The 56,211-nt window shown below is 71.2% G+C and carries 50 protein-coding genes (2 of these 50 cut by a window edge); 14 read left to right on the forward strand and 36 right to left on the reverse strand.

What is annotated here, in order from left to right; translation table 11 throughout:
- Window positions 1–2,197 carry the 5' portion of a DNA polymerase III subunit alpha gene (locus OG379_RS08720; protein ID WP_405660937.1) on the reverse strand. It extends 1,262 nt beyond the left edge of the window, so the window shows 2,197 of its 3,459 coding nt (coding positions 1–2,197); the start codon lies at window positions 2,195–2,197; its stop codon lies off the left edge, out of view.
- Between the two features lie 156 nt (window positions 2,198–2,353).
- Here OG379_RS08720 and OG379_RS08725 point away from each other — a divergent pair, with 156 nt between their 5' ends.
- The 3 genes from OG379_RS08725 (at window position 2,354) to OG379_RS08735 (ending at window position 6,346) form a co-directional block, all read left to right on the forward strand.
- Window positions 2,354–3,415 (forward strand): DUF3533 domain-containing protein, encoded by a 1,062-nt coding sequence (locus tag OG379_RS08725; protein ID WP_405660940.1) that lies wholly within the window; start codon window positions 2,354–2,356, stop codon window positions 3,413–3,415.
- A 615-nt stretch (window positions 3,416–4,030) separates the two neighbouring features.
- Window positions 4,031–4,522, forward strand: coding sequence for a phospholipase (locus OG379_RS08730; RefSeq protein ID WP_405660943.1), 492 nt, complete (start codon window positions 4,031–4,033; stop codon window positions 4,520–4,522).
- 501 nt (window positions 4,523–5,023) lie between these two features.
- Window positions 5,024–6,346, forward strand: coding sequence for a serine hydrolase domain-containing protein (locus OG379_RS08735; RefSeq protein WP_405660945.1), 1,323 nt, complete (start codon window positions 5,024–5,026; stop codon window positions 6,344–6,346).
- A gap of 55 nt (window positions 6,347–6,401) precedes the next feature.
- Here the strand turns inward: OG379_RS08735 and OG379_RS08740 are convergent, their stop codons facing one another.
- Entirely contained in the window at window positions 6,402–7,520 is a 1,119-nt protein-coding gene (locus OG379_RS08740; protein WP_405660947.1) for a serine hydrolase domain-containing protein, read from the reverse strand.
- 171 nt (window positions 7,521–7,691) lie between these two features.
- On the opposite strand from OG379_RS08740, the gene OG379_RS08745 reads away from it, so the two are divergent.
- Window positions 7,692–8,351, forward strand: a complete 660-nt coding sequence (locus tag OG379_RS08745) for a TetR/AcrR family transcriptional regulator (RefSeq protein WP_405660949.1) — start codon at window positions 7,692–7,694, stop codon at window positions 8,349–8,351.
- Between the two features lie 84 nt (window positions 8,352–8,435).
- On the opposite strand, the gene OG379_RS08750 is transcribed toward OG379_RS08745, so the two are convergent.
- Entirely contained in the window at window positions 8,436–9,521 is a 1,086-nt protein-coding gene (locus tag OG379_RS08750) for a S1 family peptidase (protein ID WP_405660952.1), read from the reverse strand.
- A gap of 435 nt (window positions 9,522–9,956) precedes the next feature.
- Here OG379_RS08750 and OG379_RS08755 point away from each other — a divergent pair, with 435 nt between their 5' ends.
- Window positions 9,957–10,850, forward strand: coding sequence for an alpha/beta fold hydrolase (locus OG379_RS08755; RefSeq protein ID WP_405660954.1), 894 nt, complete (start codon window positions 9,957–9,959; stop codon window positions 10,848–10,850).
- A gap of 51 nt (window positions 10,851–10,901) precedes the next feature.
- On the opposite strand, the gene fxsT is transcribed toward OG379_RS08755, so the two are convergent.
- The 4 genes from fxsT to fxsA form a co-directional block, all read right to left on the reverse strand.
- Window positions 10,902–14,834, reverse strand: a complete 3,933-nt coding sequence (gene fxsT / locus OG379_RS08760) for an FxSxx-COOH system tetratricopeptide repeat protein (protein ID WP_405660956.1) — start codon at window positions 14,832–14,834, stop codon at window positions 10,902–10,904.
- Entirely contained in the window at window positions 14,831–16,132 is a 1,302-nt protein-coding gene (gene fsxC, locus OG379_RS08765) for an FxsC protein (RefSeq protein ID WP_405660957.1), read from the reverse strand. The genes fxsT and fsxC overlap by 4 nt, the downstream gene beginning before the upstream one ends.
- 150 nt (window positions 16,133–16,282) lie before the next feature.
- Window positions 16,283–18,559 carry a radical SAM/SPASM protein FxsBH, inactivated beta-hydroxylase extension form gene (gene fxsBH, locus OG379_RS08770; protein ID WP_405660960.1) on the reverse strand — a complete coding sequence of 759 codons (2,277 nt, stop codon included), beginning with the start codon at window positions 18,557–18,559 and terminating at the stop codon, window positions 16,283–16,285.
- Window positions 18,560–18,670: 111 nt separating this feature from the next.
- Entirely contained in the window at window positions 18,671–18,835 is a 165-nt protein-coding gene (gene fxsA, locus OG379_RS08775; protein WP_393757938.1) for an FxSxx-COOH cyclophane-containing RiPP peptide, read from the reverse strand.
- 212 nt (window positions 18,836–19,047) lie between these two features.
- On the opposite strand from fxsA, the gene OG379_RS08780 reads away from it, so the two are divergent.
- Window positions 19,048–19,977, forward strand: coding sequence for a DUF4231 domain-containing protein (locus tag OG379_RS08780; RefSeq protein WP_405660963.1), 930 nt, complete (start codon window positions 19,048–19,050; stop codon window positions 19,975–19,977).
- 11 nt (window positions 19,978–19,988) lie between these two features.
- On the opposite strand, the gene OG379_RS08785 is transcribed toward OG379_RS08780, so the two are convergent.
- The 10 genes from OG379_RS08785 to OG379_RS08830 form a co-directional block, all read right to left on the reverse strand.
- The gene (locus tag OG379_RS08785; protein ID WP_405660966.1) at window positions 19,989–20,468 is read right to left on the reverse strand and encodes a hypothetical protein; all 480 of its coding nucleotides are present in this window, start codon (window positions 20,466–20,468) and stop codon (window positions 19,989–19,991) included.
- A 187-nt stretch (window positions 20,469–20,655) separates the two neighbouring features.
- Window positions 20,656–21,558 carry a S1 family peptidase gene (locus tag OG379_RS08790; protein ID WP_393757932.1) on the reverse strand — a complete coding sequence of 301 codons (903 nt, stop codon included), beginning with the start codon at window positions 21,556–21,558 and terminating at the stop codon, window positions 20,656–20,658.
- A 290-nt stretch (window positions 21,559–21,848) separates the two neighbouring features.
- On the reverse strand, window positions 21,849–22,655 hold the full coding sequence (locus tag OG379_RS08795) for a DUF1684 domain-containing protein (protein WP_405660968.1): 807 nt from the start codon (window positions 22,653–22,655) through the stop codon (window positions 21,849–21,851).
- A gap of 4 nt (window positions 22,656–22,659) precedes the next feature.
- A complete protein-coding gene (locus tag OG379_RS08800; RefSeq protein ID WP_405660971.1) occupies window positions 22,660–23,949 on the reverse strand; it encodes an NtaA/DmoA family FMN-dependent monooxygenase in 1,290 nt (429 codons plus the stop codon).
- Entirely contained in the window at window positions 23,946–25,022 is a 1,077-nt protein-coding gene (locus OG379_RS08805) for an LLM class flavin-dependent oxidoreductase (RefSeq protein ID WP_405660973.1), read from the reverse strand. Before OG379_RS08805 ends, OG379_RS08800 begins: the two co-directional genes overlap by 4 nt.
- Before the next feature lie 15 nt (window positions 25,023–25,037).
- Entirely contained in the window at window positions 25,038–26,012 is a 975-nt protein-coding gene (locus tag OG379_RS08810) for an ABC transporter substrate-binding protein (protein WP_393757924.1), read from the reverse strand.
- 54 nt (window positions 26,013–26,066) lie between these two features.
- Window positions 26,067–26,819 (reverse strand): amino acid ABC transporter ATP-binding protein, encoded by a 753-nt coding sequence (locus OG379_RS08815; protein ID WP_405668447.1) that lies wholly within the window; start codon window positions 26,817–26,819, stop codon window positions 26,067–26,069.
- 35 nt (window positions 26,820–26,854) lie between these two features.
- Window positions 26,855–27,763 carry an amino acid ABC transporter permease gene (locus OG379_RS08820; RefSeq protein ID WP_405660976.1) on the reverse strand — a complete coding sequence of 303 codons (909 nt, stop codon included), beginning with the start codon at window positions 27,761–27,763 and terminating at the stop codon, window positions 26,855–26,857.
- Between the two features lie 45 nt (window positions 27,764–27,808).
- On the reverse strand, window positions 27,809–29,650 hold the full coding sequence (locus OG379_RS08825) for an FAD/NAD(P)-binding protein (RefSeq protein WP_405660978.1): 1,842 nt from the start codon (window positions 29,648–29,650) through the stop codon (window positions 27,809–27,811).
- The gene (locus OG379_RS08830) at window positions 29,647–30,513 is read right to left on the reverse strand and encodes an amino acid ABC transporter permease (protein ID WP_405660981.1); all 867 of its coding nucleotides are present in this window, start codon (window positions 30,511–30,513) and stop codon (window positions 29,647–29,649) included. Before OG379_RS08830 ends, OG379_RS08825 begins: the two co-directional genes overlap by 4 nt.
- 449 nt (window positions 30,514–30,962) lie before the next feature.
- Here OG379_RS08830 and OG379_RS08835 point away from each other — a divergent pair, with 449 nt between their 5' ends.
- Window positions 30,963–31,901, forward strand: a complete 939-nt coding sequence (locus OG379_RS08835; RefSeq protein WP_405660983.1) for an ABC transporter substrate-binding protein — start codon at window positions 30,963–30,965, stop codon at window positions 31,899–31,901.
- Window positions 31,902–31,931: 30 nt separating this feature from the next.
- On the opposite strand, the gene OG379_RS08840 is transcribed toward OG379_RS08835, so the two are convergent.
- The gene (locus OG379_RS08840; RefSeq protein WP_405668449.1) at window positions 31,932–33,143 is read right to left on the reverse strand and encodes a DUF5685 family protein; all 1,212 of its coding nucleotides are present in this window, start codon (window positions 33,141–33,143) and stop codon (window positions 31,932–31,934) included.
- A 307-nt stretch (window positions 33,144–33,450) separates the two neighbouring features.
- Here OG379_RS08840 and OG379_RS08845 point away from each other — a divergent pair, with 307 nt between their 5' ends.
- On the forward strand, window positions 33,451–33,891 hold the full coding sequence (locus OG379_RS08845; RefSeq protein WP_405660985.1) for a cell division protein SepF: 441 nt from the start codon (window positions 33,451–33,453) through the stop codon (window positions 33,889–33,891).
- A 22-nt stretch (window positions 33,892–33,913) separates the two neighbouring features.
- On the opposite strand, the gene OG379_RS08850 is transcribed toward OG379_RS08845, so the two are convergent.
- Window positions 33,914–35,152: an acyl-CoA dehydrogenase family protein gene (locus OG379_RS08850; RefSeq protein ID WP_405660988.1), complete on the reverse strand. Its 1,239-nt coding sequence runs from the start codon at window positions 35,150–35,152 to the stop codon at window positions 33,914–33,916.
- Window positions 35,153–35,241: 89 nt separating this feature from the next.
- Complete coding sequence (locus OG379_RS08855) at window positions 35,242–36,975, reverse strand: MFS transporter (RefSeq protein WP_405660991.1); 1,734 nt, start codon at window positions 36,973–36,975, stop codon at window positions 35,242–35,244.
- 478 nt (window positions 36,976–37,453) lie between these two features.
- Between OG379_RS08855 and OG379_RS08860 the strand changes: the two genes are divergently transcribed.
- Window positions 37,454–38,503 (forward strand): phosphatase PAP2 family protein, encoded by a 1,050-nt coding sequence (locus tag OG379_RS08860; protein ID WP_405660993.1) that lies wholly within the window; start codon window positions 37,454–37,456, stop codon window positions 38,501–38,503.
- Between the two features lie 100 nt (window positions 38,504–38,603).
- Here the strand turns inward: OG379_RS08860 and OG379_RS08865 are convergent, their stop codons facing one another.
- The gene (locus OG379_RS08865) at window positions 38,604–38,819 is read right to left on the reverse strand and encodes an I78 family peptidase inhibitor (RefSeq protein ID WP_405660995.1); all 216 of its coding nucleotides are present in this window, start codon (window positions 38,817–38,819) and stop codon (window positions 38,604–38,606) included.
- Window positions 38,820–39,168: 349 nt separating this feature from the next.
- Window positions 39,169–40,446: a glycosyltransferase family 4 protein gene (locus OG379_RS08870; RefSeq protein WP_405660997.1), complete on the reverse strand. Its 1,278-nt coding sequence runs from the start codon at window positions 40,444–40,446 to the stop codon at window positions 39,169–39,171.
- 312 nt (window positions 40,447–40,758) lie between these two features.
- On the opposite strand from OG379_RS08870, the gene OG379_RS08875 reads away from it, so the two are divergent.
- Both OG379_RS08875 and OG379_RS08880 read left to right on the forward strand, forming a co-directional pair.
- A complete protein-coding gene (locus OG379_RS08875; protein WP_362931936.1) occupies window positions 40,759–41,541 on the forward strand; it encodes a hypothetical protein in 783 nt (260 codons plus the stop codon).
- A gap of 137 nt (window positions 41,542–41,678) precedes the next feature.
- Complete coding sequence (locus OG379_RS08880; RefSeq protein WP_362931909.1) at window positions 41,679–41,987, forward strand: hypothetical protein; 309 nt, start codon at window positions 41,679–41,681, stop codon at window positions 41,985–41,987.
- Window positions 41,988–42,050: 63 nt separating this feature from the next.
- Here the strand turns inward: OG379_RS08880 and der are convergent, their stop codons facing one another.
- From der to aroH, 5 genes are all read right to left on the reverse strand, one after another.
- Complete coding sequence (gene der / locus OG379_RS08885; protein ID WP_393757902.1) at window positions 42,051–43,520, reverse strand: ribosome biogenesis GTPase Der; 1,470 nt, start codon at window positions 43,518–43,520, stop codon at window positions 42,051–42,053.
- A 56-nt stretch (window positions 43,521–43,576) separates the two neighbouring features.
- Window positions 43,577–44,245: a lysophospholipid acyltransferase family protein gene (locus OG379_RS08890; RefSeq protein WP_393757900.1), complete on the reverse strand. Its 669-nt coding sequence runs from the start codon at window positions 44,243–44,245 to the stop codon at window positions 43,577–43,579.
- On the reverse strand, window positions 44,242–44,958 hold the full coding sequence (gene cmk / locus OG379_RS08895; protein WP_356716239.1) for a (d)CMP kinase: 717 nt from the start codon (window positions 44,956–44,958) through the stop codon (window positions 44,242–44,244). The genes OG379_RS08890 and cmk overlap by 4 nt, the downstream gene beginning before the upstream one ends.
- Window positions 44,959–45,103: 145 nt before the next feature.
- Window positions 45,104–46,189, reverse strand: a complete 1,086-nt coding sequence (locus OG379_RS08900; RefSeq protein ID WP_393757898.1) for a prephenate dehydrogenase — start codon at window positions 46,187–46,189, stop codon at window positions 45,104–45,106.
- The gene (gene aroH / locus OG379_RS08905) at window positions 46,186–46,548 is read right to left on the reverse strand and encodes a chorismate mutase (protein ID WP_104790132.1); all 363 of its coding nucleotides are present in this window, start codon (window positions 46,546–46,548) and stop codon (window positions 46,186–46,188) included. The genes OG379_RS08900 and aroH overlap by 4 nt, the downstream gene beginning before the upstream one ends.
- Window positions 46,549–46,763: 215 nt before the next feature.
- Between aroH and OG379_RS08910 the strand changes: the two genes are divergently transcribed.
- Window positions 46,764–47,162, forward strand: coding sequence for a Rieske (2Fe-2S) protein (locus OG379_RS08910; protein ID WP_393757895.1), 399 nt, complete (start codon window positions 46,764–46,766; stop codon window positions 47,160–47,162).
- Window positions 47,163–47,378: 216 nt separating this feature from the next.
- A complete protein-coding gene (locus OG379_RS08915) occupies window positions 47,379–48,107 on the forward strand; it encodes a DNA polymerase beta superfamily protein (protein ID WP_405668451.1) in 729 nt (242 codons plus the stop codon).
- Window positions 48,108–48,121: 14 nt separating this feature from the next.
- On the opposite strand, the gene OG379_RS08920 is transcribed toward OG379_RS08915, so the two are convergent.
- A complete protein-coding gene (locus OG379_RS08920; protein ID WP_405661002.1) occupies window positions 48,122–49,024 on the reverse strand; it encodes a class I SAM-dependent methyltransferase in 903 nt (300 codons plus the stop codon).
- Between the two features lie 47 nt (window positions 49,025–49,071).
- Here OG379_RS08920 and OG379_RS08925 point away from each other — a divergent pair, with 47 nt between their 5' ends.
- Entirely contained in the window at window positions 49,072–49,638 is a 567-nt protein-coding gene (locus OG379_RS08925; protein ID WP_104790128.1) for a helix-turn-helix domain-containing protein, read from the forward strand.
- 19 nt (window positions 49,639–49,657) lie between these two features.
- Here OG379_RS08925 and OG379_RS08930 read toward each other — a convergent pair whose 3' ends face one another.
- The 8 genes from OG379_RS08930 to OG379_RS08965 form a co-directional block, all read right to left on the reverse strand.
- A complete protein-coding gene (locus tag OG379_RS08930; protein ID WP_405661004.1) occupies window positions 49,658–50,449 on the reverse strand; it encodes a DNA polymerase beta superfamily protein in 792 nt (263 codons plus the stop codon).
- Window positions 50,450–50,452: 3 nt separating this feature from the next.
- Window positions 50,453–51,475 (reverse strand): ADP-ribosylglycohydrolase family protein, encoded by a 1,023-nt coding sequence (locus OG379_RS08935; RefSeq protein WP_405661006.1) that lies wholly within the window; start codon window positions 51,473–51,475, stop codon window positions 50,453–50,455.
- Window positions 51,472–52,215 carry an NUDIX hydrolase gene (locus OG379_RS08940; RefSeq protein WP_405661009.1) on the reverse strand — a complete coding sequence of 248 codons (744 nt, stop codon included), beginning with the start codon at window positions 52,213–52,215 and terminating at the stop codon, window positions 51,472–51,474. The genes OG379_RS08935 and OG379_RS08940 overlap by 4 nt, the downstream gene beginning before the upstream one ends.
- Window positions 52,212–53,291: an AAA family ATPase gene (locus OG379_RS08945; protein WP_405661012.1), complete on the reverse strand. Its 1,080-nt coding sequence runs from the start codon at window positions 53,289–53,291 to the stop codon at window positions 52,212–52,214. Before OG379_RS08945 ends, OG379_RS08940 begins: the two co-directional genes overlap by 4 nt.
- Window positions 53,288–53,941, reverse strand: coding sequence for a nicotinamide riboside transporter PnuC (pnuC, locus tag OG379_RS08950; RefSeq protein WP_393757883.1), 654 nt, complete (start codon window positions 53,939–53,941; stop codon window positions 53,288–53,290). Before pnuC ends, OG379_RS08945 begins: the two co-directional genes overlap by 4 nt.
- 127 nt (window positions 53,942–54,068) lie before the next feature.
- On the reverse strand, window positions 54,069–55,235 hold the full coding sequence (locus tag OG379_RS08955) for a pseudouridine synthase (RefSeq protein WP_393757881.1): 1,167 nt from the start codon (window positions 55,233–55,235) through the stop codon (window positions 54,069–54,071).
- The gene (gene scpB, locus OG379_RS08960; protein ID WP_393757879.1) at window positions 55,235–55,885 is read right to left on the reverse strand and encodes an SMC-Scp complex subunit ScpB; all 651 of its coding nucleotides are present in this window, start codon (window positions 55,883–55,885) and stop codon (window positions 55,235–55,237) included. The genes OG379_RS08955 and scpB overlap by 1 nt, the downstream gene beginning before the upstream one ends.
- A protein-coding gene (locus OG379_RS08965; protein ID WP_405661016.1) for a segregation and condensation protein A crosses the window boundary here: on the reverse strand, window positions 55,882–56,211 show its 3' portion. It continues 759 nt past the right edge of the window; only the last 330 of its 1,089 coding nucleotides appear in the window; the start codon falls outside the window, past its right edge — the gene reads right to left on this strand; the stop codon is at window positions 55,882–55,884. Before OG379_RS08965 ends, scpB begins: the two co-directional genes overlap by 4 nt.

Raw genomic sequence — 56,211 nt, forward strand, 5'->3', positions numbered from 1 at the left:
GGTCGGAGAGCCCGCGCCGCACCCGGTCGGCCTCGCCGCGTCCGCAGCCGGTCATGATGTTCACCATCTCGATGATCTGCTCGTGGAAGACGACCACCCCGTAGGTGTCGCGCAGCGCCCCCTCCAGGTCGGGATGGGGATAACGCACGGGCGCGCGGCCGTGTCTTGCCTCGATGAACGGCCGCACCATGTCGGCGGCGACCGGCCCCGGCCGGAACAGCGAGATGTCGACGACCAGGTCGTGGAAGGTGGCGGGCTGGAGCCGGCCGACCAGGTCGCGCTGGCCCGGCGACTCGATCTGGAAGCAGCCGAGCGTCTCGGCGCTCTTGATCAGCCGGTACGTCTCCGGGTCGCCCTGCGGTACGGCGTCCAGGTCGACCTCCCGCCCCGAGGCCCGCTTCACCTCGGTCACCGCGTGCGCCATCGCCGACTGCATCCGCACGCCGAGCACATCGAGCTTGAGCAGCCCGAGGTGCTCCACGTCGTCCTTGTCGAACTGGGACATCGGGAAACCCTCGCCGCTGGTGGGCATGACCGGCGTGCGCCGCAGCAGCGAGTCGTCCGAGAGGAGCACCCCGCACGGGTGCATGGCGATGCCTCGCGGCAGCGCGTCCAGCGACTCCACCAGCTCCCAGAGCCGCCCGTACCGCTCCTTCCGCCCGGCCACGGCACGCAGTTCGGGCAGCTCCTCCATCGCGGCGCGGGCGTCCCTGGCCCGGATGTGCGGGAAGGCCTTGGCGAGCCTGTCGGTCTCGGACGGGTCCATGGAGAGCGCGGCGCCGACGTCGCGGATGGCGTGGCGCACCCGGTAGGTCTCGGGCATGGAGACGGTCGCGACCCGCTCGGCGCCGAAGCGCCCGATGATCGCGCGGTAGACGTCCAGGCGGCGGGCCGACTCGACGTCGATGTCGATGTCGGGCAGCACGAAGCGCCGCTTGGACAGGAAGCGCTCCATGAGCAGCCCGTGTTCGACCGGGTCGGCGTGGGCGATCCCGAGCAGGTGGTTGACCAGGGAACCGGCCCCGGAACCGCGTGCGGCGACCCGTATGCCCATCCCCTTCACGTCGTCGACGACCTGGGAGACCGTCAGGAAGTAGGAGGCGAAACCGTGGTGGGCGATGATGTCCAGCTCGTGGTGCATCCGGTCCCAGTAGTCGCGCCTGCGGTCGTAGCCGTGCCGCACCATGCCCGCGGCGGCACGGGAGGCCAGCACCCGCTGGGCGGTGCGCCGGCCGGCGCCGACGAGGTGCGGTTCGGGGAAGTGGACGCTGCCGAGCCCCAGGTCGTCCGCCGGGTCGACGAGACAGGCGTCGGCGGTGCGCCGGGTCTCCGCGAGCAGCCGCTGCCCCGCGTCCCGTCCGAGCCCTGCGGCGGAGGCGATCCGCTCGGCGGTCTCCCGCATCGCACCGGCGTCCTTGAGCCAGCGCTCCCCGCTGTCGAGGGGGGAACGACGCGGGTCGACGGGGACGAGCCGGCGGGCCGAGTCGAGCACGTCGGCGACGGGGCCCTGCCCGGGGTCGGCGTACCGGACGGCGTTGGTCAGGACGGCCCGCACCCCCTGCTCGGCGGCGAAGCCGACGGTACGGGCGGCGAGCCGCAGCGATCCCGGGCCGGTGCCCTCCCGGCCGTGGTGGACGGCTTCGAGGCGCAGGGCGTCGCCGTAGATCTCCCGCCAGGGGGCGAGCAGCGCGGCGGCCCGGTCGGGCCGGCCCGCTGCCAGCGCGGCGCCCACCTCCGAGGCGGGGCCGAGCAGCACGGTGAGCCCTTCGGCGGGCAGCGCGTCCCGGCCGACCAGGGGCTGCCCGGCGTCCGGGTCCCCGGCACCGGGGGCGTGGGCGGCGGTGACCAGCCGGCACAGCTCGGCCCAGCCGCGGGCGCCGTCCCGGGCGAGGAAGGTGACCCGGGGTGCGGATTCATCGACAAAGGCACCTCCGCGGACCGGTGTGCGCGGTCTGTGCGTACGGCCCCCCTCGCCGACCTGCCGCGCCACCGCGAGCTCCGCCCCGAAGAGCGGACGTATCCCGGCCTTCTCGCAGGCCCTGGCGAAGCGGACCGTGCCCGCGAGACTGTCGCGGTCGGTCAGCGCGAGGGCGTCCATCCCACGCTCGACGGCACGCTCGGCCAGCCGCTCCGGGTGCGATGCCCCGTACCGCAGGGAGAACCCGGAAACGGTATGCAGATGCGTGAACCCTGGCATCCGCACCTCCTGGACCGATCCGTACTCGCCACCCCCTCGCTCTCCACCATAGACCAAGTTTCGAACGTTCGTACGATAACCGGGTGCGGGGTCACCTCTCCGCCATTCGGCCCGGCCCCACCTGCGCGAACGCCGGACTCCCCGGACCGTGGGGGCATGACTTTCGCTGACGAGGTGAAGAGCGCCGTCACCGCACGGGCCGCACTACTGGTTGTCGGTGTCCTGGCACTGCAGCTGCTGTTCATCGCCTCGTACGTCGGCGCGCTGCACAGGCCCGACCCGACGGATGTCCCCTTCGGGGTCGTCGCCCCGCAGCAGGTGTCCGGGCAGCTCGTCACCCGGCTGAGTGATCTGCCGGGCGGTCCGCTCGATCCGCGCGCGGTCTCCGGCGAGGCCGAGGCCCGCCGGCAGATCCAGAACCGCGAGATCGACGGCGCCCTGATCGTCAGCCCCACCGGGGCGACGGACACCGTGCTCGTCGCCTCCGGGGGCGGCACCGTGCTGGCCACCTCGCTCACCAAGATCATCAAGGAGACGGAGGGGCCCCGGCAGCGCACCGTACGGACCGTGGACGTGGCACCCGCCTCCCCGGACGACTTCGACGGCCTCTCGTCGTTCTACCTGGTCGTGGGCTGGTGCGTGGGCGGCTACCTCTGCGCGTCGATCCTGGCGATCAGCGCGGGCACCAAGCCGGCCAACCGGCAGCGCGCGGTGATCCGCACCGCGGTCATGGCGCTGTACTCGATCGCGGGCGGCATCGGCGGCGCGGTCATCATCGGCCCCATCCTCGGTGCGCTCCCGGGCAGCGTCTGGGCCCTGGCCGGCCTGGGCGCCCTGACCGTCTTCGCCGTCGGCATGATCACGCTCGCCCTGGAGGCGCTCACCGGCATCGTCGGCATCGGCCTGGCCGTCCTGCTCATCGTGATCGCGGGCAACCCGAGCGCCGGCGGCGCCTTCCCGCTGCCGATGCTGCCGGACTTCTGGCGGGCGATCGGCCCCGCCCTGCCACCGGGAGCGGGCACCTGGGTGGCCCGCTCGATCGCGTACTTCAGGGGCAACGCGGTCACCGGCCCCCTGCTGGTGCTCTCCGCCTGGGCGGTCGTCGGCACTGCCCTGACCCTGCTCCTGTCGATGCGCCGCCGGGACACGGACGGGACGCGGCGGGCGGCCGCTCCCCGGGAAGCGGACTCCCCCGGGAGCAGCTCGAGCCTCGCCTGAGGCCGGGAATCGGCCCAGCATCTCCTCGACGAGACCGGCGGCCCCCGATCCGTGGCACGACGTGCCGGCCCGCCAGGTCGCCGCAGGCCTCCAGGCACCGGCGGTAGAACTCCGGCTGCTTCGTGCGGGCCGAGCCCGGAGAGATCAGCAGAACGTTCTCGGCACCGGCCGGCCGGGCCCCGGGGCTCCCGGTCCGCGCGGGAGCCGGAGCAGGGGCCGGCGAACTTCACGGCGTCGGTGTCGACCTGACCGGCGTGCGGCTGCATGACCCTCGGGATCATCGCCAGGGCCTCACGGCCGGCCGGAGAAGGTGTGTCCACGTCCGCGGCGGACGCCCCGGCACGGCGAGCCATCGCGCGGAGGGTCTGCCCGCTTGCCCGTGCGCGCTCCCCGCAGGCTCTGTCCGGGTGGTGGCGCGCGGGGCCGGTGCGTCCTTCCGGGTACGGGAAATGGGACGCCGCCCGCCCGTGTCAGCCGAGGCGCAGCTGAACTCCTGGCGACCGATCGGCGAAGTCGCTAGTCATGACAGGTTCATGACGGCATTCTGGGAGCTCCTCGCGAGACCCGCGAGGAGCACGGTCGGCACAACCCCCTTTCATCCGCCGGAGGTTGCTCATGCGTCGCCGATTCACCGTCCCGTTCGCCGCCCTCGCTGTGGCGCTCCCGCTCGCCCTCGTACCTGCCGTTTCCGCTTCGGCTGCCCCCTCGGACAAGCCGCAGGTCCTCAGCTCCTGGACACAGACGAGCGCCTCCAGCTACAACGCGTGGAACGCCGCGCGCAACAACCAGGGCGCCTGGGCCGCGTACGGCTTCGACTGGTCCACGGACTACTGCAGCACCTCACCCGACAACCCGTTCGGGTTCCCCTTCCAGACGGCCTGCGCCCGCCATGACTTCGGCTACCGGAACTACAAGGCCGCCGGCACGTTCTCCGCGAACAAGTCCCGCATAGACTCCGCGTTCTACTCGGACCTCAAGCGCGTGTGCGCCGCCTACTCCGGCGCCAAACTGACCTCGTGCAACAGCACGGCGTGGACGTACTACCACGCGGTGGACATCTTCGGAGTGGCCCCGGCCAAGGCCGGCGCCCTGTCGCTCACTGCATGATGCAGGGGCCTGAGGCCGCCCTCGCAGCGGCCTCAGGCCCCTCGTTCACAGGAGCGGCACACCCCTGCTGTTCGGCCGGCCGCCGCGCGAGACGGGCCCCACGCGGAGCCTGCTGAGGCGGATGACGAACTCCGCCGGATCGGAGCGAGGTCCGGCAGCGATGCCTCTCGGTGTCCTACGGCCACCGTGCCGCCGCACCACCGCCCTGGCCGGCATCCTGCCGTCCCTCCCGCCCGGTACGGCCGTCGTACGGGCCGGGGCACGGCACCCGTCGTACGGACCCGGCCGCCGCGCGGACGGGCAACGCTGCGGGAGGACTTCAGACCGGTCCCGCCGCCGATGCCCCATCAGCCGCCCGCGGTTCCCGCACCGGCGGGCGACACCTGACAAACGTCATCTCTTCCTGTGCACAAGGTCGTTCCCAAGGAGGATGGATGCCCGGTGTGGCGCGCAGAGGATGGGGAGCTCCGCCACGCACACCTGACGAGACGGGGTCCTCCCATGCGCAACACCCGCCCGAGCCCTCACCCCGACCACCGGGGACTGCGCCTGGCCGCCGTGACATCGGCGGCGCTGCTGTCGCTCGCGGTCGGTGCGCTTCCGGCCGGGGCGGCCTCCCCGCCGCCGGCCGCCGCCACCGCATCCGCCCCGGTCACCTCCGTCCTCGACCGGCAGGCGCTGCGTGCCTCCCTCGATGCGTTCCACCAGGCGGGGATGTACGGGGCCTATTCATCTGTCAGGGACGGCTCCGAGCAGTGGCGCGGAGCGGCAGGCGTCGCCGACATCGACAGCGGGCGGCCGATGCGCCCGGACTACGAGCACCGGATCGGCAGCATCACCAAGACCTTCACCTCGGTGGCCGTCCTCCAGCAGGTTGCCCAGGGCCGGATCGACCTGGACGCCCCCATCGGCGACTACCTTCCGGAGCTGGTGCCGGGCGAGCGGGGCCGGGAGGTGACGGTGCGGATGCTGCTGAACCACACGAGCGGCATCGCGGACTACATACTGCCGGCCTTCCCCAAGCTGGTGACGGACCCGGGGCAGGCCCTGGACGAAGGCCGGTTCCGCAAGCTGGCCCCCGAGGAGCTGGTCCGCCTCGGCCTGGCGGCCGAGCCGCCGGCGCCGCGTGGCACACACTCGTACGCGAACACCAACTACATCATCGCCGGACTGCTGCTGAAGAAGGTCACGGGCCAGGCCCCGGAGTCGTACATCACCGAGAACGTCATCCGCAAGGCCGGACTGCGGCACACGTACTTCCCGCGCTCCGCCCGCATATCGGGGCCGCACGCCAAGATGTACGAGTCGTTCTACGGAACCATCGACCCGGCGCGCGACTACAGCGTCTACGACATGTCCTGGGCCGGGACGGCCGGTGCGATGGTCTCCACGATGAACGACCTCAACGACTTCTACCGCCGGCTCCTGAGCGGAAAGTTGCTCGGCGCGGCGGAGCTGCGGGAGATGAAGACGACGGTCCCCGCCTACGAGCCGGCCCCCGGGCAGGAAGTGGCGATGCGGTACGGCCTCGGGCTCTACACCCTCAAGATGCCCAGCGGCGGCTGGTACTGGGGCCACGACGGTGGCGTGTTCGGGGCCGGGACCTGGGCGCTGTCCACGGAGGACGGACGTCGCCAGGCCGCGATCGGCTACAACCTGATGAAGTACGAGCGGTTCGGCGAGGACGGCAAGCCGTTGCCGGACCCGATCGGCGAGGCGCTGTTCGGATACATGGACGGAGCGCTGAGCGGCGCCCCCGCCGACCGGGCCCCCGGCGCCTCTCCTGTGCCCCGGCGTCTGGTCGCACCCGAGCAGCTGCGTTGAGGACGCTCGTCGTCATGCGGAAGGCCCGGGAGCCGGCCGGCGGAGGTGAGCCGCGTCAGCCGTACATCGCCACGCGGTACAGAGCCGCGAGCGCGTCGTCGATGGGATGAGGCTGCGGCCTGCCGGAGGAGTCGAGCCTGTTCCACCTCTGCAGGTTCACCGCGACGGACATCTGCCGCTCACCGTCGGCACGGGTCATGGACAGCGTCCCGCCGCCCCAGACCGTGCCGCCGTGGCCCCAGAAGACGCCCTGCCCGGGTCCCTCCATCGGGTACAGGCCGAGGCCGTAGTCGATCGTCCTTCCCTCCTGGGAGACGACCGGGCAGGTGCGTTGCATCTCCGCCAGCGACGACGGACCGACGATCTTCCCGGCCAGCAGCATGCCGAAGAAGCGGTTGAGGTCCGCGACGGTCGATATCAGCGAGGCCGACGGACCCACCCATGACATGTCGAAGACGCTGTAGTCGCGTGGCGGGTCGATCATGCCGAACCACGCCTCGTAGAGCCGCGAGTGCGGACCGTCGACGTACGGCCCGGCGGGGAGTTCGGTGTCCTGGAGCCCGGCGCGCTCGATGACGTTCCGGGTGATGCAACGCTCCGCCGTCGTGCCGGTCACCTGTTCCAGGAGTCGGGTGAGGAGCAGGTAGTTGGTGTTGGAGTACACCCCCGGAGTGCCGCCCGGGGCGCCGACGGCGGGCGCGGAGACCCCCATCCCGATCAGTTCGGCGGGGTCGAACCGCGTGAACCGGTGGTCGTCCAGGCTCTGGGGACCGGTGGCCGCCGGGGCGGGAAACCCCTTGAGGGAGGGGTAGGCGTACGGCAGGTACTCGGCGAGGCCGCTGGTGTGGTTGATCAGCATGCGGACCGTGATCGCGTCACCGCGCTCCCCGGGAACCAGCTCAGGAAGGTACCGGCCGATCGGTGCGTCGAGACCGATCCGACCGCTCTCGGCCTGCTGCAGAACCGCGGCGGCGGTGAAGGTCTTGGTGACGCTGCCGACCCGGTGCCGCATGTCGGCGGTCACGGGGCGGTCCGTGGCGACATCGGCGACCCCGGCGGCGCCGCGCCAGACCTGGTCACCGTCCCGCACCTCGGCGAACAGGCCGGGCATCCCGGCGCGGTGGACGGCTTCGATGGCTGCGTCCAGTCCCGCGGAATCCAAGGAGTTCTTCACGTCATGCGTCCTTTCGTGTTCCCCGGGGCCGGCTCCGCATCGGTCACCTGACCCGGACAACAGGGCACGAGTGGCAGGCCGGACCGCCCGGCCTACTCATGTCCTCATTATGCACGCGGTGCGTGCAACACCAAGTGCACAGGTAGGATGAGATCCGGCGAGAGGAGCAGGATGGCGGGCCGAAGGCGTTGGTCGACCGAAGAGATCCTGGATGCGGCGGCGGAACTGCTGCGCACGAGCGACGCTGATTCGTTCAGCGTGCGCAAGCTGGCCGCGGCCCTCGGAACCGACTCCTCCAGCCTCTACCGGCACTTCCGCAGCAAGACCGAACTGCTGCGCGCGGTCGCCGACCGGATCCTCCTGGCCGCGATGGACGACTACAGCCCCGAGGGCGACTGGAAGCAGCGCATCACTTCCCTGGCCCTGCATGTGAGAGAGGCCTTCGGGCAGCAGCCCCAGCTCGCCTCGGTCTGGGGACGCCACGCGTCGAGCGGCACCGGTTCCCGGCTGGTCATGGAGGAGGTCCTGCAGGCCCTGTCCGCGTCGGGGCTGCCCGACGAGGACATCCCGGCGCGCTACCACCGCATCGCGGTCCTCCTCGCCGCGCTGATCACCTCCGAGGCGAGGGTCAGCACCGTGACGCCCGAGGAGTACGAGCAGGGCATGGAGCTGTTCCGCGTGGCGGTTCTGGGCGCCGATCCCGAACGCTTCCCGGCCCTTTCCCGCTTCGCCCGCGAGGTCCGCCCCCTCGGGGTGGACCGTCGCGCCGCGTTCGAGGAGATCCTCGCCGCCCAGCTCGCCCATATCGAGGACGCGGTCCACCCGGACTGAGACGCCGCCTTCAAGCGGCGAGCCCGCCCCCTCGCGTGAGGGGGCGGGCTCGCCGGTTCACAGGAACCGAAGGAGGGCCGGAGGTCAGCCGATCTCGGCGCCGAAGGCCGCCAGTGCCTCGGGCACCGGCTGGAAGAACGTCTCGCCGCCGGCGGAGCAGTCACCGCTGCCGCCCGAGGTGAGACCGAGCGCGGTGTCGCCCGCGAAGAGCGAGCCGCCGCTGTCGCCGGGCTCGGCGCAGACCGTGGTCTGGATGAGGCCGTTGACGATGTCGCCGTTGCCGTAGTTGACCGTGGCGTCCAGCGCGGTGACCTCACCGTCGTGGACCTGGGTGGTGGAGCCGCTGCGGGTCACCGTCTGGCCGACGGTCGCGTCGCCGGCCTGGGTGATCGCCTGGGTGGAGCCGTTGTAGAGGTCCACCTCGCTGGGGTGCTCGACGTCGGAGGTGTACTTGACCAGGCCGTAGTCGTTGTCCGGGAAGCTGGAGCCCTCGTTGGCACCGATCTCCGCGCCGCCCTGCGAGTCGGACCAGCTGGTGATCCCCTCGGTGCAGTGGCCGGCGGTCAGGAAGTACGGCTCGCCGCCCTTGACCACGTTGAAGCCGAGCGAGCAGCGTCCGCCGTCGCCCCAGATGGCGTCGCCGCCCGCGATGAGGGGCTTGAACTCCCCTGCGGACTTCTTGAGTTCGGCCTTGGCGCCGAGCCCGTCGACGACCTTGCCGAGCTTGTCCCAGGCGGCGCCGTCGACCGTGCGGTCGGCCGTGACGACCACCTTGTTGCTGACCGGGTCGACCGCCCACGAGGTACCGGGGATGGTGGCCTTGTCGGTGAGGGTCTGCCGTGCGTTCGTCAGTTCGGCGAGCGTGTGCTGTACGAGTCTGGCCTTGCCGCCCGCCTGGCGGACCTGCTCGGCCGCCGCCTCGTCGACGACGTTGACGACGAGGTTCTTGGCTTTGGCGTCGTAGTACGAGCCCGCCTTGTCGCCGCCCAGGGCCTTGTCCAGGGTGGTGGCGAGACTTCCGGCCGAGTGGGCGTCGAGGGTCTTCGCGGTGAACTCGGGTACGTCGTCACTCGCGTTCGCGGTCTGGAACGTGACTCCTGCCGCGACCAGTGCGAGGACGGCCGATCCGGCCAGGGCCACACGCTTCCTGGGTATGCGTCGGTGCTTCAACTTCGACCTCCTGTGGGGCCGTGCACGGACAAGTGGGGTGTCCGGAGCACGGAGGATGGGGCGCCCACTATTCCGATGCGGCCGATAGCACACAAGGTCGACTTCCGGACGCGCACACGACGACGACGGTTCACCCGCGCCGCGTTCACAACCCGGGTGTCGCACCACGTCGGTTCCGTTCGCGAACACCCGGGGCGACGACCCTTCGGCAGCGGGTGAGGACTAGTCCTGTCCTGTAATGGCTCCTGGAGTCCGGATGCTGTGGAGGGCACTCCTGAAGCCGAACACCACCGAATGCCCCCGGACGTCCCGAACACCACCGGCTCGTTACGACAGGGAGTGCCGGTATCGCCTCCGATAGGTCATCATCGAACTGGCAGTACACACCGGGCAGTTGGTGTCCGGACCGAGCGGGGTGATGAGCGGAGGCACGTCGTGCGGAGTCGGGTGCGCGTGGCCGACGGACGGCATCTGATGGTCGAGCGACAGGGGGACCCCCGCGGCAGACCGGTGTTCCTCCTGCACGGCATGCCGGGCAGCCGGCTGGGGCCCGCTCCACGCGGGATGGTCCTCTACCAGCGGAACATGCAGCTGATCGCCTACGACCGCCCGGGGTACGGAGGCTCGGACCGGCTGCCGGGGCGGCGGGTGATGGACGTCGTCGAGGACGTGCGGGCGATCGCGGACTCCCTCGGCCTGGAACGCTTCGCCGTGGTCGGCCGTTCCGGCGGCGCACCGCACGCTCTGGCCTGCGCCGCGCTGATGCCCGACCGGGTCACCCGTGGTGCCGCTCTGGTCAGCCTGGCTCCCCCGGACGCCCAAGGGCTCGACTGGTTCGACGGGATGGCCGCGTCGAACGTGCTCGCGTACTCCCGGGCAGCGGCGGATCCCGACGGACTGGCGGAATCCTTCATCAGCCGCTCGGCGGAGATCCGGCAGAACCCGGCCCGGCTCCTGGACGACCTGCGCCGGGAGCTGACCGACTCCGACCGCACCGTGGTCAACGACGCCGGGATCCGCACGATGCTGCTCGCCAACTTCCGTGAAGGGCTGCGCACATCGGCGTACGGCTGGATCGACGACGCGCTCGCGTTCTGCAGGCCGTGGGGGTTCGACCCCGCCGACATCAGGTGTCCCGTGATGCTGTGGCACGGCGTGAAGGACGTGTTCTCCCCTGTGGGCCACTCCCGATGGCTGGCCGAACAGATCCCGGGCGCCACCGCCGTACTGGAACCGGCGGCGGCACACTTCGACGCGCTGTCCGTGCTGCCCGAGGTGCTCAACTGGCTGCTGGACGAACGGGAAGCAGGGAAAGCAGCGGTCTGCTGATCCCGGAGGGTGCCCCGGGCTCCGGAGGTCCGGAGCCCGGGGCACCCCGGCTCACACCGACATCGGCTCCAGCTCGCGCCAGAACCTGCGCTCGTCCCGCGCTATCCGCGTCAGCGGGTGCTCGTCGCCGAGCTGTCGTGCCAGTTCGTCCCCCGTCTCCGCCCGCAGACTCAGCGCCTCGTCCTTGCGTCCCATCGCGCCGAGCGTGACCGCGAGGTTCGACGTCATGGCCAGGGTCTCCGGGTGATGCGCCCCGAGAACGTCCCGGAGCTGGCCGGCGACCCGCCGCTCCGTCTCCAGGACGAGTTCGAGATCACCCCGCCCGGCCGTGGCGTTCGCCAGGTTCATGACGCAGAACAGCGTGTTCGGGTGCTCGCGGCCGAACACCTCACGCATCGAGGCGACCACCCGCGTCAGCAGCTTCTCCGCCTCCAGCGGCGCGCCCGTCCCGGAGAGGTAGGCGCCCAGATTGTTCTGCGCGGCCAGGGTGTACGGATGGTGCTCCCCCGGCACGTTCATGTACTGGTCCACCACCTCCTGCGCGGTGTCCCTCGCCTCGACCGCCTCCCCCGCGGCGAACAGGTCGGACGCCAGGTTGAGGTCGCAGGCCAGCGACTCGGGGTTGGCCGAGGTGTACTTGGCCCGGTACCTCGCCCGGGTGGCCACCGTCAGCCTCCGCGCGTCCTCCAGCTGCCCCGCCCTGCGCAGCGAGACCGCCAGACTCTTGGCGGCGCTGAGCGTGGTGGGGTAGGTCCGGCCGAGGGTGGCCTTGTACGCGTCGTAGGTCCGGCTCAGCAGACCGACCGAGTCCTCGTACCGCCCCACCTCGCGCAGGTCACGCGCCAGCGAGATGGCGGAGGACAGGCTGTACGGATGCTCGGGACCCAGGACCTCGGACCGCAGGTCGTAGACGTCCTGGTCGATCTCCCTGGCGCGGGCGTACTGTCCCACGCTCCGCAGGTTCAGCGCCAGGTTGTTCGCGGCGGCCAGCGTCCTGGGATGCCTGTCGTGGAAGATCTGGCTGAACCCCTCGTGCGCCGCGGTCGCCAGCTCGATCGCCCTGCCGTAGTCACCGAGGAGCCCGAGGTCGATCGCCAGACTGCTGGTGGTCATGAACGTGTGCGGATGCTCCGGCCCCAGCACGGCCCGCTGCCTGCCCAGGGTCACCTCGTCGAGCTCCTTGGCCTCCACGTACCGGCCGCGGGTGCGCAGGATGTTGGAGAGGTGGAAGCAGAGGTAGAGGTACTGCAGATCCTGGTTGCCCAGCATCTCCCGCCAGGTGTCGCGGAGTTCGTCCCCGAGCCGGCCCGCCGTCCGGACGTCTCCCCGCTTCCAGAGGTAGCGCACCCGGTCGATCAGCAGCCTGCGGGTCTCCGGATCCTTGCAGTTGCGCGCGTCGGACGGGCCGAGGTGCGGCCAGATCGTGGCGAAGCGCGGCCAGGTCTCGGGGTTGTCGATCGGCTCGTCGTCGTCGGGCCGGGCGCCCGCCAGGATGCGGTGGACGACATGCCTCGCCTCGCGCTGCTCCTCCTCGCTGAGCTGGGCCCTGATCACCGCCTGCACCAGACGGTGCACCTGGATGGAGTTCGACACCTGGTCGACCTTGGCCAGGGCGAAACGGCCGATCTCCCGGATGACCCGGCCCAGGACCAGCTTCTCCTGGAGCGAGGCGTCGTACGGCTTCAGCGCCTCGATCATCTCCTTGCTGTAGAGGAGATTCGCGGAGATCGGCTCGGGTGCGAAGAACGCGCAGAGCTGGAGCAGCCGCACCGCGGCGGGTGAACGCTCCTTGAGGCGTTCGATGGAGATGTTCCAGGTGGCGGCGACGGGCTGCGGATACCCGGCCGGCTGGTTCAGGGCCAGGACCTCCGGGGCCTGCTGGGCCAGCTGCTCCAGATAGGTGTCGATCGGGGTCGCGGTCTCCGCGATCCATGCCGCCGCCTGTTCGACCGCCAGCGGCAGATCTCCGACCGCGGTGGCCACCTGGGCGGCGTCCTCGTCGCTCAGCCCCGGTGCACGGCGCTGGAGGTGCTCGATCGACTCCTCCCGAAGGAACACGTCGACGGGCAGCGCGTCACCGTGCTGCGACCAGGACTGGTTCCTCGACGTGACGAGGATGTGACCGGATCCGCCCTGCGGGAAGTACCGGCTGAGGCGTTCCGGATCGTCGGCGTTGTCGAACACCAGCAGCCAGCGTTCCGAGGGCACCCCCCGGCGCAGCAGGTCCACGGCCTCCTGCGAAGCGGCCGCCATGTCGTCCCCGCCCTGGGCACCCAGCCGTACGGCGAGTTCGGCGAGGCTGGCCACGACGTCGTCGATCTGCTCGGACGATATCCACCACACCAGGTCGTAGTCGGCCATGAAGCGGTGCACGTACTCCAGGGCCACCTGTGTCTTGCCGACGCCGCCCAGGCCGTACAGGGTCTGCGGCTGCGGCAGCACGACGGCCATGCCGCCGCCGAGCTGGTCGCGCATCCGCTCCAGGACCAGGGAGCGGCCGGTGAAGCCGGGGTTGCGGGGCGGCGCGTTCCAGATCCTGGGCACGGTGCCGGGGAAGCGGGGGCCGGGCGACGTCCCGTCGCCGAGCTGCACCGGCCGGTCCAGGGCGCGCATCAGGGCCGTGGTGGCGTGCACCTCGTCCAGCCGGAACAGGTCGACCGGGTTGCGGTCGATGTACGGCGCGGAGAGCCGGACGTCGCTGACCCTGAGCGGCAGCAGCTGCCGCCGCCCGCCACCGGGGTCCTCGGAGACGGCGCGCTCCCAGAGGTCCACGGCCCGCTGGGACTTGAGGTAGGCGCTGGAGAGCAGGACGACGGTGCGGGTCGCGGTCTCGACGGCGTGGTTCGCGTCCATGGGGCCGGGCTCGGCGGAGACGTCGCGCGGGACCACCCGGAACCCGGCCCGGGTGAGGACGGATTCGATCCAGTCGGCCCACATGCGGTTCTCCGCCACATAGCTGAGGAAGAGATCGGCGGGCAGAGCCGGCCTGCGGCGGGTGAACGCGTCGCGGATGCGCAGCCGGACCTCCTCCCCCACCGGGGGCATCGAGGTGATCTCCTGCTGGGTGACGACCGCGGTGAGACGCTCGAACGCGGACAGGAGCGAGTTGCTGAGCCCGGCCTCGTCGCCGAAGGTCGCGAGGGTCTCCTCGTACGCGTAGTAGGGGCGGTACGGGATCTCCACCGCACCCCAGTAGGCGGTGAGTTCGTCGCCCGAGAGGTCACGGGGCAGCCGGTCGAACTTCAGCCGGGCCAGCGCCCGCCCGGCGTCGGCCTTCTCCTTCTCGCCCTCGTCGATCCGCATGGGGACGGGGAAGATCGAGATGGGCCGGCCGGTGTAGCGCTCGGCGATCTGCCGGGCGACGGAGGCCGCGCCGTCGATGGACTGGTCGCTGAGGGTGAAGCAGTCGACGAGCACGTCCGGGAGGTGGACGGTGCAGATGTCGGCGATGTCGCTGAGCCCCGTACGGCTGTCGATGAGGACGTAGTCGTAGTTGGCCTTCATGTCGTCCCGCAGGGCGTCGAAGAAGTGGCCGCCGCCGAGCCGGTCGTAGAAGTTGTCCCAGTCGAAGGTCGAGACGGTCGCGGAGTACTCGCGGTTCTGCCGTCCGGCGGAGACGAAGTCGAGGGTGCCGCCCCTCGGGAACTCCCAGCCGAGCGCCTCGGGGGTGAGCGAGACGGCGTGCGGCTGGATGCGGGCGTAGTCGCGGTGCCAGTCGTCGGCCCGCTGGGCGGGGTTGGTCGCGGCCCACGCGTATTCCGTGATCAGGTCGATCACGCCGGTGGTGGCCCCGAGCGTCGAGGGGTCGAGGAAGGGGTGGAAGAACCGGTGGAGCCCCGGTGCCTCCAGGTCCCAGTCGACTGCCAGCACCCGCTTGCCGTTGGCGGCCAGGATCCAGGCGGTGTTGGCCAGGGCCATGGTGCGCCCCGTACCGCCCTTGTACGAGTAGAAAGTGACGATGCGCCCGTCACGACCGGCTGTCATACGTCCTCCGCATCCGTCGCAGGGTCGTGCATGTCGGGTATGAACCGGGTGTTGCCCATGGGCCCCATCAGCCGCGTCCGCTCGCTGTGCCGCCCACCGGCCGGTGGATAGACCGTGGCGTGCCTCAGATACTGCTGGGCAGCCACCTCGACCACTTGGGGCAGGATCTGGCCGAACGCTTCCATACTGGGTACCCCCTTGGCCGCGACACGGCAGAAGGCCCGCCCCTGCCGCATCTTGACCGGCATCGTCTGCTCGAGTTTCTCGGTCAGTTCGGCTTCGGCCGCCCTGCTCTGATGGTCCTCCCTGCACCACGGGACGACCATGGTCACCCAGGGGCGGTTCTCCCGGTCGAAGGCGGCGAGCCGGCGTCTCAGGTCCTCATCCCGCAGGGCCCAGCGGTCGACCAGGAGGATCTCGGGGGTGCTCGGCGGCTGCTTGCCCTCCCGCTGACCGGGTTCCTCGTCGAACGACGTGATGACGGCCTGGTAGTTGAGGGAGCGCACGAGCTCTTCGGCCACGTAGGCCAGCGGTCTGGCGGCGGCCGGATGGTAGGGGTTCCACTCCTGGGGATTGTCGCCGTAGTACTCCGGGTTCCGGCCCTCCGGCAGGTCGTGGCGGGTGGGGGCGGCGATGGTGATCCGCATGGGCCTCGGGGCGCCCGCTCCGCTGCCCGGCGCACCGAAGGCGCTGGGGACGAGGCGGAAGTCGAGGGGTCTACCCGAGCCGATCTGCACGCTGTCGGCGACGTGGACGATGCGTTTGGCCAGCTGGTAGACGGCCTGCTCGTAATCCTGGGCGAACAGCGTGAGTTTGATCAGCCCGTAGAGCCCGTCGCTGACGTACCGGTCCCCGAAGTCCCGGTGGTTGAACTGTAACCGCTCGGCGGGGCCCGGCAGTTGGCTCGGCTGCACCGGCACCCAGAGCGCGGGAACGATCGCCTCCGCCGGCTGGTTCGACCGGGCCCTGTGGTGAATGGCGCGCTGCTCGAAGGCGTACCACTCCTTGCCGCACATCTCGCTGGCGAAGTAGCGCGGCGAGAAGAGCGGGACGAAGACCCGGCAGTTGGCCAGGACATTGCCCAGCCGTTCGGACCAGCCCTCGCCGGAGCGTATCTCCCGGTCCATGAATCCGGCCGGGGACCCCGCGGGGAGATTGGTCATGGCCATCACATGACCGCAGAGATCTTGGAAAAGCCGTTCGACCCACATGTCTGGGTCCGATCCACCGCCGTACCCCGGTGTATGCGCGTAGCTCAGAAAAAAGTACGGCCGATGGTCCGCTCGCTGTTGCGTCATGCGTGCACACGACCCCCGTCCTGTGTGAGCACCCGCATCCCAGGACTGTGGAGAGGGTGCGAGCGAATTCATCATTCCGGAGCGGACTCTGCTCCACCCCCACGGCGTTCGGTCAATCAACGCCGCTTTTCAGTCATCCATACCCAGGAATCATCGAACAGGTTCTTGATCCACGGCATTCATGAGGACGTTCATCCCACTTGTCCCATGTACACCTCTCGCCTCGTCACGGAGCGACCCCAGCAGCCGCATTCCTCCGACAGTGGGTTCGGCCGCCGCGTCCATCATGTCGAGAGCCTCGGGCACTCCGTCCATGAATCCGGGAACGAGGGGGGAAAGTCCCACGCGTTCGTACGTGCCGGCCAGGAGTCCGGAAAAAGGGACCTTCACATTCCGCTCCCAGGGCAGCCGGTATTCCCAGGCTCCGTCCAGCGCGTAGAGATCCGTGACGTCCAGGAGCGCCCGCAGCCTGGCCCGTCGCAGACCGCGCAGCAGCGCGAGGGCGAGCTCCAGGGTGTCCCCGGTCCACACGAGTCCGACGGTCCCGTGGCCGTGCGGCCGCTTCGTGTTGCGGCCGGCGACGAGCGGGGTCAGCGTGGTCAGGCTCTCCGCGGCGTCCGCCGCCTGGCGTGGTGCGGCCCGTTCCAGCAGCTCCCACGCGCGGCCGACGCCCTCGGCCCAGGCCTCCGCGTCCGCCGGGCTCAGTCGGGGCGCGGCAGGAGCGTCGAAGCAGTCCCTGTACGGGTCCAGGTCGTCGAGGGCGAGCCGGGGCACGCCCCCGGCTGCGAAGTGCCGCACCGGGAGCCAGTCGGGCCCCTCCGCCTCGCTCGCGACGATCTGTTCACCGCCGCCCTCACGCCGGACCGCGAACCCCTCACCGAGGGCTCGTACGAGAACCCGTCCCGGCCCGCCGGGCCCGGCGACCCGCAGCTCGCCGAGGGTGGGGAGGAAGAGCCTGCCGTCCCGGTAGTCGCAGGGCACCTCCAGGCCGAGACCGGCCCGGACCGCGGCAGCCGCCACGTACGACGGCAGCCGCAGCGCCTGGCCGACGGCTTCGGGCCGTTCGGCGTGCAGCCCTTCCAGGACGTCCAGCAGCCAGGTACGCGTATAGGGGTGCGCCATGACGCGGTCGAGCCCGGCGGCGCCCTCGCCGGAGGACTCCAGGACGCCCGCGAGCCCCCAGGCCTCCTCCCACCGGGCCCCGCCGCGGCCGTCCAGCGCCTCGTGGAGGCCGGCGAGGAGCGTGCGGGTCAGGTCGTGCTGCTCGGCGCCCAGTTCACGCCGGTCGGCCAGGGCCGGGGACACGGCGGCCGCGCTCGTGCGCGCCTGGATGCCCCGCACCAGCGCCTCCAGGTCGGCGCAGTAGACCGACGGGTTGTCGAAGTCGTTCGCCGCGCTGTACCGGTGGGTGTAGAGCCCACCGCCGCAGGAGCGTACGACGGGGCACCGGCGGCACGTCTCGCTGACGCCCGCCAGGCCGAGCTGCCGCGCCCGGACCCCGGGGTGGGCGGCCACGTCGTCGAAGGAGTGCGAGAACACGTCGAACCCGGTGGCCGCGGCGCCCTCGTAGGCGCTCTTGAGGGAGTCGACCTGTTCCAGCTGACCGTCCGTCTCGACGACCACCAGGTCCGTGGGGGCGAGTCCCAGGGACTCGGTGAGACTGGGGCCCCCGCTCAGCGTGGAGAGCACCGAGGAGAACAGGCGCACCGGCACCGGGCTCCCCTCCTCCTGCCAGCGGTCGAAGACCGCGAGGAGCCACTGGGCGTAGGCCGTGGGCGATCCGTCCGGACGGGGCGGCGGCTCGTCCCATGTGGCGTGCGGGAGGAGGAAGTCGATGAGCGGAGGATCGAGGGCCACCAGGGCGTCCAGCACCGCGTGCGGGTCGTTCTCGATGTCGACGGTGCACAGGAGCCCGAGGTTGAGATGGCGGTAGCGATCCTGCCGGAGGAGCTCGACCGCCTTCAGCACGAGGGGGTGGCTGCTGCGTCCGTCGGCGAATCGCCGGTGCCGGTCGTTGGCCGTACGGTCGCCGTCGAGGGAAATACCCACCTTGACGTCGAACTCGTCGAAGAGGTCCAGATAACGGGGGCTGAGCTGAAGGCCGTTGGTATGGATCCTGAGGTCCAGCTCGGCGACGCCCGCCAGGGCCGACCCGAACTCCTCGCAGACGCGCCGCAGTCGGCGGGGGCCCGCGAGCAGAGGCTCCCCTCCGTGCAGGATCACTGACACGGAGGGCAGTGCGTGTGTCTTCGCGTGCTCAGCGAGGCGCTGCGCCGTTCTGGAGATGACGTGATCAGAAACAGTCTTCGGCCGGGTTCTCCAGCTCTGATCAGCATGTTCGTAGACATAGCAATGATCGCAGGCTAGGTCACACCTGCTGTGAACCTTCAGAACGATTTCGCGGAACGGGACCGCGGGGCCTGTCATTCCACCACTCTAGTCCAGCCGCGCCGTGAATCCGGACGACGGGCCACTGCGGCCGATCGGCCGAACGGGTGGAATTCCTACAGCTTTACGGCGGCGGCGTCCCTGCTGTTCCTACAGCGAGGAGTTGAATGTCGAGATCTGTGTCGGACGTCCGCCTGCCGTCGCGAGCACCCGGCCCATCTTCTCAGCTGCTGCACTGCCTGATACGTCGATCTTCGCGAGCGGCACACGACGCTTCGCGACAGCGAAGCTCGGGGTGGATTCGTAGGTCTTCACGGCCGTCCTTGATGGGCTCGTTCCGGACACGGAAACAGCACCGGCACCTGCACCATTGCAGTGTCCGGCGGCACGACTTTACTCTCATGGCCCCGGTGTGCAACTCGACTCGTACAGCCGTAACCCGAGTGATTTACGGGACTACTCCAAATGGGCCATAACCCGTTCAGGCACCGCCCGGGGTGACCATTACATCGAATACAGGGGTGATCATGACGGCGATTCCAGGACCGCTGCAGAGCATGGTCTTCAGGAGCGCTGATCTGCCCGCACTCTTCCACCACACCGACGCCGTGGCCGTCGCACGCCAGCGCGAGGCGGTCAACACCACCCGCGGCCAGCTGGTCCTGCTCGTCCTGGGCACCGTACCCGCCGCCCTGCCCTGGCACGCCGAGATCGGTTCCGGTATCCAACTCCTCAATGGTATCGCGGTGTTGGCGTACCTAGGTGTCCTGATCACGACCTACCTCGGCTCCCGGCGCAAAGCAAAGTCGCACTGGCAACTCAACCGCTCCGCAGCCGAGTTCATCAAGTCCAACTGCTGGCGCTACGCGGTCCACGGCTCCCCCTTCGACTCCTCCGTCCAGCACCCCGAGGCGGTGTTCGCCAGCCGGCTCGAGGAAGGGCTCCAGGAGTTACGGAAGGTGGGGTGGGACGATCCGAGGGAAGAGATGGCGGACTCGGGCGGCGGTCTCATCACCGGGTCCATGAGGGAGCTGCGGGGGAAGGCGTTCACCGTACGCAAGGAGACGTACATCCGGGACCGGCTGATCGAGCAGCGGCGCTGGTACCGCAGGCGCAGGCTGGTGTCGCGGCGCGGTGCGCTCGTCTGGTCCAGCACCGTCGCCGCGCTGACGCTCCCGGCGCTGGTCCTCGCCGTGCTGCAGACCTTCGGCGGCGCCGGGTCGTTCGCGCTTACCGGGACGTTCTCCGCCGCTGCCGCCGCCTGTCTCGCCTGGAACGAGATGCGCCGTCACCATCCCCTGGTGACCGCGCACTCCCTGGTCGAGGACGACCTGGAGAACATGCAGGCCGCGATGGAGACCACCCTCACCGAAAGGCAGTGGGCGGCCGCCGTCTTCGAGACCGAGCGGATCGTCTCGCCCGAGCACACGGACTGGCTGGTCAGGCACCGGATGTGAGTGCTCGTGGCTCAGCCGCGCTCCACGCCGTCGCGCCAGATGACGGTGACCGGCCGGCCGAGGCTGCGGGCGTACGTCACGATGTCGCCGGTGCCTCCGAGGCCCCGTGCGGGCATGCCGTCCCAGACCGCGATCAGCCGGTCGCAGTGGTCGGCGATCCAGGCGCCCGCGGCGTAGTAGGCCTCGTCGGTGGAGTGCGGGAAGTCCAGCCGGATCTCACGGGCGGCCCGCGCCTTGAGCGTCCGGTAGCGCGCGAGGTCCACCTCGTCGGCGAAGCCCTCCTCGTAGTCACCGCTGGGGATGACCACGGTCAGCTCCGCGCCCTGGGCCAGCGCGAGGTCGGCGAAGAGCTGGTCCGCCCCGACCGCCAGGCTGGAGAGCGCCTCCAAGGAGCCCTCGTGTCCGCACAGGGCCGCCCTCAGCCCCTCCAGCACATGCTCCTGGGCCTCCTGGGGGATGGAACGGTGACCGGTCACTCCGATGCGTTTCACGGACCTGGAACCCCCCTGGTGTCTGCGGGGGCTCCCGGAAGGCATCCCTCCGGACCGCGCGGCGTCCGCCCCCCGTGGTACCTCTGCGACCGACCGTCCCCACATCCTCTCAACAGCCGCGGGCCGAAAGGGAGCCCCCGCCGGGGATCGGCGGGGGCTCACGGGAGTGCGGCGGTGCCCGGCCGGGTCAGAACACGCTGACGCCGTACGCGCTGAGTGCTTCGGTGACCGGCTGGAAGAAGGTCGTCCCGCCGGAGCTGCAGTTGCCGCTGCCGCCGGAGGTGAGACCGATCGCCCGGGTGCCCGAGTAGAGGGGTCCGCCGGAGTCGCCGGGTTCGGCGCACACATTGGTGCGGATCATGCCGTAGACGATGTCGCCACCGCCGTAGTTGACCGTGGCGTTGAGGCCGGTGACGGTGCCGCTGTGGGTGCCGGTGGTGGAGCCGCGCCGGGTGACGGACATGCCGACGGTGGCGTTGGCCGCGCTGGTGATGTCCTGGCTGCCGACGGTGCCGGACTTGGTGACCGAGGTGTTGGTGTAGCGGACGATGCCGTAGTCGTTGGTCGGGAAGCTCGATCCCGTGGTCGTGCCGAGGACCGTGGTGTGGGCCGAGTCGGACCACCAGGTCCCGGCGCCGTCGGTGCAGTGACCTGCCGTCAGGAAGTAGTAGGTGCTGCCGCTGCGGACGTTGAAGCCGAGGGAGCAGCGCCAGCTGGAGGCGTAGACGGCGTCGCCGCCCGAGATCAGCTTGCTGAACTTGCCGGGGGTGCGCTCGATGCGCAGGGCACCCGCGTCGGCGCCTGCGGACTCCTTGATCCGGTTGATCTCCGTCTGCGAGACGGTGCTGTCCACGGTGACGACGACCCGTCCGGTCGCCGGGTCGACGTTCCAGGCGGTGCCGGCGACGTCGGCGTCGAGCACGGCCTCTCCGGCCGCTCTGAGCTGGTCGGCGCCGTATGTTCCGGCCTGGTCGGCGTTGGCCGCCGGGACTGCGAGGGCGGCGACGGCCACGAGGCCGGCGGAGACGGCCGTGATCCGGGTGCGTCTCGCGGTGCTGCCGCTGCGGGGGTTGGTGCGCTTGATCCTCACTTTTCATTCCTCCCGAGGGGAATCGGGGGCCCGCCTGTGGGGTGGCCGGACCCGTGAGGCGCGGTCATGGGGCACGACACATCCGAAAGACGTTCGAATTCCGGATGTGTCGTACTCCTGACGGGCGCTGCTCGGGAGTATCAAGGGGCGTCAGGAGACCGCGCAAGAGCGCCTTTTCGGACTCGTGCGAACACGGGGTGGCGGGCCCCGGCAGCCCTGGGGCCACCAGGACCGCCGGGGCGGGCCGGGCTGATGGGGCCGCCTTCGCCTCGTGTCCGGCGTGGGACGGTTCAGCCGTCGATACGGTTCCGCTCCCCTGCGGCGACGGCCACCGTGAGGGTGTTGCCCGGCGGCGGGAAGGGGCAGATGAAGTGGTCGGCGAAGGCGCACGGCGGCAGCAGGGTGCGGTTGAAGTCGACGTGCACCCGTCCTTCCGCGTCGGGCGCCGGAGGCCTCAGGAAACGGAAGCGGTAGCTGCCGTTCCCGCTGGTGGTGTCGGCGAAGACGGCCCAGAGCGAACCGTCGGGCTCGACCGCCGCCTGGAGGGTGTGCTCGGCACCGTCCAGGGTGAAGGCGATCTCGCCCGCGAGCCCCAGCCCCCGTCGGCGCCCGTCGGCGTTCTCGACGCGGACGGTCCGGTCGGAGTCGTACGGCCTGAAGGTGCCGTCCAGCGACCACTTCGGGTCGTACGGGGTGGCGTCGATGCTCCGGAAGGCGTGCCTGGCCGGGGACTGGGGGTCGAAGTCCCTTACGGCCCAGAGGCCTTCACGGCTCAGCACGACCAGGCGGCGCTCGCCCTGTGCCACCCGGGAGGTGTCGATGGGTCCGCGGTCCGCGCCGAGGCGGACCTCGCCGGACAGCGGCTTCGTGTCGACGGTCAGCGCGTCCTCGGGCGTGGCGGTGAGCACCACCTCGCCGCCCTCCTCGCGCCACTGACCGGGCACGGCCGGAATTCGACCCTCCGGGTGGTCGGCGAGCCAGTGGGTGCCGGTGAGGGAGAGCGGGCCGTGCGGCGCGGCCACGGCGACGATGCGCCGCTCGTGCCAGCGCTGCCAGGCGTGGAACTCCTCGCTGTCCTGCTGTGCGTCCGTGCTCATGCGGTCAACTTTTCCATACGGGCCGGGCCAGGCCGAGGTGCGACCTCAGCGTGGAGCCGGTGTATTCGGTGCGGAAGGCCCCGCGCTCCTGGAGGAGCGGGACGACCCGGTCGACGAAGCCGTCGAGGCCGCCCGGGGTGAGATGCGGTACGAGGATGAAGCCGTCGGCCGCGTCGGTGGCGACGAACTTCTCCAGTTCGGCGGCGACCGTCGCGGGGGAACCGATGAAGGACTGCCGGGCCGTGGCCTCGATGGCCGTCTGGCGGATGGACAGCCCCTTCGCCTCGGAGAGCTCCCGCCATCGCGCGGCCGCGGCCAGCGGGTCCGCGACCCGGACCCTGCCCTGGACCAGGTCCGAGCCGGGATCCGGGTCGATCTCGGGGAGCGGCCCGTCGGGGTCGCACGAGGAGAGGTCGCGGCCCCAGATCTGTTCGAGGGCGAGGATCGCGTTCTGCGGCGACACCTGCTGGTGGCGTATCTCGGCGGCGTTCTGCTGGGCCTCCGCGTCGGTGTCACCGAGGACGACGGTGACCCCGGGCATGATCTTCAGGTCACCGGGCTGTCTGCCGTATTTCGCGAGGCGCGCCTTGACGTCGGCGTAGAACCGCCGGCCGGCCTCCAGGGTGCCGTGCCGGGTGAAGATGACGTCGGCGGCGGACGCGGCGAACTCCCGGCCCTCGTCGGAGTCCCCGGCCTGGATGACGACCGGGTGCCCCTGCGGGGAGCGCGGGACGGTGAACTCCCCGGAGATGTCGAAGTGCTGCCCCGAGTGCGCGAACGGCCGCGAGGCGCCCTCCGGTGTCCAGGAGTCCCACAACTCCCGTGCGGTGGCCACGAACTCGGCCGCCCGGGTGTAGCGGTCGGCCCGGTCGAGATAGCCGCCCCGGCGGAAGTTCTCGCCGGTGAAGGCGTCGGACGAGGTCACCACGTTCCACGCGGCGCGCCCGTCACTGAGGTGGTCGAGCGTGGCGAGACGCCGGGCGAGTTCGTACGGCTCGTTGAAGGTGGCGTTGACCGTGGCTGCGAGCCCCAGGCGTTCGGTGACGGCGGCCAGGGCGTTCAGGACGGTGAGGGACTCGGGGCGGCCGACCACGTCCAGGTCGTGGATGCGGCCGTTGTGCTCGCGCAGCCGCAGCCCTTCCGCGAGGAAGAAGAAGTCGAACTTCCCGCGCTCCGCGGTTCTCGCCAGGTGCTCGAACGAGGAGAAGTCGATCTGGCTCCGGGAGCGCGGATCGGTCCACACGGTGGTGCTGTTGACGCCCGGGAAGTGGGCGGCGAGATGCATCTGCTTCATGAACTGCCCCCTGAGGCTTTCGCGAGCGTGTGACGGTTGGCGGGCCGGCCGAGGCCGAGGTGCTCGCGGAGTGTGCCGCCCGGGTAGAAGGTGCGGAACAGGCTGCGGTGCTGGAGCAGGGCCACCGTCCCGTTGACGATCCTCTCCAGGTCGCGCTCCGGTGTGATGGGGGTGAGGTGGAAGCCGTCCACGGCTCCGCCCCGGTGCCACCGGATGATGAGTTCGGCGAGGTCGACCGGGCCGCCCCGGAAGTAGGTCCCCCGCCCGGCGAGCTGCGGACCGCTCTCCAGACCGGGTTCGGGCGCCTTCTCGGCGTCTCCGAGATCGACGGTGAGGGCGACCAGGATCCGCAGGCTGTCGGGGTCCCGGCCGTGGGCCGCGGCACTCCGGCGCAGGTCGTCGCGGAGCACGGCGGCCTGTTCGGGCGAGGTCGCCCGTACGTGGACGACGTCGGCGTACCGCGCGGCGGTCTCCCGGGCGGGGCCGCTCGTGCCGTCGATGACGGTGACGGGCCGCCCCTGCGGCGGCCGGGGCACGATGGCCGGGCCCCGGACGGAGAAGGTGCTGCCCTCGAAGTCGACGTAGTGCAGCTTGTCTCGGTCGATGAAGCGGCCGGTGGCGACGTCCCGGATCTCCGCGTCGTCCTCCCAGCTGTCCCACAGCCGGGCCCCGACGTCGGCGACCTCCCCCGCCTCCTGCCACAGGGCGCCGGCGGGTGCGGCGGACCGCCGGCCGAACAGCCGGGCCTCGGCCTCGGTCGTCGACACGTCGGCCTGCCACCCGGCCCGGCCCTTGCTGACCCAGTCGAGGGTGGCGACGGCGGACGAGACGTGGAAGGGCTCGGTGTGGGTGGTGGTGACGGTCGGTACGAGACCGATCCGCGTGGTGGCCGGGGCGACGCGGGCCAGCACGGCGAGCGCGTCGGGACCCGGGCGGCCGAAGGAGTCGCTCAGGGTGACGTAGTCGAGCGCTCCCCCTTCGGCGAGGCGCGCGAGCGTGACGTGGGAACCCGCGGCGTAGCGCGGGGGGCCACCGATCTCGGCGGCGAGGTGGAGTGGCCTGGTGGCGGACATGGGGGACCTCTCGGGTCAGTTCTCGGTCTTGGGGAGGCCGGGCGGGTTGATCTCCGACTTCTCGACGGCCTCGTCGGTCAGGCCCCAGCGCTTCAGCACCTTCGCGTACGAGCCGTCCTGGATGATGTGGTCGATCGCGGCGCCGTACGCCTCGACCAGGCCGCTGCCCTTCTTCGTGGTGGCGGCGATCTTCCCCTGGACGGCGTCGCCCCCGCCCGAGAGCGTGCCGACGACCTCCGACTGGCCGGCCGACGCGACGTGGTAGTTGGCCGAGGGGCTCGGACCGAAGTAGGCGTCGATACGGCCCGACTGGAGGGCGATGTAGTAATCGGTGGTGTTCTGGAAGTACTTGATCTCCACCGGCTTCCGGCCGGCCTTGACGTTCTCCTCGTCCCACTCGACGAGGATCTTCTCCTGGTTGGTGCCGGAGGCGACGGCGATGGTCTTCCCCGCCACGTCGGCGGGGCCGTTGACCTTCCAGCCGGATCCCTTCTTCGCTTCGAAGGCGATGTTGTCGAGCCGGTAGGTGGCGAAGTCGTACTTCTCCTTGCGCTCCTCGGTCACGGTGACGTTGGAGAGGACCGCGTCGAACTTGGAGCTGTCGAGGCCGACGAAGAGGTTCTCCCAGGAGACCTGCTCGAACACCGGCTTGAGTCCGAGCGTGTCGGCGACCAGGGTCGCCAGGTCGATCTCGACGCCGATCCGGGTCTTGTCGTCGGTCGCGTAGAAGCCGAGTGGCGGCGTGCTGTCGGCGCTGCCGCCGATCCGCAGCGTGCCGCGTTCGCGGATCGCGGCCGGCACCTCGGCCGCGACGGCGTCCACCTTCTTGCCTCTGATCCGGTTCTGGTCGGGGCCGATGTTGACACCGGTGTCCTTCTGCCCCTTGGCGCCGATCACGTCCTCGACGGCGTCGCTGCCGCCGCACGCGGTGAGCAGGCCGGCGGCGGTGAGCGTGGCGAGGACTGCGGTGAGGGTGCGGCGGACGGACACGTGATGGCTCCTGGGTTGCGGGAACGGCTGCGGGGACGGGTCTGGGGACATGGGTCAGAGGACCTTGGAGAGGAAGGCGCGGGTGCGCTCCTGCACCGGACGGTCGAGTACGTCTGCTGGCGGGCCTTGTTCGACGATCCGTCCCTCGTCCATGAAGACGACGGTGTCGGCGACCTCGCGGGCGAAACCGATCTCGTGCGTGACGACGATCATCGTGGTGCCCCCGTGGGCCAGGTCCTTGATGACGTCGAGGACCTCACCGACGAGCTCGGGATCCAGCGCCGAGGTCGGCTCGTCGAAGAGCAGCAGTCTCGGTTCCAGGGCGAGGGCGCGGGCGATCGCGACGCGCTGCTGCTGGCCGCCGGAGAGCTGCTTGGGGTAGGCGCCGGCCTTGTCGGCGAGCCCGACCCGTGCCAGGAGCTTCTCGGCCGCCGCGACGGCGTCCTTGCGCGGACGGCCGAGCGCGGCGATGGGGGCCTCGATGACGTTGTCGAGAACGGTGAGGTGCGGGAAGAGGTTGAAGTTCTGGAAGACGAAGCCGATCTTGGTGCGCTGCCGCAGGACCTCGCGCTCGCGCAGCTCGTACAGCTTGTCGCCGGACCTCCGGTAGCCGACGAGGGTGCCGTCGACGCTGATCCAGCCCTGGTCGACCTTCTCCAGGTGGTTGATGGTCCGCAGCAGGGTGGACTTCCCCGACCCCGAGGGGCCGAGGACGACGGTCACCTCGCCCGCGCGTACGGACAGGTCTATGCCGCGGAGCACCTCGAGCGGGCCGAAGCTCTTGTGGACGGACCGGATCTCGACCATGGGGCCGGATCCGGTGGATTCTTCTGTGGGTGTGCTCATCGCACGGCCCCCTTGGCGTAGTGACGTTCGACGTAGTGCTGGAGGACGGAAAGCAGGGTGGTCAGGAGGATGTACCAGGCCGTCGCGACCATGAGCAGGGGAACCACCCGGCCGTTGCGGCCGTAGACGACCTGGACCTGGTAGAAGAGTTCGCCGATCGCCATCACGGAGACGATCGAGGTGCCCTTGAAGAGCGAGATGATCTCGTTGGCGGCGTTCGGCAGGATGGAGCGCATCGCCTGCGGCAGCACGATGCGCCGCAGCTGCCGCAGCCGTGGGATCCCGAGCGCGGCGGCGGCTTCCAACTGACCGCCGTCCACGGCCAGTACGCCGCCACGGACGATCTCCGCCGCGTACGCCGCCTGGTGCAGGGCGAGCCCGAGGACGGCGGCGCTCATCGCGCCGACGAGGTTCATCGTGTCGAAGGAGACGAACCCGGGCCCGAAGGGGATGCCGAATTCGAGTTCCTTGTAGAGGTACGCCAGGTTGAACCAGAACAGCAGTTGGACGATGAGCGGGATCGAGCGGAACGCCCAGATGTAGGCGTACGAGACCCCTCTGAGGAAGGGGCTGTCGGACAGCCGCATGAAGGCCAGGACGATGCCGAGCGCGAAGCCGGTCACCGTGCCGTAGAAGGTCAGCTGGATAGTGACCCAGACGGCGTGCAGGATGGCTTCGGCGGTGATGAACCGGGCGAAGACGTCCCATTCCCAGCCGGGATTGGTGACCAGCCCGTTCAGGAACTGGGCGAGCAGCACGGCCGTGGCGGCGACGGCCACCCAGCGCCACGGGTGGCGCAGGGGCACGACCTTCAGGGCCGCGTAGTCGTGGTCGCGGACGGCCGCTTCCTCGCCGGGGTCCGTCCGGGCCTCCGGGTCGACGGTCGGATCGCTGGTCAGCGACATGGTGTGGGTTCCTTCTGCGACAGGATGCGAAAGAGGGGGCCGTGCTCACGCGGTGAGGCGGTCCCGACAGGAGAGGTCGCGCAGGAACGCCAGGGCCGTGCGGGCGGTGGCGTCGTTCTGCCGGAAGGCCGGGCCGCCGGTGCGCGGCCGGGTGAAGGCGCCGCCGCCGCGCGCGGTGGTGTAGGGGCCGAGGGCGAAGCGGCGCGGGTGCGGGCCGCCGTCGCGCTCCAGGACCCGGTTGTCGGCGGGGTCCACGGAGAGCAGCCCCGTGTCGGTGCCGGCCGCCCCGTCCTCGTACAGCGCGCTCAGCAGCGGGCTGCGGGTCCTGCGCAGCGAGGGATCGGGCAACCGGGCCTCGACCAGCGCGCGGGCCTCCGTGTACGCGCCGGGCACGGTGGCGCTGCGGGCGCGGAAGACGCCCTGTTCCTCGTCGGTCTCGACGGTCATGCCGGCGCCGAGGAAGCGGACGACCCCGGCCTTCGAGAGGGCGAGGAGCTGGCGCAGCCGGGGCCCGGGGGGCCCTGAGGCGAGGTAGCTGAAGAAGCCGTGCCACCGCTGGCCGATGTCGCCGGCTCCGACCAGCTGCCCGTACACGGAGAGCAGTCCGAGGAACACGGCGAGGTCGGAGCTGTGCGCGGGGTCGTGGCGGCGTTCGAGATCGGCGACGACGTAGGCGCGCAGCCCCTCCTGCAGTGAGTCGTACGTGGCGTGGCGCACCCCGTCGAGCGGGTGGTCGAGGGCGTCGAGGTCGAGTCTGTCGGCCGGGTCGGGGACGGCCGAGGCGACGAGCGCGGCGAGCTCGGGGCTGCCGGGCTCGGCGACGGCGTACTTCTCCTCGAAGTCGCCCAGGTCCACGGTGGTGCGCTCGGGATGGGCCGTGAAGAGCCGGTGGTAGTGGGCGTGGCCCAGCTCCTTGGTGATCAGCGGCCACAGGTCACGCCGGTAGTCCACGGGGCCGGGCCTGCTCAGGATCTCCTCCATCTGGGCGCCGCCGAAGTGGCGGGGCAGGGGCGGCCGTTCGCCGTCCCAGGTGTAGCCGATCTTGGAGTGGTACGGGACGCCCCGCCGTGACCCGACGTACAGGACGGGCTCCCTGCCGGAGGGGACGTAGACCCCGTCCTCGTACCGTCCGCCGCGCCCCTCGGTGAGCAGCACCATCAGGTCGATGAAGGCGAGTCCGAAGCCGCGTACGAGGACGGTCTCGCCCGCCGGCACTGCGGACAGGTCGGTGTCGGCGGTGAAGTCGGGCGGCAGGTGGACCAGCCCGTGGCGGCCGGCGAAGGCGGCCAGCTCCTGCTGTTCCGCGTCCGGTTCGGCGTCGAGGTGGCCGACGGCGAGGACGACGAGGTCGGCGACGAGCGGCTCGGCGCGCCCCTCGATCCGGACGCGCTGCCGGCCGTCGCGGGGCCCGGAGACGCGCAGGGCGCGGCCGGTGTGTTCGTGGAGCCGGACTCCGGGCGGGAGCGCGGCGACGGCCTGTCCGTACACCCAGCGCAGATAGGCGCTCTGCAGCCGCCGGCTGGGGAAGCCCTGGCCGCCGAGACCGCGGATCTCCTCCAGGACCCCGGGGTCGGCGGAGATCACGGTCCGTCCCTCGCGGACGTCCGCGGCCCAGGTGTGCAGGGCGGGGCCGGGGCTCACCGGGCCGTCCAGCTGGACGGTGTCGTCGGTGAACATGGTGACGTCCTCGGCCATGGAGTTCATCCAGAGCAGCGGGGACTGGTCCTGCCGCCAGATCCGGCCACCGCCCGGCGGGTAGGGGTCGACGAGGTGGATGTCCAGGGCTCGGTCGCCGTACAGCTCGGCGGCGTTGGCGGCTATGCGTTCGATGACGCCGGTGCCACGCGGTCCGCCGCCTATGACGACGAGCGTCGGGGTGTCGCTCACCGGACGCCCGCCGTGCCGCGTGCGTAGTGGCGTTCGACGTAGTACTGGCCGACGGAGAGCAGCGAGGTGATCACCGCGTACCAGAGGGTGGCGACCAGCAGCAGCGGAATGACCTCGTAGGTGCGGTGGTAGACGAGCTGCACGGAGTAGAGCAGGTCCTGCACGGCGATGATGCTGACGATCGAGGTGCCCTTCAACGTCCCGATCAGCATGTTCCCGGCGGGCGGCACGATGGAGCGCATGGCCTGCGGCAGCACGATCCGCCGGAACCGGCGCCAGGGCCCGAGACCGAGCGACTGGGCCGCCTCCAGCTGTCCGCGCTCGACGGACAGGATGCCGCCGCGCACCACCTCGGCGGCGTACGCGGCCTCGTGGAGCGTGAGGCCGATGACGGCTACGGCGATGGGGCTCAGCAGGTTGACCGTGTCGACGCCGAGGATCTGCGGATAGAGGGCGCCGATGTTGAACCAGAAGAGCAGCTGGACGAGGATCGGTGTCGACCTGAACAGCCAGATGTAGCCCCAGCTCACCGCCTGGAGAACGGGGTTGCCGGAGAGCCTGAACACGGCGAGCAGGGTGCCGAGGGCGAAGCCGAGCACCATGACGAGGCCGGTGAGCCACAGGGTGAGACCGAGGCCGCGCAGCACGGAGTCGGTCGTGAGGTACGCGCCCACGACGTCCCACTGGAAGGCGTCGTTGCGCACGACCGAGACCAGGACCGCACCGAGGAGGAGCAGGACGGCAACGGCCGCCGCCCACTGGCCGGTTCGGCGTACGGGGACGATGCGAGGGGTGTTCTTCCCGACGCGCTCGTCCGGCGGGACGGGTAGTGACGGGGTGGGGATTTCTGTCTGCGCGGACATGCGAAGGCTCCGTGGATGCAGAGATCGAACACGGGGCGTGCCTTCAGCGCGAAACACAACGTGGACCGGGCCCCTCAGCGCCGGTCCGCTTCCGAGAAAAGCGCCACCCGGTGCCGTTGTCAAGCTTGTCCACAGTGTGAGCCGTACGTCTCAGTTCAGTTGACGCGCCACCGGATGCCTGTTCCACTTGGGCCATGTATTCGCAGCAGTGGCTGGTCACCCGCTCCCACATCGACTTCGGTCGTGTGTGGTCCTGTTCCTGTTGAGCTGACCCCCTGCGTCTCCTTTTCTCCCGCTCGCGCCTTTGCCGGCGCCGGAGCGGATCCCCCTGCGTTCCTTCGCGTACACGACGTGGCTCGACCCTCCCCTCGTACAGCTGATCTCCCGCCCCGACGCTCCGTGCTGCCCCGGCCCCGGAGCGGGGTCGACGAATCCGGAGAAACTCCGTCATGCCCCGAACCAGGCAGACCGCTGCCTTCACACTGATCACCGTGGCCGCACTCGCACTCAGCGCCTGCGGGTCGGGCGACCCCACCGCCTCTCCGGCCGGCGCGGGTTCCTCGGCCAAGGGCAGGATCCCGACGACCGACGTGGTCTCGTCGGTGAAGAAGAACGAGGACGCGGCGAAGCTGCTGCCAGGGAAGGTGCGCGCCGCGGGCACGCTCTCCATCGCGACCGCCACGGGAGCCCCTCCCGGCGCCTTCTACCTGGAGGACGGGAAGACGCTCGCCGGGGCCGACATCGACTTCGCGGACGCGGCGGCCAAGGCGCTGGGGCTGAAGCTGAAGCGTGAGGTCGCCTCCTTCGAGGCGATCCTGCCGGCCCTGGGCAGTGGCAAGTACGACCTGGGCACGGGCAACTTCGGGGTGACGGACGAGCGCAGGAGGACGATCGACTTCGTCACCTACATCAACGACGGGCAGGGCTTCGCCGTCCGTGACGACAGCGACCTGAAGAAGGTCACCGACCTCACGCAGCTCTGCGGCCTGACCGTCGGCACCGGCGCGGGCACGACCTTCGAGGCGACCCTGGAGGAGAACAAGCACCTGTGCGCCGACGCGGGAAAGAAGCCGTACGAGGTCAAGACGTACTCCGATCCGTCCGCCGTCTGGATCTCGCTCCAGCAGGGCCGCAGCGATGTCGTGATGAACACGATCAACGGGCTGCGCTACGGCGTGACCCAGCTGGACGGGCTGCGCTTCCTCAACGAGTTCAAACGGCTCGACGTCGGCTTCGCCTTCAAGAAGGGCACTCCGCTGGCACCGGCCTTCCAGGCAGCGGTCAACGGCCTCGAGGCCGACGGGACCTACGACCGCATCCTGAAGAAGTGGGGCACCACCGGATCGGCGATCCGGACGTCGCGGATCTCGCCGCCCGAGATCAGGTGACGCCGCCGGGTGCTGACGGGTGACTGCCCGTCAGCAGTCGCACCCGCAGTCGCAGCCCTCACAGCAGCTGCAGCAGTTGCCGCAGCAGTTGCAGCCCTCCCCGCAGCCCTCGCACCAGTCGCAGCAGTCGGCCTTGTGGCAGAGCCCTTCGCGCTCCTGGCCGCTCCACGGGTCGTTGAAGCTGCTTGCACAGCACATCTGACAGGTGCAGGCGAGCCCCGCCCAGACCAGGCAGCCGGCTATCAGGCCGCGCCGGTTGCGGGGCGGCTCGGGCGGGAGCGGCGGGCCAGGAGGACCGTACGGGCCCCCCGGGGTCGGTGCGTACGGGTTGCCGGGCGGCGGGCCGTAGGCGCCCGAAGGCTGCCCGCCTGCCTGGTGGGAGCACGCCCCGGGTCCGAAGGCCCGGTCCACGGAGCGCCGCAGTTCGTGCACCAGGAGCACGTGCGCCAGCGTGCCGTGGGTGAATTCCGCGTCCCGCATCGCCAGGCGCACGCCGTGGAGCGCGTCGTCGCAGAGGCGGCGGGCCTCGGTGAGCGGTGTGCCGGTCGCGGTGAGCGGGTTCCAGGCACCCGACGCGGCGTCAGCCTCCCGGTCCTCGACGGCATCCAGCAGATGGGCGAGCCGTCCGAAGAGCCGTCCCGCCTCGGCGAGCGGCTCCGCGTTCTGCGGCTTGCCCGCGAGTACGGCGGTGTGCGCGAAGGCCGCGGCCGTCGCCGTCTCGGTGGGCTCGGTGACGGTCAGCAGCGGGGTGCCGGGGCCGGCGAGGGACTCGATGCCGGTCTGCCGGTCGACCGCGTCGACCAGGACCGCGGTGTCGAAGCCGAGCTCGGCCCCGGTGCGCGCACCGGCCCTGTCCCAGCCAGCCGCGACCCGGCGTGCGGCGGCGGCCACCGGGCGCCGCTTCAACAGACCGTCGCGGTCGGCCACATGGTCGCGCACCTTCGCGGAGGCCAGCACGAGCGACACGGCGGCGGCGAGCCTGGCCCCCTCCCCGCGGGCGACCGGAGCCGTCCGCATGGAGCGCAGGGGGCAGGGGCCGGCGGTGCGCCGCTGTCCGGCGGAGCGTTCGGACTGAGCCTCCGTCAGGACCGAGACGATCAGGCCGTCATAGTTCGTGACGACCCGGGCGAACTGCCCGTGGTCCGCGCGAAGAGCGAGACAGAGGCCGCAGAGATGAGCCATCCACTCGGTCTTGAGTCCCTCGGACAGCCGATGGGTACATGGCCTCACGATTCCGAACACGACGATCCCCCGGGAGCCGTTCACCTGACGAGCCGCGCTCATGCGCCTGCGCGGGGTGCATCGTATCGAGCCGTCCGTTCACCCGTACGCGCCCCATCTCACCCGTACGGACGGGTGCATCATATTTTCCTTCCGCAAGCCCCCCTTTGCGGTACGAACCCTGACGAATCGCCACATGTTCTGCACCAGTAGCGTCACGAATCGCCTGCGCGGCGACTATCCCCTTGGCGCTGTATCCGCATCATGGACGACCATAGGGATAGGAAAGAGATACGGAACCAACGAACCGCGGTGAGAGGAGGCGTCCATGGGATCGGTGCGCAAGGCAAGCGCCTGGCTGGGCCTCGTGGAGGACAACGACGAGCGGTACTACGACGACGAGTACTCCGAGGATGCTGAGACCGGCACGAATCAGCCATGGGTGACCGACCCGCGCGTGCGGGTCGCCTCCGAGAAAGCCGAGGACAAGGGCCGCCGGATCGCCACCGTCACCCCGGACAGCTTCCGGGACGCGCGCGCCATCGGCGAGCTCTTCCGGGACGGTGTGCCGGTGATCGTCAACCTCACCGCGATGGACCCCGGCGACGCCAAGCGCGTCGTGGACTTCGCCGCGGGACTCATCTTCGGCCTCCACGGTTCGATCGACCGCGTGGCGACCCGGGTCTTCCTGCTGTCCCCCGCCCACACCCAGGTGGTCAACGGCGAAGCCGTCGGCCGGCCCGCCGACGGCTTCTTCAACCAGAGCTGAGCGGGGCGCTCGCCGGAGAGCCCTACCGGAAAGCGTCCAGGCCGGTGAGCGCCTTGCCCAGCACCAGCTGGTGCATCTCCACGGTGCCCTCGTAGGTGAGCACCGACTCCAGGTTCGTCGCGTGCCGCATCACGGGGTATTCCAGCGAGATCCCGTTGGCGCCGAGAATCGTGCGCGAGGTACGGCAGATCTCGATCGCCTCCCGCACGTTGTTGAGCTTCCCGAAGCTGACCTGCTCGGGTCGGATCCGGCCGGCGTCCATCCGGCGGCCCAGGTGGTGGGCGAGCAGGATGCCCTTGTGGAGCTCCAGGGCCATGTCCGCGAGCTTGGCCTGGGTGAGCTGGAATCCGCCGATGGGCCTGCCGAACTGCTCACGGGACTTCGCGTAGTCGAGCGCCGCCTCGAAACTGGCGCGCGCGGCGCCCATGGCTCCCCAGACGATCCCGTAGCGGGCGTGGCTGAGGCAGCTGAGCGGGCCGCGCAGGCCGGTGGCTCCGGGCAGGACCGCGTCGGCGGGCAGCCGCACGCCGTCCAGCACCAGCTCGCTGGTGACGGAGGCGCGCAGCGACCACTTGTGTTTGATCTCGGGTGCGGAGAAGCCGGGGCTGTCCGTCGGCACGACGAAGCCGCGGATCCCCGAGCCGCCATCCGCCTGATCGGTCTGCGCCCATACGACGGCGACCCCGGCGACCGACCCGTTGGTGATCCACATCTTGCGGCCGGTGAGGATCCAGTCCTCGCCGTCCCGCTCCGCGTACGTCCGCATCCCCGCGGGATCGGAGCCGTGGTCCGGCTCGGTGAGGCCGAAGCACCCGATCGTCTCGCCGGCCGCCATGCCGGGCAGCCACCGCTGCTTCTGCTCCTCGGAGCCGAAGCGGTGGATCGCGTACATGGCGAGCGAACCCTGGACGGAGACCAGGGAGCGGATGCCGGAGTCGGCGGCCTCCAGCTCCAGACAGGCCAGGCCGTACTGGACGGCGCTCGCCCCGGCGCAGCCGTACCCCTGCAGGGACATGCCCAGCGCGCCGAGCGAGCCGAGCTCGCGGGCCAGCTCGCGGATGCCGCGGAGCTCGCCGTTCTCGTACCACTCGGCGATGTGCGGGAGGACCCGGTCGGCGGCCCAGGCGCGCACGGTGTCGCGGATCGCGAGATCCTCGGGGTCGAGGAGGTCGTCGATCCCGAGCGGGTCACCCGGATCGAACGGCCCGCCCTTCGACGGCGCGGACGGCGCAGACGGCTTCGCGGACTCGGTGGTGGACATGAGTGCCTCCGGCGGCTCGCACGGTACAGAAACGCGCCACGGTACTAAAACTAGCAGTGGTAGTTACGGCGCCGTGCCGACGTTACGGCTCAGCGTGCTGATCGTCCAGAGCCCGTGGCCTCGGCGGGTTCCCGCCGGGAGGGAAGGGGGACCCGGCGCGCCGGGGCGTCGGACGCCGCGAGCGGACGGTGCTCGCCGCGCGGTGCGGAGCCGGCCGTTCCGGGCCCCACGGCCTGCTCCGGGAGGGCGGCCTCCCGTTCCCGGCAGGCGCCCTTCACCGGCGGACAGTCCATGACGCGCGGGAGGCGCAGCGCCGCCAGCGCACCCAGCAGCAGGAGGCCCGCGCTGACCAGCAGAGTGACGTGGAGGCCGTCGACGAAGGCGTGCCGGGCCGTGTTCCGCAGCAGGTCACCCATGGGGCCGCCGAGCCGGCCGGCCACCTGGTAGGCCTCACCCAGCGAGTGCGAGGCCGCCGATCCCGCGGCGGCCGGCACTCCCTCCTCGTGGAGCCGGGAGAGCCCGGGCGCGTAGGCCGCGTTCATGACGCTGCCGAGCAGGGCGATGCCCATGCCCGCACCCAGCTGGTAGGAGGTCTCGCCTATCGCGGCCGCGCCGCCCGCCCGCTCGGCGGGGACCTCGCTCAGCATCGACTCGTACGCCCCGAACAGCGTGGACTGCAGCCCGAAACCCAGCAGCACGAAGCCGGCGGTCAGCAGCACGGGCCGGTCGTGCTGGCCCATCAGGGTCAGCAGGAGCACCGAGGCAGCGGTGAGCACGAAGCCCCACCCGACCATCCGGCGGGGACCGACGCGGCTCAGGGTGTACGAACCCGTGGCACCGGCCGCCATCGCGGCGAAGGTCAGCGGGAGCAGCCGCAGACCGGTCTGCAGCGGGCTCAGGTCCAGCACCAGCTGGAGGTACTGCACCGCGATCAGCTCCAGGCCGACCAGGGCCAGCATGGCGAGCACGATGCAGCCGACCGCGGTGGTGAAGGCGGGCCGGGAGAACATCGCGATGTCGATCAGCGGATGCGTACGCCGCTTCTGCCTGCGTACGAAGAGGACGACCAGTGCGGCTCCGGCGAACAGCGGGACCAGGGTGGCGGGGTTCAGCAGTCCTTCACCGCCGCCGATCCGCTTGATCCCGAGGACCACTCCGAGCACCCCGGCCGCCGCCATCAGCGCACCGAGCACGTCCCACGGGCCGTCGTCCACGCCGCGGGACTCGGGCAGCAGCCAGCGGCCGACCGGGAGGATCACCATCATGAGCGGGATGTTGATCAGGAAGACGGAGCCCCACCAGTAGTGCTCGACGAGGAAGCCGCCGATGACCGGCCCGGTCGCGGCTCCGACGGCGGCGACCGCGGTCCACACCCCGATGGCCAGGGCCCGCTCGCGGCGGTCGGGAAAGACCTGGCGGAGTATCGAGAGTGTGGCCGGCATGATCATCGCGCCGCCCACGCCGAGCAGGGCGCGCGCGGCGATCAGTACACCGGGCGAGCCGGCCGTCGCGGCGAGCGCGGAGGCGACGCCGAAGAGCGCGTAACCGAAGAGGAGGACACGCCGTCTGCCGATCCGGTCGCCGAGCGTGCCGAAGAGGATCAGCAGCGAGGCGCAGACCAGCGGGTAGGCGTCCACGATCCACAGCAGGCCGACGGCGCTGGGCCGCAGGTCCTCGGTGACGGCGGGGACGGCGACGTGCAGCACGGTCGCGTCGAGCGCGACGAGCAGGAGACTGAGGCAGAGGACGACCAGGACGACCCAGCGGTTGGCACCGTCGGCTGCTGCGCGCAGCCTGCTCACGGCCGTGGACGTCCCAGTCATGTACGTACCTCCCACAATGAGTCCCTCGCGCTCGGCAGACCTGCTGGGGCCGGCTCACGGCGTCCCCCGGGCCCGGCATCGACGGGCGAGTGAGCCGTCAGCGTACGCGAGTTCCAGGTGGTCACGCGTGGTGCAGCTCATACGTTCACCGGCCACCGGGTGTGGCGTACGCCACTCCGCCTCCCACGTCAGGGGGTCGCCCGGCCCGCCACGCCGGTCCCCCGGTGACGCGTCGGCGCGTCGGCCGGCGGCCCCTCCGAATGGCACGGCGACTCCCCGGCGCGGTCACGCTGCGCCATTCCATCGACACCCAAACATTTCTGCGAATAACGCGCGGAACTAATAGACGACGAGTCGAAACCCATTCCTCGCCGCACCGGGAATAGATGCCTGTCTGAGACAAAGTCCACATCACATCGTCATCACAAAGACGCGGGATCGGCCGGATCACACACTCACTCGCTGTAACGTCCATTGTGTGCGTACCGACATCTTTGCCCGTCTGGACCGGGAGCCGGAACCGCCGAAGATAGAGACCCCGCGGATGAGCCGTCACCGCATCGCTCTCTTCGGCGGGACTTTGGCGTTCTATCTCGCCATCGTCGTCGCCGTGCTGGTCTCGTCCTGGCTGGTGGCCCTCGACTGGAAGGTCATGCTGTTCCGGCCCTACCAGCAGTGGCCGGAGCTCCACGCCTTCCTCGACTACTACGTCGTGCTCGGCCAGCGTGGCCCCACGGCCGTGATGGTCGCCGCCTGGCTCGGCTGGCGCTCCTGGCGCCAGCACACGCTGCGCCCGCTGCTCACGCTGGGTGCGTCCCTGCTGCTGCTCAATCTGTCGGTGGGTGCGGTCAAGCTCGGCCTCGGGCGGCTCGGCCCGCACTACGCCACCCAGATCGGCTCGGCGGAGCTCTTCGCCGGCGGCGATATATTTCCTTCGGGCCACACCGCGAACGCCGTCGTGACCTGGGGAATCCTTGCCTATCTGGCCACCACGCCGCGGGCCAGGCGCTACCTCTCGGCGCTGTCGGCCTTCGTCTCGCTGGGCGTGGGGCTCACCACGGTCTACATCGGCACCCACTGGCTCAGCGACGTCCTGCTGGGCTGGGCCGCCGGCCTGCTGATCCTGCTCGCCCTGCCGTGGTTCGAGCCGCTGATCACGCGTGCCGAGGTCCTCATCCTCTCGGTGCGCGAGCAGTGGAGGAACCGCCGCAGGCGGCTCCGGAAGCCCGTGCCGTCTCCCGTGACACCGGAGCCGGTTCTGCTGCCACAGGCGCTGGGCGGCGGGGCGACCGCCGAAGGGGCGCAGGGGGCCGCGAGCAGGGCTGCGGCCCCCGGGGCACCGGGAACCGCCGGCGCGGGTCACCCGGGGGCCGCCGCCAGGGCCAGGGCGCATCCGGCACACCCCGTACGTCCGGAGCGGACGTCGCCGGCCTCGGCCGGCTCGCGCCGCCCGCCCCACGCGGACCGCTCGCCGAGGAGCAGCGCGGGCCCGTCCCGGCCGGTCGCCGGCGGGCCGGTCGCCCCCTGACTGCTCTACCCCCCTGACCTGCGGGGACGTACGTGTCACCGCGCCCACGCACGGCGAAGGCCCCGACTCCGGTCGGGGCCTTCGCTCGTCGGGTCCGGGTTCAGCCGACCCAGCAACGGGTCACGGTCGAGTCGTCCACCTCGAAGTTGATGCGTCCGCCACGGAACTCCATGGTGATGACGGTGCCCGGCGCGAGAGCCCGGACCGTGCTCCAGCCACGGTCTCTGGCCTGCCGTTCGGCGGCCTCCGCGTCGAGGCCGACGTACGTCTCGGGGGTGTCGTCCGGCTGGGCGGGAGGGGTCGGTACAGATGCCATACCCCTCACCGTAGGCCGCCCCGCGCCGTGGCGGAAGCGGTGGTGGCCACGGGTCCCGATGCATCTCCGTGTACCTCGGCGGTCACGCTTGTGTCACAGGATCCCCACGCGCGTATACCCGGGACGACTTCACCCGAACGGCAGCCCGACTCCACTCGGACTGAATTACGAGGCGTCCGGGAAATGCGCCCGCGAGAGCCGCCGGGAGGGAATTGAAGGGAGAGAGGGCGCCGTGCGCGATCCTCTTTCCGGAGACACCGGTAAGAAGAATATACGGGCACGCCACCTCGAATTCACTCCCCCTTATGTATTCCTTACCTTTCCCAGGCCCCGCCGCCCGGGCGCCCCGTCAGGCCCCCCTGCGGATCACCGCCGCGGCCTTGTAACGCAGCGCGTACGCCCCGTCCAGCACGCCGCCCTTGGACCGGTGGTACGCGCTACGCAGGACGCTCCGGGACCGCGTCCCGCCGCCCTGGGCGGCCAGCTCGGCGAAGAGTCTCTCGTGCCGCTCGGCGATCGGTGCCGGGTCGAACCGCGCGGCGGAGGCCCGTGCGGCGCGGCCCATGCGGTGCCGCAGGGCGTCGTCGTCGATCAGGCCGAGCAGGGCTTTGGCGAACGCGTGGGTGTCCCCCGGCGGAACCAGCCGCCCGTCCGTGCCGTCCTCGATGATCTCGGCCGGCCCGTGGGGGCAGTCCGTCGCCACGACGGGCACTCCGCACCGCATCGCCTCCACGATGGTCATGCCGAACGACTCCCGCTCGGAGGTGACGGCGGCGATGGAGCTCTTGGGCCACTCCTTCTCCATGGGGTCGGCCGAACCCATGAGGAAGACCCGCTCCCGGAGTCCGAGCTCGTCGACGAGACCGCGCAGGGGCTTCTGCTCGTTGCCGGACGCGTCCCCGGCGCCGTAGATCCGCAGCCGCCACTCCGGGCGCACCGCCGCGACCTCGGCGAAGGCCCGGATCAGTACGTCGTAGCGCTTGACCCGGTGCAGCCGGCCCGCCGCCACGATCGACTTGGCGTCGCAGTCCGCGGGTGGGCCGGCGGGCTCGGGCACGCTGTTCGGGATGGCCTCGATCCGCACGCCGGGCAGCCGCAGACCGGTGCGGTAGTCCCGGGCGTCGGCCTCGGTGACGGTGGTGACCGCGTCGAGCTGCTGGTACCGGTGGCTTATCTCCCGGCGGAGACGGTAGCCGTGGCTCTCGAGGGTGAGGTGCTCCTGGCCGACCCGCACCGGGCCGCGCCGCGCCTGCCGGCTGATGTGGACGTTGAGACCGGGGCGCGTGCCGACGACGACGTCGGCCTCCAGGGCTCCCAGATGAGCCGCGATGCGGCTGTCGGTGAGCCGGCTGTACTGCCGGTGCCTGGTGTCGCCACGCGGGAAGACCGACGCGGGCCTGGCGTGCTCCTCGGCCTCCCCGTCGTACCCCGGACTCGACTTGCGCAGATCGACGAGGTGGCTCATCCGCACACCCTCGGGTGCGCCTAGCTTCGGGTCGTCGCGGTGCCGGAAGACGGAGACGATCTCGACGTCGTGCTGTTCCGCCAGGGTCCTGGCGAGCGTGAAGGTGGTACGGATCGTTCCCCCGATGCCGTACGCGTTGTGGAGCAGAAATGAAATGTGCATTACGTAGTCGTTTCCCCTGTTCGACTGGTCTGCAACGGACCCTACGTGGCGTCAGGCCACGCCACAGCATTCGCACAGGAGTCGCACAAAGCCGTGACGTTTCGAACGAAGGCGCGTGCATCAGGGGCCTTTACACGGAGGGTTGGGCTCCGGTTCGTCCGCGCGGTCTTCCGGTTCATCGGTCTGCCGGCGCCGGCGCTTGACCGGTCTCTTAATCTCCCGATTCGCGCGTGACCCCGGCCCCGGGTCTTCCGTTGTCTTCCATGAGCCGGGGAACCGCCCGCCTCACGCACCGAGTTCGAGGAGCCACCCGTGCCGCGCATGCTCGACGTCAGCGAGGACGTACGCGCCGAGATCGGCGATGCCGAAGCCGACCGGCTGCTCGTCGGCGACAGTGCCCCAGGCAGTTACGACTGCACCTCATGCCGCACCCCCGGCGACTCCGACCAGGAACGCACCAGCACGGTGCTGTTCGTGGGCGACGAGACCGCCGTGCTCGCCTTCGCCCACGCGACCTGCATCCCCTCGCAGGTGGTCCAGGTCGCGGAGGACCAGCTCCAGGGCGCTGTGCGGTCCATCACCGGCAGCGAGCCACAGAATCCGGAGGGCCTCATGCCCGAACAGGCCGTCCTCGGCATCACCAGCGGTCTCGTCCTGATCGAGGACGACCTCCGCCCGGCCCTGGTCGTCGAACCGACCGGGCCGATCGCACGGCCCGGCACGGACGGCAGCGGCGGCGACCAGTTCCTCCAGCTCCTGCTGGAGCAGGGCTTCCAGCCCACGCCCCACCTCAACCGGCTGCCCGGTGTCCTCGCCGGCTGGTCCGTGCTCCTCGCCATGGGCCAGCTGCACGCGGTGCTGCAGCCCGGCGCCGGCGGCGGCAGCCCGGTCGCCTGGTGGCAGGCGCACCAGCCGCTCCAGGTCACCGAGGGCTGGCGGACGGCCGCCAACAAGGCGCAGAGCGTCCTGGTGTTCGCCGCTCCGGCCGGTTCCATCGGCCAGCAGCCGCGCGAGGACCTGCTCCGTGACGCACTGGACAAGGCCGCGGTCAACGGCCTCCTGGTCGCCGCGACGATGCCGCTCGCCGGGACCTGACCGTGTCCCTGCTGCCCTCCCCTGCCCGCCGAACAGCGTTTTCTCCGTCAGGCCCGCATCCGACGGGCGGTGAGGTCGTTGGCACCTATGTGCACTCATACGACCCTCCTCGCCAGCAGCAGACCCCGATTCCGGCCATGCGCCCGTCGCAGGACCCCTCGGGCGGTAAGTCCCCCACCCCGATCTACGACGCCCTGTACTCCGAGTACAGGCGATCGTTCCGGGCGCTTCCGGGGGACCGCACCGGTGAGGAGAATCTCGGCTTCAGAACGTTCGGCATCGGGACGTTCGGCAGCCGTGCACCGCTGAGCGGCCGTACGGCGGCGAACGCCCAGGGCAGCCACAGCGCGGGCGGCGGTGGCAACCCCGGTTCCTGGCAGCGGGTGGGGCGGCATGCCGGGCGTGCCCGGCCCGCGGCGCTGCCGCCCGGATCGACGGACGCCTGAGGGATACGGCGAAGCCCCCTGGGCCCCATGTGGGGCCCAGGGGGCTTCGCCATGCTCCTCAGCTCACTTCTTGCGGCCGCGCTTCTCGCGCACCCGCACCGAGATGTGCAGCGGCGTGCCCTCGAAGCCGAACTCCTCGCGCAGGCGGCGCTCGACGAAGCGGCGGTAGCCGTGCTCCAGGAAGCCGGACGAGAAGAGGACGAACCGCGGCGGCTTCGTGCCCGCCTGGGTGCCGAAGAGGATGCGGGGCTGCTTGCCGCCGCGCACCGGGTGCGGGTGGGACGCGACGATCTCACCGAGGAAGGCGTTGAGCCTGCCGGTGGGGATCCGGGTCTCCCAGCCCTCGATCGCGGTCTCGATCGCCGGGACCAGCTTCTCCATGTGCCGGCCGGTGACGGCCGAGACGTTGACGCGCGGGGCCCAGGCGACCTGCGCGAGCTCCGTGTCGATCTCGCGCTCCAGGTAGTAGCGGCGCTCCTCGTCGAGGGTGTCCCACTTGTTGAAGGCGATCACGATCGCACGGCCCGCTTCCACGGCCATGGTGACGATCCGCTGGTCCTGGACGCTGATGGACTCGCTCGAGTCGATCAGGATGACGGCGACCTCGGCCTTCTCCACGGCGGCCGCGGTACGCAGCGAGGCGTAGTAGTCCGCGCCCTCCTGGAGGTGGACCTTGCGGCGGATGCCGGCCGTGTCGATGAACTTCCAGGTGACGCCGCCGAGCTCGATCAGCTCGTCGACCGGGTCGCGGGTGGTGCCGGCGAGCTCGTTGACGACGACGCGGTCCTCGTTGGCGACCTTGTTCAGCAGCGAGGACTTGCCGACGTTCGGGCGGCCGATGAGCGCGATGCGGCGGGGGCCGCCGAGGGCGGTGCCGAAGGTCTGGGCCGGGGCCTCGGGCAGCGCCTCCAGGACGGCGTCCAGCATGTCTCCGGTGCCGCGGCCGTGCAGGGAGGAGACCGGGTGCGGCTCGCCGAGGCCGAGCGACCAGAGCGCGGTGGCGTCGGCCTCGCCGCTCTGTCCGTCGACCTTGTTGGCGCAGAGGACGACGGGCTTCTTGGCCTTGCGCAGCAGCCTGACGACGGCCTCGTCGGTGTCGGTCGCGCCGACCGTCGCGTCGACGACGAAGACGACCGCGTCGGCCGTCGAGATCGCGTACTCGGCCTGGGCGGCGACGGAGGCGTCGAGACCGAGGACGTCCTGCTCCCAGCCACCGGTGTCGACGACCTTGAAGCGGCGCCCGGCCCACTCGGCCTCGTAGCTGACGCGGTCACGGGTCACGCCGGGCTTGTCCTGGACGACGGCCTCGCGGCGGCCGATGATCCGGTTCACCAGGGTCGACTTGCCGACATTCGGGCGGCCGACGACGGCGAGCACGGGAAGCGGTCCGTGACCGGCCGCACCGATCGCGCCCTCGACCTCCTCGGGGTCGAACCCCTCCTGCGCGGCGAGCTCCATGAACTCCGCGTACTCGGCATCGCCAAGTGCTCCGTGCTCGTGGTCCGAGCCGCCGGAGTGAATCTGGTCGTTCATGAAGTCCGTTCCTCTTTGCATCATCATCGATGGGCCGCTTTCGCGCGGCCCACTACTCAAGTCTTGACCGAGCGCCCGGTGAGGCGCCTGGCGTTCTCCAGGTGCGCGGTCAGCTCTCCCTGGATCCGGAGAGTCGCCTCGTCCAGCGCCTTCCTCGTACGCCGGCCGCTGCCGTCACCTGCCTGGAAGGCGTCGCCGAAGACGACGTCGACCCTGCTTCGCAGCGGAGGCAGTGCTGATATCAACCGTCCGCGGCGCTCCGTGCTTCCCAGGACCGCGACGGGGACGATCGGCGCCCCGCCGCGCACCGCGAAGTACGCGAGCCCCGCGCGCAGGGAGGCGAAGTCGCCCTCGCCCCTGGTGCCCTCGGGGAAGATCCCGAGGACCCCGCCGTCGTCCAGCACGCCGAGTGCCTGCGTGATGGCGTTGCGGTCGACGGTCGTACGGTCCACCTTCAGCTGCCCGATTCCGCGGAGGAACGGGTCGAGGGGGCCGACGAACGCCTCTTTCTTGATCAGGAAGTGGACGGGCCGGGGCGCGGTGCCCATCAGCATCGGTCCGTCGATATTGTGCGCGTGGTTCACCGCGAGTATGACGGGTCCCGTGGTGGGGACGCGCCATGCTCCGAGCACACGGGGCCTGAAGAGCCCGTACATGAGCCCGATGCCGATCCCGCGCCCGACGGCCGCTCCGCGCAGCGTCGGCGCGGTGGTGGCTTCGGTCACTTCGCGGCCTGCTTCTCCCCGACGAGGGTGACGACGCACTCGATGACCTGCCCGAGGGTCAGGTCGGTGGTGTCCACCTCGACGGCGTCACCGGCCTTGGCCAGCGGCGAGGTCTTGCGGCCCGAGTCGGCGGCGTCCCGCTTGATCAGCGCCTCCCGGGTGGCGGCCAGGTCGGAGCCCTTGACCTCACCGCTGCGGCGCGCGGCGCGCGCCTCCGGGGAGGCGGTCAGGAAGATCTTGATGTCGGCGTCGGGCAGCACGGTGGTGCCGATGTCCCGGCCCTCGACGACGATGCCGCGCTCGGCCTCCTTGGCGATCGAGCGCTGCAGCTCGGTGATCAGGGCGCGTACCTCGGGCACGGCGCTGACGGCGCTGACCTTGGAGGTGACCTCCTGGGTGCGGATGGGGCCCGAGGCGTCCTCGCCGTCGACGGTGATCGTCGGGGCGGACGGGTCCGTGCCGGAGACGATGACCGGCTTGGCGGCGGCCGTGGCGATCTCGGCCGGGTTCTGCACGTCGATGCCGTTGTTCAGCATCCACCACGTGATCGCCCGGTACTGCGCGCCGGTGTCCAGGTAGCTCAGACCGAGCTGGGCGGCGACGGCCTTGGAGGTGCTCGACTTGCCGGTGCCGGAGGGGCCGTCGATGGCGACGATCACTGCGGCCGGGGCGGTCCGGGCGGCGGCGCTTACGGTTTCCACGGTGGTGGACACCTTCCTGGTACACGGGGACGGGCGGAGCGGGGCAGGGCAGACCGGGGCGCCCTCCCCCAAGGTTACCGAGTGCGCGAAGCGCCTTTGCACCCCCTGTCTCCGGGGCCCGTCCCCGGGCCCGCCCGGCCTTCCGGGACGAAGGCCCTTACGGGCGGATCGACCAGCCCCGTTCGCTGAGGGCCGCGCTCAGCGCGGGTGCGGCGCTCGGCTCGACCATCAGCTGGACCAGTCCGGCCTGCTGGCCGGTGGCGTGCTCGATGCGGACGTCCTCGATGTTGACGCCGGCCCGCCCCGCGTCGGCGAAGATCGATGCCAGCTCGCCCGGCCGGTCGCTGATGAGCACGGCGACGATCTCGTACGAGGCCGGGGCCGCCCCGTGCTTGCCGGGGACCCTGACCCGGCCCGCGTTGCCGCGCCGCAGGACGTCCTCGATGCCTTCGGTGCCGGTGCGGCGCTTGTCCTCGTCGGCGGACTGGAGGCCCCGCAGCGCCCGCACCGTCTCGTCCAGGTCGGTGGCGACGCCCGCCAGCACGTCGGCGACCGGGCCGGGGTTGGCGGAGAGGATCTCCACCCACATCCGGGGGTCGGAGGCCGCGATGCGGGTGACGTCCCTGATCCCCTGGCCGCACAGGCGTACGGCGGTCTCGTCGGCCTCCTCCAGCCGGGCGGCGACCATCGACGAGATCAGCTGCGGGGTGTGGGAGACCAGGGCGACGGCGCGGTCGTGGGCGTCGGCGTCCATGACGACCGGGACGGCCCGGCAGAGCGCGACCAGTTCCAGGGCGAGGTTGAGGACCTCGGTGTCCGTCTCCCGGGTGGGTGTGAGGACCCAGGGGCGTCCCTCGAAGAGGTCGGCGGTCGCCGCGAGAGGCCCGGAGCGCTCCTTGCCGGCCATGGGGTGCGTGCCGATGTACGGCGTGAGGTCGACGCCGAGCGCCTCCAGCTCACGGCGCGGGCCGCCCTTGACGCTGGCGACGTCGAGGTAGGCGCGCGCGATCCCGTCCCGCATGGCCGTGGCCAGCACGGACGCGGTGTGGGCGGGTGGCACGGCGATGATCGCCAGGTCCACGCGGCCCTCGGGCGCCTCGTCCGTGCCGGCGCCGAGCGCGGCGGCGGTCTGCGCCGAGGAGGGGTCGCGGTCGACGAGGTGCACCTGGACGCCGCGCCCCGCGAGGGCGAGGGCGGCGGAGGTGCCGACCAGTCCGGTTCCGATGACGAGGGCGGTTCTCACTGGGCGATGTCCTTGCGGAGGGCGCCGGTGGCGCCGAGGTAGACGTGGCTGATCTCGGACTTGGAGAGATACGTCTCCACGTGGGCCATGATGCGCACCACGCGGGGCATGGCCCCGGTGATGTCGAGCTCCTGGGCGCAGATCAGCGGTACGTCGACGATACCGAGGCCTCGGGCCGCGGCGGCCGGGAAATCGCTGTGCAGATCGGGGGTGGCGGTGAACCAGACGCTGATCAGGTCGTCTGCGACGAGCTGATTGCGTTCCAGGACCGCGGTGAGGAGTTCACTCACCCGCTCGTCCATGTGACCGGCTTCGTCCCGGTCCAGCTGGACGGCTCCACGGACTGCTCGTACCGCCACGTCGTACCCCTCGTCGCCTCGTGCTGCGTGCCCTTTCAGCCTAGAGGTGCGGCGACGCCGCCGGTCACGGTGCTCTGTCCGTGAGACGCGGAGGTGTGTCCGGCGCTCCCGCGGCACCCGGTCGGGCGCACGTATCGGCGGGTCGTGGGGCCGGGGCCCCGGGCGGGGACACGATGCCGTCATCGGACACACACCGGTCGACCCCGAGGAGAGCCATGAACGCACGGCGAAGGACGGTCCTGACGGCGGGAGCAGCCGCACTGGTGACGGGCTGCGGTTCGTCCGGTGGTGACGGGGGCGAGGAGAGCTCCCCGCCGGCCTCCGGGGACGCCGAGCTGGCCAGGACCTCGGACATCCCGGCCGGCGGCGGCACGATCTTCGAGGACCGCAGGATCGTGGTGACCCAGCCCGAGGCCGGCCGGTTCAAGGCCTTCTCCGCGGTCTGCACGCACGCGGGCTGCATCGTCTCCTCGGTCGCGGACGGAACCATCGACTGCGCCTGCCACGGCAGCCGGTTCAGCATCACGGACGGAGCCGTCGAGCAGGGCCCGGCGACGCGCCCGCTGCCCGCCGAGCGGATCACCGTCGAGGGCGACAGCATCCGGCTCGCGTAGGGGGCGCGACGTTTCGAGTGCCCGGCCCGGGGCGGGGACCGGACGAGGGCGGCCGTGTGACTCGCACCACACGGCGGCGGGGGTGGGTAGCCGGAGCGCGCCGGGGCCCCGCGCCTGCGCCGACGCCGGACGTAGGATCGGCCGCCAGGCCCGCGCGGCCCTCGTCCGTCCGCAGCGGCAAGGGCCCGTCCTCATGGAGAAGTCACGGTGCACCCCATCAGCACGCCCGCAGGAACGTCGCCTGACGCGGCCTCCGATCCCGCCGACGGCGCGCGGCTCGTCCGGGAGCACACCGTCTACTCCTGTGTGATGGGCTCCCGCGCCTTCGGGCTGGCCACCGACGGCAGCGACACGGACCGGCGTGGGGTCTTCCTCGCACCCACTCCGCTGTTCTGGGGCTTCACGAAGCCCCCCAGCCACGTCGAGGGCCCGGCCGACGAGCAGTTCTCCTGGGAACTGGAGCGCTTCTGCGAGCTGGCGCTGCGGGCGAACCCCAATGTGCTGGAGTGCCTGCACTCCCCGCTCGTGGAGCGGGTCGACGCGACGGGCCGCGAACTCCTCGGCCTGCGCGGGGCCTTCCTGTCCCGGCAGGCCCACGGAACGTTCGTACGCTACGCGCTGGGCCAGCGGCGGAAGCTGGAGGCCGATGTCCGTGCGCACGGCGCTCCGCGCTGGAAGCACGCCATGCATCTGCTGCGGCTGCTGGCCTCCTGCCGCGACCTGCTGCGGACGGGCGAGCTGCGGATCGAGGTCGGGGAGGCGCGCGAGGATCTGCTGGCGGTGAAGCGGGGCGAGGTCCCGTGGGCCGAGGTGGAGCGCCGCATGACGCGCCTGGCCGGGGAGAACGACGAGGCGGCCGCCCGCTCCCCGCTGCCGCCGGAGCCCGACCGGGAACGCGTGGAGGCCTTCCTGGTCCGGACCCGGCGGGCCTCGGCCGAGGGCTAGCCCTCGGCCGCCCCTCAGGCGGAGTCCGCCGGGCGGCGGGCGACCCAGAGCCGGCGTGTCGAGCGGACGACGAGGTCGTCCCGGTGGCGCACGTCCGCCGGGCCTCCGTCGACCAGGGCGCCGAGGGCGGCGAGGTCCGCGGGGTCGGCCCGGCCGTCGAGGGCGCCACGGATGCGGTCGAGCACGACGTGGGCGTACCGGCCGACACCTGCGGGCAGCGGGGCGCGCAGTTCCAGCCGCTCCGTGCGCTCGTCCTCGACCAGGAGGCCGGCCTCGGCCAGCATGGCTCCCCAGTCGGCGCCCAGGTGCGGCATCTGCTCGGCGTGGAGGCCGTCCAGCGCCTCGCGGCACCGCGCCTCCAGGCCGAGGCGGCCGGCCACGGCGTCGTCCGGGAGGAAACGCGGCATCCCGTCCAGCTCGGCGACGGCCACCAGTCCGCCGGGACGCAGCGCGGCCCGGACCCCGTCGAGGACGGCGGCCGGGTCGTCCACGTGGTGCAGGGAGGCCGAGGCCCAGACGAGGTCGGCGTCCGTGATGCCGGCGAGCCCGGCACCCGCGTCCGTCTCCAGGGTGCGCACCCGGTCGCCCAGGCCCTTCGCCCGGGCCGCCCCGACCAGCCGGGCGAGCATGGCGGGTGAGCTGTCGACGGCGGTCACAAGGGCGTGGGGGAAGCGTTCCAGCAGGGCGAACGTGCCGGTCCCGGTTCCCGACCCCAGGTCGACGACGTGCCCAACGCCCTCCCCGGCGAGCTCGGCGACCCGACTGGTCACCGCGGTGAGGTACGGGGCGAAGATCTCGGCGTCGAGATCGAGCACGGCGGCGAGAGCGTCGTCCTGGCCGGTGTCCGCCTGTCCATGGCCGTGCTCGTGGTGGTGGCCGGGGCCGTGGCGGTGCGGGTGGGAAGCGGAGGATGTCATGCGACCGAGCCTACGAAGATTTGCGCACAGCGCATACTCTCTTGCTCATGACGCAAGAAGGAAGTGGTCTGGACGGCCTCGTACGCAAACGGATCCGGGCCCTGCGGGCCGCGCACAGCTGGTCGCTCGACGACCTCGCCGCCCGCTGCCACCTCAGCCCTTCCACACTCAGCCGGATCGAGACCGGCCACCGGAGGATCGCGCTCGACCAGCTCACCGTGATCGCCCGGGCGCTGGGCACCTCCCTCGACCAGCTCGTCGAGACGGACGCCGACGACGTGGTCACGAACCCCACCCTCGATCTGGCGCGAGGCCTGACCCAGTGGGCGCTGCGCGGCCAGCCCGGCGTCACCGTGGCCCGGATACGGCTGACCGGTCCCCCGGCCGAAGGCCCCTCGGCGCTCAAGGCGCACCCCGGCCGGGAGTGGTTCACGGTGCTGTCCGGCACGGCCTTGCTGCTGCTGGGGGAACGGCGGCTACGGGTGGAGCAGGGGCAGGCGGCGGAGTTCACCACGATGCTCCCGCACGCGCTGGGCGCCGTCGGCGGCCCGGCCGAGGTCCTCGGCATCTTCGACCGGGACGGCCGCCGCTCCCATCTGCGCGAACGCGGGTGAGAGGGCGGCCGCCGGGTCGTCAGGACGGGACCGTCTCCCCCAGCCGCGCGCGGACGACGAGATCGTGCAGGGCGTCGAAGCCCGAGGGCGCCTCGGCGAGCCGTGACGCCGTCTGCGCCTCGTCGAGCACCGCGTTCAGGGCCTCGACGTCCTGTGCGACGGCCGGGCCGTCGGCCACGTGCGCGGCCCCGTGCTCGGCTTCGGCCTTCGCCTCGATCAGCGCGGGCAGGTAGGCGGGCGCGGCCACCTCGCCCAGCAGGGCCGGCAGATGCGCCACCAGGGTGCCGGTGCGCATCAGATGGATGCCGGTGAGCAGGGCGCGGAACGTGTAGAGGAGCGGCTTCAGCTCTCCGGTCCTCCCGTACAGCCGCCACTGCGTACCTGCGAAGCCCCGGTAGTGGTGGGCATGGTTGCGGGTCATCACCGCCGGTGCCAGCTCCACGAGTTCGGCGTGGAGCGCCGTGGTGTGCACCACCAGCGGGGACAGCAGCTGTTCGAGCACGTAGCCGTTGGGTTTCAGCATGAGCCTGACGAACTTGCGCAGATCATGGGTGACGAGGTCCATCTCGACCCCGTCGTGGTCCCACATCCGTGACCGAGTCTCCTCCGGCGTCCGGAGCCCTACGAGATCCTCCGCGGGCAGGACGTGGACCCCCCGCAGGTCCACGTCCGAGTCCCGCGAGGGAAAGCCGTACAGATGGGCGCCCGAGACCGTGGCGAACACGAGCGGGCAGGGCTCCCGTCCGAGTACCGGGGTCAGGTCGGTGACCGGCAGCCCGGCCTGTCGCAGGAGCGTCGTGTCGCTGTGCATCGGTCAGGCGTCCCAGAGTGCGGCCAGCGAGAGCAGGTCGCTGCGGTACTCGATGCGTTCCGACCACTGCTTGGGCCAGGCTCCCGCCCCCAGGTGCGCTCCGGCGAACGCGCCCGTGAGACAGGCGATGGAGTCGGAGTCGCCCCGGGTGCAGGCGGCGCGGCGCAGGGCGGTCAACGGGTCCTCGGGGAAGAGCAGGAAGCAGTGCAGGGCGGTGGCGAGGGCCTCCTCGGCGATCCAGCCGTCGCCGGTCCGCTCGCACGGGTCGGTCTCCGGCGACGGCCGGCGCAGGGCGTCCTGGACATGTCCCAGCACGGCCAGGCACTCGTCCCAGCCCCGGCTGATGAACGCCTCGGGCGAGGCGTCGTGGGTGTACCGCCACAGGTCACCGAGCCACCGGTTCAGGTAGCGGCCCCGGTTCTCGTACGCGTAGGAGCGCAGCTGGCCCACCAGGCCGAGCGGTTCGGCCCCCTGGGCGAGGAGGTACACCGCGCGGGCCGTCAGGTCGGAGGCGGCGAGGGCGGTGGGGTGGCCGTGGGTGAGGGCGGCCTGGAGCTGGGCGGCCCCGGCACGCTGTTCGTCGCTGAGGCCGGGCACAAGGCCGACGGGCGCGACGCGCATGTTGGCGCCGCAGCCCTTGGATCCGGTCCGGCTGGCCTCCTGCCAGATCCGGTCGCCCTCCAGCAGCGCACACGCCTCCAGGCAGGTACGACCGGGAGCGCGGTTGTTGTCGGGTGAGCGGTTCCAGCGCACGAACTCCTGCCGGACGGGGCCCACCATCCGCTCCGGGGTGAGCAGCCCCTGATCCATCGCGGTCCGGATGCCGCGTCCCAGGGCGAGGGTCATCTGGGTGTCGTCCGTGACGAACGCGGGCTCCGGGAGCCGCATCTCGCGCCAGGGCCCGCACTTCGCGAGGATCGCGGGAACGTCGTTGAACTCGGTGGGGAAGCCCAGGGCGTCGCCGAGCGCGAGCCCGGTCAGCGTGCCTGTGGCCGCCTGCTTGGTGAGAATCCGTGTCGGGATCATGATGTCCGTCCTTCAGGGCGTCCTTCCGGGCGCAACAGTGGAGGGTGCAGGGCGGTAGCGGCACCCGCCCGGTAGAGAGCGGCCGGTTTTCCCCGTCCGCCGGTGCGGCGCGGCGGTCCGTCCACGGCCTGGACGAAGCCGGGCGTGGTGAGGACCTTGCGCCGGAAGTTGGGCCGGTCGAGCTCGACGCCCCAGACGGTCTCGTAGACCCCCTGGAGCTCCCCGAGGGTGAACTCGGCGGGGCAGAACGCGGTGGCCAGGCAGGAGTATTCGAGCCTGGCGCCGATCCGGTCGTGCGCGTCGGCCAGGATGCGGTCGTGGTCGAAGGCGAGCGGCCCGGTGGTTCCCGCGTCCCACCACTGGGCGTGTGCGGCGTCCCCGCCACCCCGCGGTTCGGGGAGGTCGGGCACGAGTGCGGCGTACGCGACGGAGACGACCCGCATCCTGGGGTCGCGGTCCGGATCGCTGTAGGTGCGCAGCTGTTCGAGGTGGAAGGCGCACACGGACTTCTTCGTGAGGCCGGTCTCCTCGGCGAGCTCGCGGCGGGCGGCCTCCTCGGCGGATTCCCGGGGCAGGACGAAGCCGCCGGGCAGCGCCCACCGGCCCTTGTAGGGGGCCTCGCCGCGCTCGACGAGCAGTACATGGAGCCGTGCTTCGCGGACCGTGAAGACGGCGAGGTCGACGGTGACGGCGAACGGGAAGAAGGCGCGGGGGTCGTACCCCCCGGGTGCGGTGCTCATCGCCGCTCCGGCAGGGGTGCGGTGAAGTGCCAGCCGGTGGCGAGTAGCTCGTCCACGGCGGCGACCGCCGCTTCGAGGCGTTCGCCGCGGTCCCCGGTGATCTCGATGAACGGCCTTCCGGTACGGGTGAGTTCGGCACGGAAGCGGTCGGTCATCCAGGGCCGCAGCTCCTCGCCGTCGCGCAGTCCGTCGTCCTCGAACGCGACACCCTCGTGATCGGTGAGCAGCCAGAGGTGGTGGGCGACCCGGTCGGCGGTCTTCTCGACGAGCGGGTTGCGTCCGCCGATGTAGCGCTCGTGCCAGACGGTGGTGGCGAAGGAGTCGGTGTCGCAGATGAGCACCGGTGACCCCGCACGCGCGGCGGCGTCCTCCCTGGCGTTCTGCGTCTCGGCGATGAGGGGGAAGTCGTCCGTGGTGAAGGAGACGTCCTCCCACCGGGCGTCCGGCCACCGCTCGCGCAGGGCGGCGAGCTTGGCCTCGCTGAACTCCCGCCCGTACTCGGCGACGTACCGCGTCCCCGCCCACGCACCGCCGCGCCGGCGGTAGTGATCGGCGAGTGCCAGGGCCAGGGTGGTGGTGCCGGTGGACTCGGCGCCGAGGACGACGACCCGGCGCGCGAGCGCGGCCCGCACGGGCGGCTCCAGGTAGTCCCAGCAGCCGACGGGGTCGGCGCGGACCGCGGTGCCCGAGACGGGGAAGAGGGTGCGGCCGGGGTCGACGAGGACGGATTCCGCGCCGAAGCGGCGGGCCAGTTCCCCGCCGTACGCCTCGGAGGTGAAGACGGCGTCGACCCGTTCGGGAACCGCGCCGGTGAACACCTCCATGTGGGCGTCCCAGACCGCCGGGTCGGTGACGTCCATGGGGATGTCGTCGACGGTTCCCACCACCCGGACGTCGGGGTGCGCCTCACGCATCCAGGCGACCCGGTCGGCGAGCGGTACGGATTCGACCGAGGCGGCGCAGACCAGGACGGTGAGCCGCTCGCAACGGTCCCGTGCGGTGCGGACGAGGTGGTGGTGGCCGGCGTGCGGCGGATAGAACTTGCCCAGGACCAGTCCGTGCCCGTGGCGCTTCATACGGGCACCACCGTGTCCTCACGCCGGCCGGCTGTCAGGTCCCGGCTCCAGCTGCGCAGCCCGATGAGGCAGAGCGTGAGGAATCCGACGTACAGCAGGGAGGTGAGGTAGAGCTCCTTGTACGCGTACAGCGGGATGTAGACGACGTCCGCGGCGATCCACAGCCACCAGGACTCGACCCGCTTGCGGCACTGCCCGTACGTCGCCATGAGCGACAGGGAGGTGGTCAGGGCGTCCCAGAACGGCACGGTCGAGTCCGTGGCCCGGGACAGCAGCAGGGTGAGGCCGAGGGTCCCCGCCGCCCCCGCCGCGAACAGCCAGGTCCACTCGGTGCGGGTGGTGCTCCGCACCGGCAGGACGGATGTCCCTGGTCCACCCCCGTGGGTCCAGGTCCACCAGCCGTACGCGGCGAGGGAGATGAAGACGATCTGCAGGCCGGCGTCGGCGTACAGACCGGACTGGGCGAACAGCAGGATGAAGAACAGGTTGTTGGCGATGCCGATCGGCCAGTTGGCGAGATGCTGGCGGGCCACGAGCCAGACGCACAGCGCGCCGCTGCCGAAGCCCAGCACCTCGGTCCAGCTGACCGGGGTGTCCAGGACCGTCACCAGGGGCTGCTGCAAAGGATCGAGTATGTCCGCGAGCGTCACGCCGCCCTCCTCTTTTATGGTCACTCTGACTATAAAGAAGAAACGCCGGTCGCAAAAGGCCCGCGGCCGGTCCCGTTCGAAAAAGTGAACGAGGAACCGGCCGCGGGCCGTTCGGTGCGGGGTCGGGTTACAGACCGACCTCGCGCATCAGCATGCCGACTTCGGTGTTGGTCAGGCGGCGCAGCCAGCCCGACTTCTGGTCGCCCAGCGGGATCGGCCCGAAGGACGTGCGCACGAGACGCTCGACGGGGAAGCCGGCCTCGGCCAGCATCCGGCGGACGATGTGCTTGCGGCCCTCGTGGAGCGTGACCTCGACCAGGTAGTTCTTGCCGGTGTTCTCGACGACCCGGAAGTGGTCGGCGCGGGCGTAGCCGTCCTCCAGCTGGATGCCGTCCTTGAGCCGCTTGCCGAGGTCGCGCGGGAGCGGCCCCTGGATGGCGGCCAGGTAGGTCTTCTTCACGCCGTACCTGGGGTGCGTCAGACGGTGGGCCAGCTCGCCGTGGTTGGTGAGCAGGATGATGCCCTCGGTCTCGGTGTCGAGCCGTCCGACGTGGAACAGCCGCGTCTCGCGGTTGTTCACGTAGTCCCCGAGGTTCTGGCGGCCGTCCGGGTCGCCCATGGTGGAGACGACGCCGGCGGGCTTGTTCAGCGCGAAGAAGAGGTACGACTGGGTCGCGACGGTCAGGCCGTCGACCTTGATCTCGTCCTTCTGCGGGTCGACGCGCTTGCCCTGCTCCAGGACGATCTCGCCGTTGACCTCGACACGGGCCTGCTCGATCAGCTCCTCGCACGCCCGGCGCGAGCCCATGCCGGCCCGGGCGAGGATCTTCTGCAGACGCTCCCCCTCCTGCTCGGCTCCGGGGTGCGTCTTCGGCGTCCTGATCTCGGGCTTCTCCGCGTAACGGTCGCGGTTGCGCTGCTCGATCTTGGCGTCGAGCTCACGGGGGCGGGCGGGCGCACCCTGGCGCCGGCCGCCCTTGCTCACGTTCTGCGCGGGCTTCGGTCCGCCCTTGGCGCCGCCGCGGGCCGCGGCGCCGCGGCCCTTGCGGGGGCCGCCGTCGCCGCCCGGCTTGTCGGAGCCCACGTCGTAGCGGCGCTCCTCGGGGCGGGGCCGGCGGGGGCGCTGCTCCTGCTTGTCGTCGCGCCCTGAGCCGGAGACCCGGGGGTTCGGGTTGCTGTTCCTGCCGCTGCCGCTGGTGTTGGCGTTCCTTCCGGCACCGCTCCTGCCGCCGCCGCTCCGGGAGCCGCCGCCGCTCCTGCTGCCGCTGCCGTTGTTGCTGCCACTGCTTCGCATCAAAATTCCGTCTTGTCGTCTGCGTGAGTTTCCGGGGTGTCCGGTGCGTCCGGATCGAACGACGGCACACCCTCTAGCGTCTCAGCCTCGATCGCGTCCGCCTCCGGGAGGAAGGGCGCGAGCTCCGGGAGCTCGTCCAGGCCTCGCAGGCCCATGCGCTCCAGAAAGTAGTTCGTCGTCCTGTACAGGATCGCACCTGTTTCGGGTTCCGCGCCCGCCTCCCCGACGAGACCCCTCTGGAGCAGGGTCCGCATGACGCCGTCGCAGTTCACTCCGCGTACCGCCGAGACCCTCGACCGGCTGACCGGCTGACGGTACGCGACCACGGCGAGCGTCTCCAGCGCGGCCTGGGTGAGCCGGGCGTGCTGGCCGTCCAGGACGAAGCCCTCGACCGCTTCCGCGTACTCCGGACGGGTGTAGAAGCGCCAGCCCCCGGCGACGAGCCTCAGGTCGAATCCGCGGCGCTGGACGGTGTACTCGTCGGCCAGCTCCCGCAGGGCGTCCGCGACGGCCCTGCGGGGCCGCTGGAGGACCTTGGCGAGGTGTTCCTCGGTGGCGGGCTCGTCGACGACCATGAGGACCGCCTCCAGCGCGGGCTTGAGGTCGAGCCCGGCAACCAGGGCGTCGCGCCCCTCGTCGTCTGTGCTCATGCCTGTACGTCCTCCTGTGGCTCGCGCGCCTCTTGGTCGAACTCGTCCGTGACCACCGGTTCGGTCCCCTCGCCCCCGGCCCAGCGCACCAGGAGGTCACCGAGCGCCTCCTCCTGGTCGAGCGCGACGGCCTTCTCCCGGTAGAGCTCCAGGAGGGCCAGGAAGCGGGCGACGACCGTGAGGGTGTCCTCCGCGTCCTCGGTGAGCTCCCGGAAGCTGATCTCGCCCTCCGCGCGCAGCCGCGCGACCACGATCTCCGCCTGTTCGCGCACGCTGACCAGCGGGGCGTGGATGTGGTCGACGTACACCTGCGGCTTGGGTCTGGG

This window comes from Streptomyces sp. NBC_01166 (assembly GCF_045039765.1).
GTDB lineage: Bacteria > Actinomycetota > Actinomycetes > Streptomycetales > Streptomycetaceae > Streptomyces.

What these genes read in the sequence shown, in the direction of transcription:
- OG379_RS08955 (WP_393757881.1), bottom strand. Translation starts at nt 55,235, where the DNA reads ATGCGAAGCAGTGGCAGCAACAACGGCAGCGGCAGCAGGAGCGGCGGC.
- OG379_RS08865 (WP_405660995.1), bottom strand. Translation starts at nt 38,819, where the DNA reads ATGGCATCTGTACCGACCCCTCCCGCCCAGCCGGACGACACCCCCGAG.
- OG379_RS08800 (WP_405660971.1), bottom strand. Translation starts at nt 23,949, where the DNA reads ATGAAGCAGATGCATCTCGCCGCCCACTTCCCGGGCGTCAACAGCACC.
- OG379_RS08850 (WP_405660988.1), bottom strand. Translation starts at nt 35,152, where the DNA reads ATGTCCACCACCGAGTCCGCGAAGCCGTCTGCGCCGTCCGCGCCGTCG.
- OG379_RS08725 (WP_405660940.1), top strand. Translation starts at nt 2,354, where the DNA reads ATGACTTTCGCTGACGAGGTGAAGAGCGCCGTCACCGCACGGGCCGCA.
- scpB (WP_393757879.1), bottom strand. Translation starts at nt 55,885, where the DNA reads ATGAGCACAGACGACGAGGGGCGCGACGCCCTGGTTGCCGGGCTCGAC.
- OG379_RS08745 (WP_405660949.1), top strand. Translation starts at nt 7,692, where the DNA reads ATGGCGGGCCGAAGGCGTTGGTCGACCGAAGAGATCCTGGATGCGGCG.
- OG379_RS08930 (WP_405661004.1), bottom strand. Translation starts at nt 50,449, where the DNA reads ATGCACAGCGACACGACGCTCCTGCGACAGGCCGGGCTGCCGGTCACC.
- OG379_RS08795 (WP_405660968.1), bottom strand. Translation starts at nt 22,655, where the DNA reads ATGAGCACGGACGCACAGCAGGACAGCGAGGAGTTCCACGCCTGGCAG.
- OG379_RS08780 (WP_405660963.1), top strand. Translation starts at nt 19,048, where the DNA reads ATGACGGCGATTCCAGGACCGCTGCAGAGCATGGTCTTCAGGAGCGCT.
- fsxC (WP_405660957.1), bottom strand. Translation starts at nt 16,132, where the DNA reads ATGACGCAACAGCGAGCGGACCATCGGCCGTACTTTTTTCTGAGCTAC.
- OG379_RS08835 (WP_405660983.1), top strand. Translation starts at nt 30,963, where the DNA reads ATGCCCCGAACCAGGCAGACCGCTGCCTTCACACTGATCACCGTGGCC.
- OG379_RS08815 (WP_405668447.1), bottom strand. Translation starts at nt 26,819, where the DNA reads ATGGTCGAGATCCGGTCCGTCCACAAGAGCTTCGGCCCGCTCGAGGTG.
- OG379_RS08935 (WP_405661006.1), bottom strand. Translation starts at nt 51,475, where the DNA reads ATGATCCCGACACGGATTCTCACCAAGCAGGCGGCCACAGGCACGCTG.
- OG379_RS08945 (WP_405661012.1), bottom strand. Translation starts at nt 53,291, where the DNA reads ATGAAGCGCCACGGGCACGGACTGGTCCTGGGCAAGTTCTATCCGCCG.
- OG379_RS08870 (WP_405660997.1), bottom strand. Translation starts at nt 40,446, where the DNA reads ATGCACATTTCATTTCTGCTCCACAACGCGTACGGCATCGGGGGAACG.
- OG379_RS08920 (WP_405661002.1), bottom strand. Translation starts at nt 49,024, where the DNA reads ATGACATCCTCCGCTTCCCACCCGCACCGCCACGGCCCCGGCCACCAC.
- OG379_RS08845 (WP_405660985.1), top strand. Translation starts at nt 33,451, where the DNA reads ATGGGATCGGTGCGCAAGGCAAGCGCCTGGCTGGGCCTCGTGGAGGAC.
- der (WP_393757902.1), bottom strand. Translation starts at nt 43,520, where the DNA reads ATGAACGACCAGATTCACTCCGGCGGCTCGGACCACGAGCACGGAGCA.
- OG379_RS08820 (WP_405660976.1), bottom strand. Translation starts at nt 27,763, where the DNA reads ATGTCGCTGACCAGCGATCCGACCGTCGACCCGGAGGCCCGGACGGAC.
- OG379_RS08735 (WP_405660945.1), top strand. Translation starts at nt 5,024, where the DNA reads ATGCGCAACACCCGCCCGAGCCCTCACCCCGACCACCGGGGACTGCGC.
- fxsT (WP_405660956.1), bottom strand. Translation starts at nt 14,834, where the DNA reads ATGACAGCCGGTCGTGACGGGCGCATCGTCACTTTCTACTCGTACAAG.
- OG379_RS08940 (WP_405661009.1), bottom strand. Translation starts at nt 52,215, where the DNA reads ATGAGCACCGCACCCGGGGGGTACGACCCCCGCGCCTTCTTCCCGTTC.
- OG379_RS08830 (WP_405660981.1), bottom strand. Translation starts at nt 30,513, where the DNA reads ATGTCCGCGCAGACAGAAATCCCCACCCCGTCACTACCCGTCCCGCCG.
- OG379_RS08805 (WP_405660973.1), bottom strand. Translation starts at nt 25,022, where the DNA reads ATGTCCGCCACCAGGCCACTCCACCTCGCCGCCGAGATCGGTGGCCCC.
- fxsBH (WP_405660960.1), bottom strand. Translation starts at nt 18,559, where the DNA reads ATGACAGGCCCCGCGGTCCCGTTCCGCGAAATCGTTCTGAAGGTTCAC.
- OG379_RS08910 (WP_393757895.1), top strand. Translation starts at nt 46,764, where the DNA reads ATGAACGCACGGCGAAGGACGGTCCTGACGGCGGGAGCAGCCGCACTG.
- OG379_RS08855 (WP_405660991.1), bottom strand. Translation starts at nt 36,975, where the DNA reads ATGACTGGGACGTCCACGGCCGTGAGCAGGCTGCGCGCAGCAGCCGAC.
- OG379_RS08925 (WP_104790128.1), top strand. Translation starts at nt 49,072, where the DNA reads ATGACGCAAGAAGGAAGTGGTCTGGACGGCCTCGTACGCAAACGGATC.
- OG379_RS08880 (WP_362931909.1), top strand. Translation starts at nt 41,679, where the DNA reads ATGCGCCCGTCGCAGGACCCCTCGGGCGGTAAGTCCCCCACCCCGATC.
- OG379_RS08730 (WP_405660943.1), top strand. Translation starts at nt 4,031, where the DNA reads ATGCGTCGCCGATTCACCGTCCCGTTCGCCGCCCTCGCTGTGGCGCTC.